Here is a 55,993-nt window from a genome sequence, read left to right on the forward strand (position 1 = left end):
TCTCGGCCACGGTCAGGCGGTAGAACAGCCCGCGGCCCTCCGGTACGACGGCCAGCCCACGGCGTGCGACGACGTGAGCGGCCGCCGGGGCCGGACTCCCGTCGACGAAGACCTCACCGCCGAGCTTCGGCAGCGCCCCGGCGATCGTCAGCAGGCTGGTGGACTTCCCGGCGCCGTTGGATCCGAGCAGGCACACGACCTCGCCGGCCGAGACGGTCAGGTCCAGGTCACGCACCACTGCCAGCTTGCCGTAGCCGCAGGTGAGGCCCCGGGTCTCGATGAGGGTGCTCACGAGACCACCTCCTTCTCGCTGCCGCGGTCGAATCCGCGATCGTCGTCGAGGTCGATGCCGACCTCCTCGGTCTCGAAGGACTGACTGCCGAGGTAGGACTCCAGCACCCGCGGGTCGGCCCGCACCTCGTCCGGTCTGCCCTCGGCGATCTGCTTGCCGAACTCGATGACGTACACGCGATCGCAGACGCTCATCACCAGGTGCATGTCGTGGTCGATGAGCAGGCAGGCCACGCCAGTGGCCGCGATCGACCGCAGCTGCTCGCCGAAGGCGATGCTCTCGTCGCTGTCGAGGCCCGCCGCGGGCTCGTCCAGCAGCAGGACCTTGGGGTCCATCGCGAGCGCCCGGGCCATGCCGACCGTCTTCTGGCGCCCCAGGGGGAGCTCTGACGGCTTGCGGCCGGCGACATCGGTGAGTGACATCAGGCTCAGCGCACGCTGTACCTGGTCCGCAGGCGGGGCGATGGGTCGCACGGTGTCGCGCGCCATCGCCCATGCCTCGTTGCCGGTCTCGTGGGCGACTCGGACGTTGTCCCCCACGCTCAGGTCCTCGAACAGCTCACCGGCCTGCCAGGTGCGCACCAACCCGCGCCGAGCGCGGTCGTACGGCGCGCGCCCGTCCAGTCGCTCACCGCCGAGGGTCACCTCGCCGGTGCTGCGGGTGAAGCCGGTCAGGGCATCGACGAAGCTGGTCTTGCCTGCACCGTTCGGCCCGATCAGGCCGACGATCTCGCCCGCACGGACGTCGATGCTGACATCCGAGACCGCCACGACCCCGCCGTAACGCACCGTGGTTCCGGTGGTGCGCAGCACCACCTCGCCCACCACGCGCGGGCCCGTGTCCGGCAGTTCCACATCGACGTACGGATGTGCCGGTCCGGCGAGCGGGGTCTTGCGCGGCGCGATGCGGGCACGCACCCACTCGATGTCCCGACGCGTGTTGCCGGCGACACCGGCCGGGGCGAACAGCACCGTGAGGATCAAGGACAGACCCATGATCAACAGGTAGTAGCTGCCGAGATTGAGGTTCTGGTCGGTGAACACGTAGAAGATGCCGAGACTGGTCCCGAGTCCGGCCACGACCGCACCACCCAGGCTGGTGATCCCGGCAAGGTAGGCGACGGCCAGGAACGACAGGCCGATGAACACGCCGAACGAGTCCGCCGAGAGCTGGCCCCGGCTGTAGCCGATCAACGATCCGGCCAGTCCCGCCAGGAAGGACGAGGCTGCGAAGACGGTGAGCTTGACCCGCTGGACGTTGACGCCGATCGCGGCCGCGGCCCTCTCGTTGGAGCGGATCGCCAGCATCGTGCGTCCCGTGCCACCGCGCATCAGGTTGGCGACGCAGACGAAGGCCACCACGACGATCGCCAGCACCATGATCCCGAAGGGCAGTCGGGCGATGCTGTCGGCACCGCGGACCGAGAGATCCCAGCCGAAGAGGACGGGATCAGGAATGAAGTTCCCGGTCGCCTCCACGAGCTGAGCGTTGTTGATGACGAAGTCCTGGAGCGTCAATGCGGCGGCAAGGGTGACGACTGCCAGCTGCGCACCACGGATGCGCAACGCGGGGATGCCGACCAGGACACCCGCCACGGCCGCGATGGCGGCGGCGAGAAGGAGCGACAACGGGAAAGGGACCGCGTCACCCATCTTGGACAGCGCGATGCCGGCGACACCGGCGAACGCAGCCTGGGCCAGCGAGATCTGGCCGAGCATGCCGGTCAGCAGCACCAGCGACAGAGCGATCAGCGAGACCGAGAGGCTGGTGATCACGCCGAACCGGTAGGTCCCGGAGGTGACCATCAGCCCGATCAGACCGGCCACGGACCAGATGATGATGGTGCTCGGCCTGTTCTCCGGCAGACGCACCACCGGAAGGGGCGTGCGCACGTCGTCCCCACGCGTCGGGATCGACCGTCCGAGCACGAAGAGCGTGACCACGATGACGACGAACGGCACCACGTTGGTGAGTCCCTGCTTGGCCCACGCGGGCCACCAGTCCATGTTGTTGGAGACGTAGAGCAGCTCGGACTGGACCACACCGAGGACCATCGCGGCGAGCAGACCGATCGACAGCGAGCTCATCCGGGCCAGGAGGGCCCCCGCGAGGGCGGGGACGACCAGCAGCGGCATCGTCTGCGGAGACAGGGTCCCCGTCGCCGGACCGGCCAGCACGAGGATGAGACCGGTGAACATCGATGCCAAGGTCCACGTGATCAGGCCGGTGACCGACGGCGACAGACGGGCGAACCCGGCGGCCCGCTCGTCCTCGGCGGAAGCCTGGATGGCCAGTCCCATCCGGGACTTCTTGAACCACACCGCCAGCGCGATCGACAGCACCAGGGTGATGCCGATGAGCCAGAGGCGGTCCACCGCGAGGGTGACCCCGGCGAACTCGACTGTTCCCTGAGGGAGCGTCACGGTGCGCAGGCGGGGGTCCGTGTCGTACTTCAGACCGACAGCGGCCTGGAGCGTGAGCAGGATGCCGACGGCCGCCACCACCCGGGCCAGCGGCGGCGCCTTGCGCATCGGCCGCGAGACAGCGAGCTCGGTGATGGCGCCGAGCAGGCCTGCGACGGCCACGGCGATCGCCACTGCCAACCAGATGGGCACCGCACCGACGTCGTACGACGGCACCCAGGGGACCGGGAGTGTCAGTCTCTCCTGTCTCAGCTCTTCGTAGACGTACATGGGCACGGCGGCCATGGCGGCCGCGGCGAAGTTGATCATGCCCGTGCCCTGGTAGGTCAGGATGACCCCGAGGGTCAGGGCGGCATAGACCGCCCCGACCCCCAGGCCGAGCACGAGGAACAAGAGGATCTGGTCCACTGTGGGCCTCTCAGAAGTGGTTGAGCTCGGGATGTCCCGTCACGGAAGGACAGCGGAGATGTCGACCGGCTGGTCGGGCAGCGGTGCGAGGACCTTGTCGTCGCCGGGCTCGGCGTAGACGTTGCCCGTGCCACACGCGGTCGTGTTGGGCCACGACGGGTTGGCGCAGTCCCAGCCGTTGGTACGGAACGGCTGGCGCTCGCCGGTGGAGGTGGCCAGACCCTTGAGGACGGACTCCGCCGTCAGCTCGGTGCCGTCGGCACCGATGCCCGAGAGCACCTGGGCCGTGATCAGCGCGGTGTAGAAGCCGGTCTGGCGCTGCGTGATGCTGCTGGTCTCGTCCATGTCACCGGTCGCGTACGCGTTGAACGCGTCGATGTCGGGCTGCACCTCATCCGGGATGTCCGCGAACTCGGGCAGGTAGTACGACGCGCTGAACAGCGTCTTCTCGAGGACCGAGCTGTCCAGCTGCGGAACGATCTCGATGTTCGAGCCGGCGGTGATGTAGCCGCTGAAGCCGGAGGAGCGGAAGGCGGGAACGGCCGCCAGGGCGTCAGCCGCGACGTACGTGGCGATGCCGTCAGGATCCCAGGCCAGCACGGTCGCGGCCTGGACCTGCCAGTCCGACTGCGCCGGGACGTAGAAGACCTTGGTCTCCATCCCGAGGGTCTCGGCGGCGGGTTCGATGATGTCGTCGTAGGTCTGGTGGCTGGTCGGGGCGTCGACCATGACGAAGGCGACCTTGTCGGCGTCCAGGTTCTGCAGCTGGACCAGCGTCGCCGCGTAGCCCTCCTCCGCCGACCCCTGGAAGAAGAACGCGTCACCGACGGCGGAGTTCATGCCCGGGGTGAGGGGGAAGCTGCCGAGCTCGGCAAGGCCCGCGGACTGGAGCACCGGCAGCATCGCGTCGGCACCGAAGTCGGCACCCTGGACGCTGAGGACCGCGCCCTCCTCGACGAACTGGTTGGCGCAGTTCACCGACGCCTCGGGCGTCCCGTCGGTCTTGCAGTCGATGCTCTCGAGCGGGCGGCCGTTGACGCCGCCGAGCTTCTCGTTCACGTAGGCGAGACCCGCCTCGAAGCCGATCCGGACGTCCGGCAGCGAGATCGCTCCCTTCTCGAGGTTGTGGAAGCCCACCGTGACGGGATCCGTGTCACCTGCAGGGGTCCCCGACGGAAGAGCCGCGATGGCTTCGGCGTCGGACCCGTTGTCGGTCTTGGCGTTGTCGCTCCCACAGGCGGAGCCAACAGCGAGCAGGGCGGCGAGGGAGACCCCCACCGCGAACTTCGATGTCCTCACTGCGTCACCTTTCGGTCCGGCAGGCGCCCAGCGCCGTGCCCAGGACTGTGCGTGCGATTCACGTCACAGTTTCACTGAGCACCGTACGGTACATGAGATATCGTACTCCGCAATAGCATCCTCCGACAGATTTGACGGAGCCGTAACGCGCGCAGCCCGACGACCGACGCACGACAGGACCCGACGCATGAGCGAGCAGACCGAACTCAGCGCCCCTTCGAACCTCGACGTGTTCGAGGCGATGGAGACCTGCCGGTCCATCCGGCGCCTGAGGCCGGACCCGGTCCCCGATGAGCTCGTGGAGAAGCTGGTGCACTTCGCGACCCGGGCCCCCAGCGCCGGCAACCGGCAGTTGTGGCGCTTCCTGGTGATCACCGACAGCGACGACCGCCGGTGGTTCCGCGACATGTTGGTCGAGGCCGTCGGCGACCGCTACCCCGAGCTGCCGGCAGAGGACTCCTCACCAGGGGCACGGGCACAGCGGCACTACCGCGACTTCATCTTCGGCTTCGACCAGCTCCCGGTCCTCATCCTTCCGCTGATCGAGAACGCGTTCCCCAGCCCCGAGGCGCCCGACGTCCGCTTCGCGTGGTCCTCCATCTACGCCGCCACGCAGAACCTCCTGCTGGCCGCCCGGGGCCTGGGACTCGGCGCGGCGATGACCACCAACCACCTGGAGAACGAGGCCGCCGTTCGCGCGCGGTTCGAGATCCCGGAGAACTTCGAGATCGGCGCCACGATCCCTGTCGGCTACCCGCTCGGGAGGTACGGCCCCCTCACCCGGAACCCGGTGGCGCCGACGATGCACCGAGGACGTTTCGGCACGCCGTGGGCCGACCGGAGCTAGTCACGGCCTCTGGCGGCTCCTCATCTCGCTCGGGTGACATATGAGATCTGATATAGACGAACGCCTCAAGGTGGCCTACGGTGCGTCCATGGAGTTGGTGAGCGACCCGCGGCTTCGCGAGATCATCGAGCAGATCAGGCCCTTCGTCGAGGCGAACCCCGCCCCCGCGGAGCGACAGCCGCCCGCGGACCCGGTCGAGCGGGACGCGTGGTTCGCCTCGTTCACCGCCGAACGCGAACGCCAGCAGGCGATGACGGTCGAGATGAGCGGCGGCCCGGCGCCGGCGCCCGACGGTGTCGAGGTCAGCCTGGTCCGCATTCCCGTCACCGGCAGCTGCGGGTGGTCCGGCTGCGTCCCCTGCTCCGACGGCGCCATCGACGCGATCGTGTATCGACCGGAGGGCATCACGGACGCGCCCGCCTACCTGCACTTCCACGGCGGTGGCTTCTGGACCGGCGGCAGCCTGGACCTGCTGCGACTCAGCGCCCCCCTGCACGGCGCCCGCGCACTCGCGCTCGGCGTGGTCGTCGTGGACGTCGACTACCGGATGGCCGGGACCCACCGGTTCCCGATCCCTCCGAACGACTGCCACGCCGCGCTCGAGTGGGTGAGCGCGCACGCCGTCGAGCTCGGCGTCGACGTGAGCCGCCTCGCGGTCGGTGGCGGCAGCGCCGGTGGCGCACTCGCCTCGGCGGTGGCCCTGATGAGCCGTGACCGGGGAGGGCCTGCCCTGTCGGCCCTGGTCCTCAACATCCCGGTCACCGACAGCGGGTGCTCGACGGCCTCGCTCCGCACGTTCGCGGAGGGCTACACCATGACGCGCGAACACGCGCTCCAGATGTGGGAGATGTATCTCGACTCGCCGCTGGACGCCTATGACCCCTACGCCTCGCCCATGCACGCCACCACCCTTCGTGAGCTGCCGCCGACGTTGGTCGTGCTGGGGGACTACGACGTGCTGCGCGACGAAGGACTCGCCTTCGCCGAGCGTCTCGTGGAGGACGGCGTGACGGTGACCATGCGGCGCCTCCCCCAGACCCATGGCGCGCTCCTTCCCGAGAACGGACCGGAGACCGAGCGGCTCATCGACGCCCACCTGCGGGCAAACCTGCTCGCCCCCTAGGCCGAGCCCATGGTCGCCACCGAGATCAAGCCCTCGTTCTGCCGGGTGTGCCACAACTTCTGCCCGGTCGACGTCCACCTCGTCGACGGCGTCCCGCAGAAGATCACCGGTGCGGTCGGCAATGACATCTACCGCGGCTACACCTGCATCAAGGGCCGCTCCCACCCGGCGCTCTACTCCCACCCCGAACGCATCACCCGCTCCCTGAAGCGAACGCCGGACGGACGGCTGGTCGAGATCGCGACGCTCGACGCCGTCGATGAGATCGCCGAGCGGCTGCGGGTCGTCCTCGACCGGCACGGCCCGCGCGCATTCGCCCTCTTCGCGGGCACCTACGTCCCGTTCGAGAACCCGATCAACCTGAGCATGGTCACTGCGTTCGTCCGGGCCGTCCAGACGCCCATGCTGTTCACGACGAGCACGATCGACCAGCCCGGCAAGCCCATCGCACGCGGGCATCACGGTGTGTGGATGGCACCCAGCCAGGCGTTCAGCGACCCGGAGGTCGCGCTCGTCGTCGGCAGCAACCCCCTCGTCAGCCTCACCGGGCCTGCCGGCTACCCCATGTCCCAGCTGCGCAAGCTCGAGGAGCGCGGCGGCCACCTCATCGTCATCGACCCGCGCCGGACCGAGACCGCCCGTCGCGCCACCGTCCACCTGCCGGTGCGGCCCGGCGAGGACGCCACCGTCCTGGCCGGGATGATCCGGATCCTCCTGGACGAGGGGCTCGTCGACCACACGTTCGTCGACGAGCACGTGGAGGGACTCGAGCGACTGCGGGCCGCCGTCGCGCCGTTCACCACCGACGTCGTGGCCAGTCGCGCAGGGATCGATGCCGACGAGCTCCTCCGTGCGGCGCGACTGATCGGCCACGCGCCGCGCGGGTACGGCGCCACCGGCACCGGCGCCAACATGTCGGGCAACGGCGTCCTCGTCGAGTACCTCGTCCTGTGCCTCACCTCGCTGCGCGGTCACTGGACCCGCGCCGGCGAGGTGCTGCCGAGCCCGAGTGTGCTGACCAGCGCCGTCGCGGCGCCCCGGGCCCAGGCCCGTCCGCCGGCTCCGGTGGTGGAGGGCGCCGAGCAGCTCCGCGTGCGTGGTCTGGCGCAGTCCCACGCCGGCATGCCCACCGGCGCGCTCGCCGACGAGATCCTCACGCCCGGCGAGGGTCAGGTGCGGGCCATGATCAGCACCGGCGCCAACCCGGCCAAGTGCATCCCCGACCAGTTGAAGGTGGTGGACGCGTTGCGCTCCCTCGACCTCCTGGTCCAGGTGGACGTCCAGCTGTCCGCGACCGCCCGGCTCGCCGACTACGTGATTGCCGCGCAGCTCCCCTACGAGATGCCCGGCACCAACGCGTTCATGCAGCGGATGGCCGAGTACACCGTCGGGGCAGGGCTGCCGGCCCCGTTCGGGCAGTACACAGAGGCCGTGGTCGAGCCACCGCCCGGGTCCGACGTCATCGAGCAGTGGCGCTTCCTCTACCTCCTGGCCCAGCGACTCGGCCTCTCGCTCGCCTTCGACGGGCTCGTGCCCGATGACTCGGAGCCGACCGGCCTGGACATGGAGGGCCCGGGTGACCTCGACGCGTTGATGGAGCTGGTCCACGCCGGGTCGCGCATCACGCTGGACGAGGTGCGCCGACACCCTCAGGGGGCCGTCTTCTCGGAGCCCGCGGTCGTGGTCGCTCCTCGGGAGGAGGGGTGGACCGGCCGCCTCGACATCAGCAGCGCCACGATGCTGGCGAACCTCGCCACGGTGCTGGCGGAGCCCGAGGAGCCGGCGGACGACGGGTTCCCCTTTCGGCTGCTGGCCCGGCGGCTCCCGTACGTCATGAACTCTCCCACGCTGGTCTCCCCACCCGGCAGACCCGCCTACAACCCGGCCAGCCTGCACCCGGACGACCTCGCGGCCCTGGGCATCGAGGACGGCGCCCTGGTGGAGATCCACTCCCCCCGCGGCGGCGTCGTCGCGGTCGCCGCGGCGGACCCCACCCTGCGACCGGGCACGGTCTCGTGCACCCACTCCTTCGGGGACCTGCCGGGCGAGGACGACGACGTCCGGCGCTGGGGAACCAGCGTGGGGCGACTGATCGCAGACGACGTGGCGTTCGACCGGTATTCCGGTCAGCCCCGGATGAGCAACGTCCCGGTGCGGGTCGCCGCGTACGGCGGGGCGTCATGAGCACGTCCGGTGATGCCCCGGTGCTGATCGAGGGCCGCGACGGAGTCCTGGTCATCACCATGAACCGGCCCGAGGTCCGCAACGCCGTCGATGGTCGTACCGCGGCCATGCTGGCCGAGGCGTTCACGACGCTCGACGCGGACGGCGCCTGGCGCGTCGGCGTCCTGCAGGGCGGGAGCACTTCGTTCTCGGCCGGGGCCGACCTGCGCGCCGTCGCGGCCGGCGAGTCGCCGTTGGTGCCGGGCCGGGGCTTCGGAGGTCTCACCGCACGTGCGCCGCGCAAGCCGCTGATCGCCGCCGTGGAGGGCTACGCCCTCGGCGGTGGGTTCGAGATGGCGCTGGCCTGCGACCTGCTGGTCGCCTCGCGCTCGGCCCAGTTCGGGCTGCCGGAGGTCACCCGCGGACTCATCGCCTCGGCGGGCGGACTCCTGCGCCTCCCCACCCGGGTCCCACACTCGGTCGCGATGCGGCTCGCGCTCACCGGTGAGCGCCTGAGCGCCGTGGATGCCCACGCTCTCCACCTCGTCACCGACCTGGTCGAGCCGGGTGCAGCCCTCGATGCGGCGCTCGCCCTGGCCGCCAGGATCGCCGCCAACGCCCCTCTCGCCGTCCAGGCCAGCAAGCGCCTCGTCGCAGGTGCGGTCGATCCCACCGCCGACCCTGCCTCCTCGGAGCTGCTCGCCCTGCAGGCCGATCTCCAGGCCGAGATGCTCGCCTCGCGCGACGCGGCCGAGGGGATCGCCGCCTTCCGGGAGAAGCGGCCCCCTCGATGGCAGGGCCGCTGACCTCCGACGGATCCTGCCGCCCTACCTCGCCAGGTGGGAGCGCGCCGAGGCCGCTGCGGCAGCGCCGTCGCCGGCTGCGGCCACGGCGTACCCGGGGAAGTCGCTGCGCAGCTCGCCGACGGCGAACACCCCGGGCCTCGAGGTGCGCATGCCGGCGTCCACCCGGACCCTGCCGTCGGCGACCAGGTCGACCAGGCCGTGCAGCACCGAGGACGCCGGGGCCATACCCGTGTTGACGAACAGTCCCGCCAGGTCGAGGTCGGCGACGTCACCGGAATCGAGACCCCGGACCTGCACGGACCCCAGGACTCCGTCGTCGGATGCCAGCGAGATCACCTCGGCGCGCGGCAGCACCCGGATCCGGTCGCTGAGCGCGACAGCGCTCCGGGTGGCCGCGGACAGGCCCGGCTCCGCGAGCCCGGTGACCAGGGTGACGTCGGAGGCGTAGCGGGCGAGGACGAGCGACTCTCGTCCGGCCCAGTCGCCGTCGCCGACGACCGCCACCGAGCGCCCCTTGAAGAAGGGCCCGTCGCAGGTTCCGCAGTAGGAGACTCCACGTGCCTCGAGCTCGGCCTCGCCGTCGAGCCCCAGCCGCTGGCGACGGGCGCCCATGGCCGCGATGACCGTCCGGGCCCGGACCTCGTTCTCGAAGCCGCGCACGACGAAGCCGTCGGGCTCGACGCGGATCTCGCTGACGTCGTCGTACAGGAAGTGGGCGCCCGCCTGAAGGGCCTGGCCCTCGACCCGGCTCGCCAGCTCGCTGCCGGAGACGGGGTCGGTGATCCCGGGGAAGTGCACGACCTCCTCGAGGTTGATCAGCTCGCCACCCAGGACGATCTCGGTGACCACGACCGTGCGCAGCCCCAGGGTCGAGGAGAACAGTGCCGAGGACAGCGCCGCCAGTCCGCCACCGACGACCGCCACGTCGTAGGTACCGTCGTCCTCCTGCTCCACGGCAGGGGCCAGTCCCCTCTGCTCCGGGACGTCGGGGACCGCGCGCGTCTCGTCCACCTCGACCCGGACCGGAGAGGCAGCCTGCGACGTCTCGGCGACCGGTGCAGCGGCGGGGTCCTCGCCGAGGAGGCCGAGGATCCGCATCACCTGCGGGAACGCCTCGCGGGCGCGCTCCTCGATCTCCGCCTGGTCGAGGCTCGAGACCGGATGCGCGACGCGGGCGAAGGCGTAGCCCGGGAACCCGCGTCGAGCAGCCATTGCAGATGCCGAGGCGAGGAACGGCTCGGTGCAGATCGCGGCCGTGGGCACTCCCCGCGACTCGAGATCCGTCGCCACGTGCATCGTGGTGGCCGAGCACGATCCGCAGTCTCCGAGCCCGGTGAGCACCAGGTCACAACGCTCCACCAGGTCGTCGAGCTGGGCCGCGGAGGGAAGCATCACGCCCTCGGTGATCACGGGGCCCACCAACTCGACGTGGGGGAGTTCGGTCCTCAGCAACGCCGCCACCGCCTCGAGCAGCTCCGGTGCGTTGCGCTTGGTGTTCGCGAGCAGACCGACGACCAGCGTGCTGGTGGAGACCGGGCGGGCGGCCGTGCCGACCTCCTCGACCGTGTCGTCCGGGACGGGGACCAAGGCCTCGATGGTCATGACACCAGCCTCCTGTTCTTGCTGGGGTGGGTGCAGGTAGCCAGGCTCATGCCGTCTGCACCGGACGAAGGATGAACTGACCCGGTGGCGTGTTGTAGCACCAGCTGGTGATGACCGACGAGATGCCCGCATTGCGACCGCCGCCCACGATCAGCGCGATGTCACCCGGCTCACGGGCGCCGTACCGGTAGGCGACCCCGTCCACGGTCCGGTCCCGCGAGGGATCCGGCTTGGCCCTGAGCCCGACCCGGTCGAGGTCGGACATCGGACGCCGGAAGTTCTCGTACAGGAACTGCGTCGCGTCGGCCTTGGTCCACCCGTGCTTGGAGCCGATGAGATCGGCGTGCTCGGGCCCCATCATCACCACCACCGGGCCCCCCGGGATCAGGGCGCCCAGGCGCGAGAGGGTGTCGGCGATGGTCAGCAGGACCCCCTCCGCGCTCGCACAGCTGCGGTTCTCGATCGGCTCGGGGCTGCGCCCGCTCATCACCATGACCGTGCTGGCGTCGGCGTCGAACCCGCGCCCGACGTGGAACGGCTCCCACGGGGACTGCTCCTCGTTCTCCGCGACGCAGAATCCGAGCTTTCCGGGGTGACCCTGCGTCGCCTGGTCGAGCGAGGACGGCGTGAAGCCGAGGACGTTGCGCAGGACCAGCCGCAGCGCGCGGCCGATGGCCACATTCGCGTGCGAAGCCGGTGCGTAGAGGTTGGTGCCACTGTTCATGTCCAGCTCGCCGCGGATGGGTCCGTTGACGATCGTCAGCTGCGCGCCGCCGCCCGTGCTGGCGTTGGACATGTAGAAGAACGTGCGGTCCCCGGCGCCCCAACGACGGTCGGCCCAGCCTTCGATGGCCGCGACGACGACCGGGAAGTGGGCAGGCGCGCAGCCTGCCAGCACCGCGTTGACCGCCGCGAGCCGGACGTCGACGTCACGGCGGTTCTCCTCGACGCTGAGCAGCACCTCGTCCGGCCGACGTCCGGCCGCGGCGAGAAACGCCTCGACTCGCTCGGACGTCGGCACCGTCACGGGCAGACCGTCGGTCCAACCGCGCTCGGCGAAGAGAGTGCCGAGCGCGGCTTCGGACGGGCCGGAGACCGTCGCGACGCTCACAGCGAGGCGCCGCCGTCGGTCCCGATGACCTCCCCGACGATGGCGCTGGCCGCGTCGGAGGCGAGGAACGCGACGACGTTGGCGGTCTCCTCGTGCAGCAGGTAGCGACCGAGCTGGTTGCGGATCATCGAGTAGAACCACATGTCGTTGAAGGTGGGGATCTTGGCCTTGGTCCGCACCATCGACCCCGGGTTGACGCCGTTGGCGCGCACCCCGTGCTGGATCGCCTCAGCGGCCAGGAACTTGGTGAACGACGCGAGCCAGCTCTTTCCCGTGCCGTACAACAGGTTCCTCGGCGCGGTCGGCATGTTCGCCGAACCGCTGCCGATGTTGATGATGTGGCCCCGGCCCTGCGGGATCATGTAGTCCAGCGCCGCGCGGCTGGCGTACATCGGTCCGGCGATGGTGCCGTGCAGCGAGCGATCCATGTCCTCGCGGGTGGCGGCGCTGAAGTCGACCACTGCGACGTCGACCGCGCTGTTGACGAGCACGTCGATGCCCCCGAGGAGGTCGTTGCACTCCGCCATCCACCGCTGGATGTCGTCGTAGTTGATGGCGTTCCCGTACACACCGAACGCGCGCGTACCCCACTTCTGCGACACCCGCTCGGCCACACCGTGCGGATCGGGGCCGGTGTACTGCGCCATGCTGCCGGTGTCACCCGACTCCTTGACCTTGATGTCGACCAGGGCGACATCGGCACCGAGCCCGGCGAAGCGGTGGGCGCAGGCCTGGCCCAGCCCGGCGCCCCCACCTCCCGTGATGACGACCTTGCGCCCTGTCATGTCGAGCAGGTCGGTGACCCGGCTCTCGATCGAGTCGAACGGCATCCGCTGCTCGTCCCAGAGCAGGTCCAGGCTGTCTCCTGCCTCCACCGCGCGGGCATAGAGCTTGTTGAAGTAGTCGTTGCTCACCGAAGTCGTCCGTTCTCTCGCGCCGAGGTCAGTGCCCGAGGCGAGTGGGGCCGGCGTCGCTGAAGGTCACATGGCCTTCACCGCTGGCCGCTCCTCGCATGTCGTCGGCGAGCGGGGTGTCCAGCTCGTGCAGGCGCGGCAGCACCTCCTTGGCGAACAGGCGCATCGACCTCTCGGCCAGCTCGACCGGCATCGCGCCGAAGCGGACATTCAGGACGAACTCGTCGGCGCTGGTCTTGGCCTGGATCTCCTTGAGCTTCTCGAAGACCTGGTCCGGCGTTCCGTACGCCTGCGGGCGGGCGGACTTCTCGGCCAGCGTCTCCTGATCGACGATCTCGGTGCTCATCTTGGCGTACTGCTCGTAGCCCTTGGTGTTCTTGAACCGCTCGGGATCGTCGAACTGGTAGTGCAGCTTGCTGCTCTCGCCGGCCTCGAGGGAGTGCACCTTCATCGCCTCCCACGCTTCCTCTTCGGTGTCCGTGCACACCATGCGGACCACGACGGTCGGCTGGGTCGGCTCGAGGCCGTTGCCGGCGCGAATGCTGTTGAAGGCGGCGACGTCGACCGAATAGTCGTCCCAGCTCTTCTGGTTGGTCATGAGCATGCCGAGGCCCGCGTTGGCAGCGATGGGCAACGTCTCGGGGCTGGTCCACGCGATGCGCATGCGGTCCATCAGGCGCTGCGGGTTGCGGTACATCGGCCGGATCGAGGTCTCGGGGATCGAGAAGTGCTCGCCCTCGTGGGAGAAGAACTCCGACGACATCGCCTTGCGCAGGATCTCCAGCGTCTCGTTGAACCGGCTGCGGGCCTCGGCCATCGGCACCCGGAACGCGTCGAACTCACGGATCGCCGCACCCCGGCCCATGCCGAGCGTGAGTTGACGGCCCTGGAGCAGGTTGTCGAGCGCGGAGATCTGGTCGGCGACCACCATCGGGTCGTACCAGGGCAGGACCACGATCATGGTGCCGAAGTCGATCCGGCTGGTCCGACCGGCCATGAAGGTGAGGTGCTGCAACGCCCCACCCGTCATGACATAGGGCGTGAAGTGGTGGTCGATCGCCCAGTACGAGTCGAAGCCCAGCGGCTCGACGAGCTCCGCGAGTGCGATCTCCTCGTCATAGATCTGCTGGTCGGTGACCTTCGGCGGGCCCGGCGTCTTCGCCAGGAATCGCTCCCAGTCGTGGTAGTTCTGAAAGTTGAAGTGAACGCCGACCTTCACGGTCTGACCTCCGGCATCGTCATCGTCGGGAACGGCGCACGGTGCTGTCATGTGAGCACGACAGGCGCCTGGTCCTGGCAGTGAACACCAGCCGACGGCGCCGGCCCCACGACTCCGTTCCGGCTCGCAGAACCGCTCGGAAAGCCCGGCGTCGACCGTTCTGCCCTGCAGGACGGCGTCCTTGTCGAGCAGTGGTCCGGCCACCAGCATCGCGGCATGAAGATCGGCGCACACCTCGCGGTGACCACCCACACGATCGACGCAACCACGCTCGGTCGCGAGCTCGAGGCCCACGGCTTCGAGTCGTACTGGGCGCCCGAGCACACCGTGGTGCCCGAGCACCCGAGCATCCCGTTCCCCATGACCGGCGGCGAGATCCCGGACGTCTACCACCAGATGTCGGACCCCTTCGTCGTGCTCAGCATGGTCGCCGCGGTGACCACGGACCTGCGGGTCGCCACCGGTGTCTGCCTGGTCCCTGAGCATCCGCCGCTGACGCTCGCAAAGGCGGTCTCGACGCTCGACGCGTTCAGCGGAGGCCGCTTCATGTTCGGGTTCGGGACGGGCTGGCTGCGAGAGGTCACCGAGCTGCACAACCCTGCGGCCGCGGCCAAGCCGTGGGGCTACTCGTTGCAGGCCGTCGAGGCGATGAAGCGGCTGTGGGCCCACGAGTCCGCGGCGTACGACGGCGACCTGGTCTCCTTCCCCGAGATGGTCTGCGACCCGCGGCCGGTCCAGCGCCCGGGTCCGCCCGTGATCGTCGGCGCGCAGCCCACACCGGTGGCGGCCCGGCGCATCGCCAGGTACGGCGACGGCTGGCTGGCCACCGGGGTGTCCCCGGACGGCGTTGCCGAGTTCCGCGCCTCCATCGACGCCGAGTGCGAGAAGATCGGGCGCGATCCCGCCGAGGTGGTGATCACGGTGGGCGTGCGCGACCCCAGCGAGGAGATCCGCGACGCCTACGAGGCCGCGGGCGCCGAGCGACTGATGGTCCTGCTCTACAACCACCCGGGCACGCCGATCCCCCTCGACCAGTGGTACGACGTCGGGGTCGCCACCTTGTCCGCTCCTCCCCCCACTCGGGATGAGACCCTGCGCGCGATCGAGGCGGTCTCGAAGATGGCCGGCCTGTGAGGGCCGGCGTCCCCCAGGTCCTGCTGGAGGGTCTGCACTTCGCCGAGAGCCCGCGCTGGCACGACGGACGCCTGTGGTTCTCCGACATCTTCGCCGGCAAGGTCATGACCGTCGACGAGTCCGGTCACGCCGAGGTCGTCGTCGAACTGACCGACGGTCGGCGCCCCAGCGGCCTCGGCTTCCTCCCTGACGGCCGGCTCCTGATCGTCGACCTCAGCGAGCCCACGATCCTGCGTCGCGAGGCGTCCGGTGAGCTCGTGGTCCACGCGGACCTGTCCGCGGTGACCAACGGTGGTCTCAACGACATGCTCGTCGACGAGAACGGCCGCGCCTACGTCGGCTCGATGGGGTCCCATCCGAAGGGCGCACCGCGCCCCGAGGACGCCGACGGCCTGATCATCCTGGTCGAGACCGACGGCAGCGCGCGGGTGGTGGCCGAGCACCTCAACGCACCGAACGGGCCCGCGCTCCTCGATGGCGGCCGGACCTACGTCGTGGCCGAGTTCCCCGCCCAGCGGCTGACGGCCTACGACCGTGCGGAGGACGGCTCGCTGTCCGGTCGTCGTACGTGGGCCGACCTGGCCCCGGGCAGCGCCGACGGAATCGGCGTGGCTCCGGACGCCGGCCTGTGGTGCGCGTCGCCGTGGACCTCGGACTGTCGCCGCGTCCTGGAGGGCGGCGAGGTCGCCGAGCTCGTGGACCTCGGGGACCGGATGCCCCTCGCCTGCGCCGTCGGCGGTCGGGACGGCCGCACCCTCTTCGTCCTCAGCTGCCTGGGCGGGGCCGACGCGATCACCGCCCGCACCTGCACCTCGGTGATCGACGTCGTCCGACTCGACCAGATCGCCTGACCACCCGCCCCCTCACGGAGCCGACCTACGGTCCGGTCGGGGCGGTCCGACCATGTGCGCGCGCCAGGACCGCCTCGGCCCGCAGCACCACCGGGCGGTCCACCATGCGGCCGTCGACGACGGCGACGGCCCGACCGGCGACTGCGGCGAGTAGCCGTTCGGCGGCGACGACCTCCTCGGGGCCGGGCGCCAGCGCGGCGTGCACGTGCGTGACCTGGCCCGGATGGATGCACAACTTGGCGGTGAAGCCTCCCGCCAGCGAGGTTGCCGTCTCCCGGCGCACGACGTCGGCGTCGCGCACCTCGGTGGTCACCCCGTCCACCGGCGCGGGCAGCCCCGCCGCGGCTGAGGCAGCGACCAGCGCGAACCGCGCCGGCCACAGCCGCAGCGTGTCGTCCGGGTCCAGGCCCAGCTCGGCGGCCAGGTCGAGGTGGCCGAGCACCAGCCTGGCCACCCCGGCTGCCTGCGCCACCTCGCACGCATCCAGGACGCCTCGCGCCGTCTCCACCAGCGGCAGCAGCACGCTGCCCGCGGGCAGGCTCGCGTACGCCGCGGCCAGGGCGTCGGCGTCCTCCGCCTTGGCCACCATCACGGCGACGGGGATGCCGAGCGAGGCCAGCCCGGCCAGGTCGGCCCGGCCCCGCTGCGTGCGAACGTCGTTCACGCGGACGACGGCCTCGGTGCCGGAGCGCAGGAGGGCCTGGACGTTGTCCAGCGCGACCTCCTTGGCGGCTGGCGCCACCGCGTCCTCGAGGTCGACGACCACGACATCGGCCTCGCTCGCGAGCGCCCGGGCGAACCGCTCGGGCCGGTCGCCCGGAACGAACAGGAACGAGCGCGCGGTGGCCCACCGCGAGGTCGGGTGCGGCATCAGGGTCCTCCTGGGCGGGATCGGGCCGTTGTCTGCTCAGCGGGAGGATGCCACGGCACCGGCTGCCTCCAGGGCCGCGATCCGCTCCGCGTCGAGCCCGAGCTCGTCGGCGAGGACGGCCGCCGTGTCCTGGCCGAGGTAGGGAGCCGGCTCGGCGCCGCCAGGGACCGAGGCGAAGGTCAGGGGCGAGCCCGGGACCAGATAGGGCCCGACACCGGGCTGGTCGATCTCGGTGACGATCGGGTTCGCGCCTGCGGAGGTCTGCAGGTGCGCGACGGCAGCCGAGAAGGTGCGGTACGGCGCCCAGACCAGTGACGTCCCGGCCAGGCCGGTGCTGACCTCGGCGGTCGAACGGTGGGCGAACCAGCGCTGGAAGAGTCCGGCGAGCACCTCGCGGTACTCGAAGCGGTCCTCCTCGCGCGAGAAGTCGACCCGGAGCGACTGCTCGAGCGCCGCCACCGGCTGGGCCATGTTGGTGAGCCGGATCAGGTCCGCCCAGTGCCGCCCGCTCAACGCGACCACCATCACCCGGCCCCCGTCCGCGCAGAGGAAGTCGCGCGCGAATCCGCCGTAGAGATAGTTGCCGATCCGCTGCCGCTCGCCCCCCAACTGCGCCTCGGCGAGGAAGCCGAGGTTGCCGGCCATGGCCAGGGCGACATCGGCCAGCGCGACCCTGATCCGATCGCCCTCCCCGGTGCGATCGCGGTGGCGCGCAGCCGCAGCGACGCCGAGCGCGGCGTAGAGGCCGCACGCGATGTCCCAGGCAGGGAGCACGTGATTGACCGGGTCGGCGTGGCCAGCCGGGCCGGTCACGAACGGGAAGCCCACCTCGGCGTTCACGGTGTAGTCCACGGCAGGAGTGCCGTCGCTACGGCCCTCGACCTGGACGTGGATGAGATCGGGAGCCGCCTCCCGCAGGGCGTCGTAGGACAGCCAGTCGCGTCCGACCGCGTTGGTGAGGATGACAGCGGTCCTCGGTGGACAGGCTGCCACGAGGTCACGGATCAGCCCTCGCCCCTCGGTCCCACGGAAGTCCGCCATCAACGAGCGTTTGCCCTTGTTCAGACCGGCCCAGTAGAGGCTGGCTCCGGAGGCGGCCAGCGGCCAGCGCGCCCGGTCGGCGGCGCCGCCGATCGGGTCGATCCGGATCACGTCCGCGCCGAGCTGGGACAGCGTCATCCCGCCGAGCGGCGCGGCCACGAACGAGGAGATCTCGAGGACCCTCAGGTCCGAGAGCGGGCCCTTGGACTGCGTCATGCGACTCCTCATCCGTCGGAGACATGAAGGAGGACGCCCGGCGGGCGTGTTCATATCTGATGTATGACATAGCGTACGCCTGACCACCGCCACTCACCAGGAGACCCACCATGACCGACACCCTCGGCGCCTCCGATCGCCTGGACCTGGACCGGGTCCGAGCGATCGCCGGTCTGCTGGACCGCGCGACCGACGACCTCGTCCCGGGCGCGCCCCTGCCGTTGATGTGGCACTCCTGTTTCCTGTTGCCCCGGCCGGCGAGTGCGGAGATCGGACCCGACGGGCACCCGCTGCTCGGGTTCCCCACCCCACCCGCTCCGGGCCTACGCCGCATGTTCGCGGGCGGCCGCATACGCGTCGGCACCCTGCCCATCGGCGCGGAGGTCACTGCCACGACCCGGGTCTCAGGCACGAAGGAGCGCGAGGGCCGCACGGGTCCCCTGCACTTTCGTACGACACGCACCACGCTGAGCGTCGACGGGACCGAGCTGCTCGCCGAGGATCGCGACATCGTCTACCTGACGGCAGCGCGCACGACGCCCGTACCGGCCGAGGACCTACGTGATCGCGTCCCCGACGAGGTCCGCTCTGCGGCGTACACACGCAGCGTCGACGTCGACTCGGTGCTGCTGTTCCGCTTCTCGGCACTCACCTACAACGCTCACCGCATCCACTACGACCGCACCTACGCGCGCGACGTCGAGGGCCACGCCGGTCTGGTCGTGCACGGCCCCCTCCAGGCCATGCTCATGGCCGAGGCAGGATCCGCGCTGCTGGGTCGATCCACCGAGATCACGATGGAGTACCGCCTGATCGCGCCGCTCTATGAACACCAGGGCCTGCACGTGGTCGGGGAGAGCGACGGCCAGGGCGCCCGGGTCCGGGTACTCGACGGGAGCGGCCGCGAGACCGCCCGCGCGAGCTTCACCGGGACGGTCGAGCCGTGAGTCCTTCGCTCCGATCCTTGCCGGACCGGTCAGGCCGTCCGGTCCGGCCCGCGGAACACGCCCCGGAGGATTCTCGCCGACAGTGGGGCACGATCGCGTACGCCCGACCAAGGAGGAGCCCGTGGTGAATCGCGTGCTGGACGTCGTGGAGAGCCTCGGCCGCTGGGTCCTGTCCTCCTACCCTGACCTGACCGGCGCGATGCCGGGTTCGGACACCGACGGTGCCCACGACCCGGCGAACGACCCGGGAACGGTGACGGGGAACGAACTCCTGTACTGGCCGTTCGGGATCTGACCGCCCCCGCCTACTGGAGCCGGTCGGCCCACCCGCCTGGCAACCCCGTCGGGAGCAGGTAGCGACGCCTGCCCCCCGTCCGCAGCGGTCGGACGGTCTCCAGCCACCGCTCCATCATGTCGGCCTCCCGGCTGACCGCGACGAAGCTGCGGAAGGCCGCGCCCCACCCGTCGAGGGACCAGACGAAGGTGAGCTCCTCCTCGCCGGTCGCCGGCGGCGACTGCCACGACGCGAGCAGGCGCATGCCGTGGCGCTCCGCGGCAGGCAGGTAGAGCTCGCGCATCGCGTCGAGGTACGCGCGGGTCCCCCCGGGGACCACCACGATGTGCTCGTGCAGGTGCAGCACGGGGGCTCGGATGCCAGCAGCCTCGAGCGCGGCGTCCGCGCGATGGAGGTCGACCGGACCCGCGGGAGCGTCCCGGGACTCCCCGTCGCTCCACGTGGTGCCCGTCGAGCTCGACGCCTTCACCGAGCTCGGAGCATCCGGCGCGAGGTGATCGTTGATGACGTTGGCGTGGTACGGGTGGCCCGCGTACAGCCAGAAGGCGTCCTCGTCGGCGAAGAGGTTGCGCCACACCAGGTCGTGGCCACTGCCCGCCGGGGCCACGACCAGCTCGGACTCGAGGAACCCCGGGATGTACTCGGACGCTCCCTCGAGCACACCTCGCAGCGCCTCGACCTGCCCCGGGGTGACGCCGGGGCGCAGCCGGATCGGGTAGGAACGGTGGAACACGATCCCCTCACCACTCCCGTGAGCGCGGACGACGCCCACCCCGGGCCGCACTCACAGGGCGCCGTCCGCGCGAAGGGCGGCGATCCGGTCGGGAGCGAGACCCGCCAGCTGCGCGAGCACGCGGTCGGTGTCCTCGCCGTAGCTGGGCCCCGAGCGGTCGTACCGGCCGCCGATGTAGGTCGGGGTCGCGGAGAACCACGTGGGGTGCTCCTTGACCGGCCAACGGCCCAGCTCGCTCTGATCGAGCTCGACCAACCACCCGAGGGCCTTCAGCTGGGGGTCGGACTCGTAGCGGTCCTCGGCGGTCTGGCAGACACCGGCGGCGACCCCGCGCGCCTGGAGGGCCGCCATGAGCTCGAATCCGTCGTGGTCCCGCGTCGCTGCCGCCAGCAGCTGCTCGAGCTCCTCGACGTGCTGCAACCGGTCGGCCAGCCGCACGAACCGCTGGTCGTCGCGCAGCTCGTGCAGGCCGAGCACCTCGGTGAGGGCGTACCACTCGGCGTCGGTGAACGCGGCGATGGCGATCCAGCGGTCGTCGCCGCGGGTGGGAAAGGCGCCGTGTGGTGCGGCTTGCTTGTACGGCGAGCGGTTCCCGTAGCGCTCCCATTCGCGGCCGTTCGCGCTCTTGTCGAGGGTCGCGGTACCGGTGAGGTAGAGCCCGGTCTCGCCCTGCGAGGCGTCGATGTGGCAGCCCTTCCCCGTGACGTCACGTCGATAGAGCGCGGCGAGCATCGCAGTGGCCATGTTGTAGGCCCCGAACCAGTCGAGGTAGGAGTAGCCGATGCCGGCGGGCGGGAACGGCGCCGGAAGTCCGGACATGTCGCTGATCCCGGAGATCGCCTGCGCGCTGGGGCCGAAGGTCCGCACGTTGCCGTATGTGCCGTGCTCTCCCAGGCCACTTTGCTGCACGTAGATGATGCGTGGGTTGAGCTCTCGCAGCCGCTCGTAGCCCAGGCCCATCCGCTTCATCGTGCCGGGCGAGAAGCCTTCCACGATCATGTCGGCGTCACGAATCAGGTCCTCGAGGATCCTGCGCGAATCGGCGTGCTTGATGTTCAGCGAGAGCGAGCGCTTGCCCGAGTTGATCTCCATGAAGGAGCCGCTGCGGTTGGGGCTCGCGTCGTCACCGGCGTACGCAGGTGTGGGCAGCGCATCGACGGCGGCCTCGCGCTCGGCACGGCCACCCGGGGGGCACGCGCCGAGCGGGCTGAAACGCATCCGGTCGGGCCGGCTGATGTGCTCGACCTTGATCACGTCGGCACCCATGGCAGCCAGGAATCGTCCGGCGCCGGCACTGGCCAGCATCCAGCTCATGTCGACCACCCGGACTCCGGACAGTGCGAACGGCTTGCCGTGCGGGCTCAGCACCGTCTCCTCCTGACGCGGCGAGCTGTACGCCGGGCGGTGGTCCACCATGCCCGAGCCCCACTCGGCCTCGACCTCGTCGGTGTGCTCACCGACCAGCGGCGGCCGGGGTCCGCGGGGCCACTCGATGCCCTCGGCGAGCCACTTGCCGCCGGTGTACTGGAACGTCCGGCCCAGCTCGGGGTGCTCGACGTCGAAGAACGCGCCGCGCTGGAGCCAGTGCTCGTCGGTCGCGTTCTCCTCGGGGCGTCGCACCGGCGTCCACGGCAGTCCCAGCTGTTGCGCGTCGCGCCACACGTCGCGATCGAACAGTGTCTGACCGAGCAGGAGGTTGACCTGGTGCGCCAGTCGGTCGCGGGCCTGCTCGGTGTTGCGGTGGTCGGTCGCGTACTGAGGATCCTGCAGGTCGGATTCGTAGTTGTACTTGCTCAGCAGGGCCACAGTGGCGTCCCACTCATCACCCTGGGACCGGACATACGTCCGGTAGGGCAGGACGTAGCGACCGTCCTTGGTCGGGGCGATCGAGGGACTCCGGGCGGAGGTCGTGGAGTGCCGGCAGGTGACCCGGCGGTGGACCTGCTTGAGATAGACCCAGTCCGGCAGGTCGGTCTCGGTGTTCTGGCTGACCGCTTGGTGGACGCTGGTCGAGAGCTCCTGGCCCCGGCCGGTGTGCAGCCGGTAGGTCAGGGCGGCCAGGATCGACATGGCGGCCATCTCGCCCGCGATGTAGTAGGCCTGCCACATCTGCGGGGCGATCGGGGGAGTGTCGTACCCCGTCACCGGGTCGGGGTCGTACCCGCAGTTCATCATCACCCCGCCGAGGGCCAGGTGGACCAGGTCGCTGCCGGCGTAGTCCCGCCACGGACCGGTGTCGCCGAACGGCGAGATGCGCGAGTAGATGATCCCGGGCCGCCCCGCCTGCAGCACGTCGTACCCCAGGCCTCGCTCGGCGAGGTACTCACGCGGCCTGCTGTCGAGCACCACGTCGGCCTTCGCGGCCAGGCGACGGAACCGCTCCTGGTCGGCGGCCGAGTCCAGGTCGAGGACCATCGAGCGCTTGCCGAGGTTATGGTGCCAGAAGTAGAGGCTGCGGTCGGGATGCGGCTCGTCATCCAGGAACGGCCCGTAGGTTCGCGTCTGCGACCCACCCGGCGGCTCGACCCTCACCACGTCCGCCCCGAGCCCGGCCAGCACCTTTCCGCAGTACTCACCGAGCTCGTCGCCGACCTCGAGGACGCGGATCCCGCCCAGGAACGCCCGGTGGTGCGCATCCTCGTCGGCGTCGCGACGGGGTGGCTCCCCCGGCCAGGTGATGCCCTCGTGAAGTGCGTAGCTCATGACAGCCTCCTCGTTTTAAGATATGATATGCCATACGGCAGACGGCCTCGAAAGCCGCATCTCACATCGGGTGGATCGCGCGCACGCCGTACTCGACAGAAGGGCCACGTTTCGTGATCGAGAGACCTGAGAACCTCACGGACCTCGTCTTCGTGGCCATCCGCAACCAGATCGTCGATTCGTCGTTGCCCCCGGGCAGCTCGGTGAGCGAGGCGACGCTGGCCAAGGAGCTGTCGGTCAGCAAGACGCCCGTCCGCGAGGCCCTTCTCCGCCTGCGGCGCATCGGACTGGTGGAGCCCACGTCGCGCGGCCTGCGGGTGACACTGCCCTCCGAGCGATCCGTGCAGCACGCGTTCGAGTACCGCGCGGCCCTCGAAGCGGGCGCTGCGACGTATGCCGCCCGAGAGGCCTCCACCGAGCAGCTCGACGTCGTCACCCGCTGCGCCGCGGAATCCCTGACCTGCGCACGCGAGAACGACCGGCCGGCCTTCGGCCGCACCGATCACCGGTTCCACCTCGCCGTCGCAGCAGCCTCCGGCAACGAGTTCCTGAGGTCGTCGATCGAGGACGCCTTCGTCCTCACGGTGGCGCTGCGCCAACGCGACGTCGTCCTCGACCGCGACTTCGTCCCGGACGCGCTCGAGCACCTCGAGATCTCCGAAGCACTGCGCGACCGTGACGGGGCTGCCGCGAGCTCGCTGCTATCCAGGCACGCGTTGCGGATCATGGACCAACTGCTGGCCGCCATGACGACCTCCGACACCCCCGTGACCGCACGGTGAGCGCGATCGCGCGGCCCCTACCCCGGCCGACGGCACTGTCGAGACCCTTCTGGGAGGGCTGCCGCGAGGAGCGCCTGCTCGTCCAGCAGTGCTCACGTTGCGGGCGCTCCTTCTTCACCCCCAGCGCGTTCTGCCCCCACTGCATGTCCGACGAGCACGAGTGGGTGGCCTCGACGGGCGTGGGCGAGGTGGTCACCTGCACCACGGTCTGGCGCCCGCCGACCCCGGCCTTCGAACCGCCGTACGTCGTCGCCGTCGTTCGTCTCGAGGAGGGGCACGAGATGCTCACCAACATCATCGGCGCGGAGCCGAACGCCGACCTGGTCGGTGCCGTGGTCCGCGTGCGCTTCCAACGCGAGTCCGAGGAGATCACCCTCCCGCTGTTCGAGCTCGCGACCACCGATGGAGCCGGCGCGTGAAGCACCGCAGGGCCGTCATCGTGGGCGCCTTCAACACACCGCAGGCACGCAAGCTGGCCGGCGAGAGCTCCGACACCATCACCGCCGCGGCCATCCGTGGCGCCCTCGACGACGCCGGCCTCGCGGTCCGTGACGTCACCGGTGTCAACATCCTCCCGGGCCTCGACTACCAGAACGGCTCACGCAAGTTCGGCTACGCCATGGGCGTTCCGTACTTCTGGGCAGGGCGGGCCATGCCGGGCGCCGCCTCGGTCCTCGAGGCAGCGACTGCGATCGAGACCGGCGTCACCGACGTGGTCGTCCTTGCCGCCGGCGAGGCCGGGATCCACCAGGACACCACGAGCACCGCGCCCTGGACCCGCCCCTCGAACGAGTTCATCGAGTGCTGGGGCCTGATGACACCGGCCGAGTTCGCCTTGTCGGCGAAGGAGTACTACCACCGGTTCTCCGTCGACCCGGCCAAGATCGCCCACGTCGCCGCCGTCATCCGCAACAACGGCTCGCGCAACCCTGAGGCGGTGTACCACGGTCGCGGCCCGTTCACGGCCGAGGACATCCTCGCCTCACGGATGGTCGCCGACCCGTACCACCTCCTCGAGTGCGCCACGACTGCCGAGGGAGGCAGCGCACTGGTCCTCACCACGCAGGAGCGCGCCCGGGACCTGCCCGGGGTCGCGATCGAGATCCTCGGCGGTGGATCCGAGAGCTGGGGCCCGAGCTACACCCACCCTCCGACCTATGACCGGGTGGGGATGCTCGGACGCGACGCGGCCGACCGGGCGTTCGCGCGGGCCGAGCTGGACCGTGGGGACGTCGACGTCTTCGAGCTGTACGACAACTTCAGCTGGGAGATCGTCCGCTACTTCGAGGCCTTCCGGTACTGCGAGGTCGGGGAGGGTCCCGACCTGGTCGCGGGCGACGCGATCGAGTCCGGCGGGCGCTTCCCGATCGTGACCGACGGGGGGACGATGTCGCACTCGCACACGGGCGAGTCCCAGCGGATCCAACGCGTCGTCCAGGCCGTGCGGCAGCTGCGCGGCACCTCCGCAGCCAACCAGGTCACCGACGCGCGGGTCGCCCTGGTCGCCGCACTGGGCGACGTCTTGCTCCTCGCACGATGACGACCCCTCCGATACGTGATATCTGAGATATCATCTAGTTTCCTGCCGCGACGAGAGAGAGAACCGCGATGACGACCACCGACCTGCCGATGATCATCAGCGTCGACGACCACATCATCGAGCCGCCGACGCTGTTCCAGCGATGGCTGCCCGAGAAGTACCAGGACCGGGCTCCGCGTGTGGAGACGCGGATGATCAGCAAGGAGTCGAAGCTGTTCAACGGCCTCGTCGAGGACCCCGACGGGGACCCGGGCGACGTCTGGTTCTTCGGCGACTCCGCCTACGTCCTGCGCCGTCCGATCCTCATCCTCGACGGCGTCGAGACCACCGCCGAGATGCGCGGCAACGAGCCGGCCACCTACGACGAGATGCACCCCGCCTGCTACGACCCCAAGGCGCGTCTCGAGGTCATGACCTCCCAGCACGTCGAGGCCTCGCTGGCGTTCCCGACCTTTCCGCGCTTCTGCGGGCAGGCGCTCAGCGAGCAGACCACGAAGGACCGTGCGTTCGGGCTCGCGTGCGTCGAGGCCTACAACAACTTCATCGTCGAGGAGTGGTGCGGCGACTCGGGCGGGCGTCACATCCCGATGCCTGTCGTGCCGCTGTGGGACCCCTCCCTGGCTGCCGCGGAGGTCCGCCGCAACGCCGCCCGCGGGGTGCGGGCCGTGACCTTCAGCGAGATCGTCGGCCACCTCGGGTTCCCGAGCATCCACCACGGCAACTGGGACCCGTTCTTCGCCGCGTGCGAAGAGACGGGCACCGTCATCTGCATGCACATCGGCTCCTCGTCGAAGATGATGCCGATGCCGCCGGACGCCCCCGACGTGGTCGCCACGACCCTGCAGTTCTCGAACTCCTACGCCTCGATGGCCGACTTCATCTTCTCAGGCGTCCTGGACCGGTTCCCGAACCTCAAGCTCGCCTACTCCGAGGGTCAGGCCGGCTGGTTCCCCTACGCCATGGAGCGGATGGACCACGCGTACCGCGAGCACACCTGGGGCCACGGCGAGGTGAAAATGCAGGAGCTCCCCTCGACCTACGTACGGCGCAACATGTACGGCTGCATCTTCGCCGACCGGCACGCGATCGAGCAGGCCCACGCGATCGGTGTCGACAACCTGATGTTCGAGGTCGACTTCCCGCACGCGGACGGCCCGTACCCGCACACCCTCGAGCACCTGGCGAGCCAGTTCGCCGGGATCGACGAGGAGACGACCTACAAGATCGTCCGCGGGAACGCCATCCGACTCTTCCAGCTCGACCTGGACCGCCAGCACTCCTGATCCCCGCTGGCTGCGCGTGCCGCCGCGGTTCCGTCTCCTGTGGGGAAGGCCGGAACCGCGGCGGTTTCGTCGTTCGGGGCCGATCCCTCAGCGCAGGACGCGCTGATGGGTCGCGACGACGTCACGCACGGCGTCCACGAGCGTGTCGACGTCGTCATCGGTCACGGGCAACGACAGCGCGAGGTACCCACGGCGCGCGATGTAGCAGCCACGCAGCATGAGCTCGAGGTGCAGCAGGGCCCGCTTCTCGTTGGCCGGATCGATGTCGCCGCCGCTGGTGATCGGCGATCGCTGGAAGTGGATGCCCAGGATCGAGCCCACGCCGGTGGACTGCGCGGCCACCCCGGTCTCGGCGAACAGCGCATTCAGCCGGTCGCGGAGTCGGTCGCCGCGCGCGTTGAGCTCGACGGCACGCTGAGGGGTGTAGACCTCGCGCAGTCCGGCCAGGCCGGCGGCCATTGTGACCGTGTTGTTGTTGAACGTGCCGGGGTGCGAGAGGCCACCGGGCACGCTGGGGTCGAAGCGCTCCATGAGCCGCCGCGCGCCGCCGAATGCCCCGAAGCTGAAGCCGGCGCCGAGGTACTTGCCGAAGGTCGTCAGGTCCGGCACCACCCCGAGCCGCTCCTGCAGCCCACCGGGCGCCAGTCGCGACGTCATGACCTCGTCGAGAATGAAGACGATGCCGAGGCGCTCCGTCGCCTCACGGATGGCGCGGACGAACTCCGGCGTCGCAGGGACCGCCCCGCCGCCCCCCAGCATCGGCTCGAGGATCACGGCGGCCAGGTCGTGGCGGTGCTCCTCGATGGCAGCCATGGTGCCCGCCACGTCGTTGTAGTCGCACACGACGTAGGGGTAGGGAGCATTGAGCGGCGCCTCGCCGCGGAAGCTCAGCACCCCGCCGTGGTAGCCGCTCTCGAATGCCAGCACCGCAGTGCGACCGGTGAACGCACGCGCCGCTCCGATCGCGAACAGGTTGGCCTCGGTCCCCGAATTGGTGAACCGCAGCAGCTCGACCGACGGGAACCGTCGGGTGAGCTCGCCGGCGAGCTCGACCTCGTAGCGGTTCGGACCGCCGTACGAGAGCCCCTCCTCGACTGCGCGGCGCACCGCTGCCAGCACCACGGGCTCGGAGTGGCCGTACAGGCCGGCGGAGTACTCCCCCAGGAAGTCGACGTAGCGGTGCCCGTCGAGGTCGGTGAGGTACTGACCCTCGCCCGAGGCGAAGGTCACCGGGAAGGGCGAGTAGTACAACGACGTCCGCGTGTTGCCTCCGGGCATCACGCTGAGCGCATCGAGGTAGCGACGGTGGCTGATCGGATGGCCGGCAACGAACCGCTGCTCGGTCTCGACCAGCACCTCGCGCAGCTCGGTCTCGGTGTCGACGGTGGTCATGGGCTCCTCCTGATGGCGCTGGGTCGGACAGTCCGGTCAGGAGAGCTCGATGTCGAGCCAACCGTGCTCGTTGACGGCACCGACGTCGCCGGCGCGCAGCAGCACCGTGGTGGTCGCGGACTCGACCAGGGCCGGGCCCTCGACCCGCTGGCCCTTCGCGACTGCCTCCATGCGGTGGACGGGGACGTCGATCCAGCCGTCGACGTAGATCCGCCGCGTCCGGTTCTCCGAATCCTCGCCACTGCCCGTCGAGAGTGGCTCGGCCCGGAGCTCGGGCAGCTTCCCGACGATGGTGGTCCGTGCGTTGACGATGACCACCTCCTGCCCCGGGGCGTTGTAGGCGTAGAGCTCGTGGTGACGCTTGTGGAACCGGTCGACGACGTCGGCGATGAAGTCGCCGGCCTCGATGTCGACGTCGGTGATCGGCACGGTGATCTCGTAGATCTGCTCGCCGTAGCGCATGTCGAGGGCGCGCTGCACCTCGACCTGCCCGTCGAAGCCGTCCAGGCGGGCGCGACCGTCGCGCTCCATGTCGCTCAGCACCCGCCGCATGCCCTCCGTGGAGGTCGAGGCCGCGTCGCCGATGTGCGAGCGAACCATCTCGTAGCGCAGGTCGGTGGCGAGCATGCCCCACGCGGACAGGACCGAGGCCACGTTCGGGACGATGACGCGCTTGATGTCGAGCAGGCGGGCCACCTCGGTCACGTGGACCCCGGCGGCACCGCCGAAGGAGACCAGCGCGAACCCGCGCGGGTCGACGCCGCGGCGCACCGAGACGATGCGGATGCCCTCGGCCATGGTGGTGTTGACGACCTTGGAGATCCCGGCGGCCGCCTCGACCGTGGTGACGCCCAGGTCGTGGGCGACCGTCGCGACCGCGGTCTCGGCCGCGGTCCCGTCGAGTGGCATGTCACCGCCGGCGAAGCTGGCCGGGTCGAGGAGCCCGAGGACGACGTTGGCGTCCGTGACCGTCGCCTGGGTCCCGCCTCGGCCGTAGCAGGCCGGGCCGGGCAGCGCGCCCGCACTCTCCGGGCCGACGTGCAGGATGCCGCTCTCGACGCGGGCGATGGAGCCGCCGCCGGCGCCCAGGGTGTGGATGTCGAGGGTGGGCAGCGACACCTTGGCGATGCCGACCTGCTTCTCGCCGGTCAGCGGCGCCTCGCCGTCCTGCAGCAGCGCGATGTCGGTGCTGGTGCCACCCATGTCGAAGGTGATCAGCTCACCCGTGCCGACGAGCTTGGCGGCCTGCTTCGCAGCAGCGATGCCGCCGGCGGGCCCCGACAGGACGGCGCCCGCGGCGAGCCGGCTCGACTCCGCGATCGTGGCAACCCCGCCGTGCGAGTGCATGATCATCACCTCGCCGCGGTAGCCGGCCTCGGACAGCCGGCCGCTGAGCCTCGACAGGTAGTCGGCGAGCACGGGGCCGACATAGGCGTTGACGACGGTGGTCCAGACCCGCTCGTACTCCTTGATCTGCGGGAGGACCTCGCTGGAGAGCGACACGTAGGTGTCCGGCAGCGCCTCGGCCAGGGCGGCGGCGGTCTGCTGCTCGTGCTCGCCGTTGCGATAGGAGTGCAGGTAGCAGACGGCGATGGCCTCGGCTCCGGAGGCAGCCGCCGCCTCGACAGCCGTCGCGAGCGAGTCGGCCTGCAGCGGCGTGGCGGCGGTGCCGTCGGCGCGCATGCGCTCGGTGACCCCGAAGCGACGTGCCCGCGGGACCAGCGGCGTGGGCGGGGCCATGCGGACGTTGTAGCGGTCCTCCTTCATGCCCTCACGCATCTCGATGACGTCGCGGTGACCCTCGGTGGTGAGCAGGGCGACCTCCGCGCCCTTGCCCTCGAGCAGTGCGTTGGTGGCGACGGTCGTGCCGTGCACGATCCGCTCGGTGTCGCCGAGCATCTGCTCCCGGCTGACACCGAGCGCGGCGGCCAGCTTGTTCAGTCCCTCGAGCAACCCGTCGGAGGGGTCGCGCGGAGTCGAGGAGGACTTGGCGATGACCACGCGGCCGTCCCCGTCGACCGCGGCCAGGTCGGTGAAGGTGCCGCCGATGTCGATGCCGATGCGATACATGGTCATGCTCCCGTCGAGGTGAGGGTGTGGTCAGTGGTCACGAAGCCGTTCTCGACATCGCGGCGCCGGGCCTCGAGCGAGCGTTCGGCGGGCGGGCCGTAACCACCGCCGCCCGCGGACTCGATGAGGAAGACCGAGCTCGGCGGGACCTCGATGTCCACCTCCTTGGATTTCAGGGTCCGCTCGTCGTCACCGGACAGCAGCCGGTAGCGGTGTGGGACACCGTCCTCGCCACCGCAGGTGCCGAACGAGGGGTGCCGGACGCCGTCACCAGCGGTGTTGGCCACCGCGACCTCCTCGGTCTCCATCCGAAGGCGGAGCACGGAGCCGGCGCCGCCGCGGAACTCACCGTCACCGAAGGAGTCGGGACGGAACTCGTGGTGCTCGAAGAAGAGCGGGAAGCGGACCTCGGCCACCTCCACCGAGCCGAACTTCGAGGAGCCCATGGCCTGGCCTTCGCCGGCGGTCTCCCAACCGTCGCCGGCCGGCGACGCCCCGCCGCCCGGGCGGGCATGGAAGAGGTGCCAGATGAACTGGCGCCCGTTGCGCGGGTCGGTTCCCTTGATGGCGATGCGGAAGCGACGGCCCCAGCCGGCGATGACCCGGTCGGGACAGGCGTCGACGAGCGCCTTGATGACCGACTCGGCGATCTCCTGTGCGCAGTGGTTGGTGGCCAGGGTGACGGGAGCCGGCGCCTTCGCCCAGACGACGGTGCCCTCCTTGGCGGTGACGGTCAGGGGCCGGAAGGTGCCGGAGTTCTTGGGCGTTCGCGGTTCGATCAGGAAGGACAGGGCCATGTGGACCGCGGACATCATGTTCGGGTACGACGAGTTGATGAAGCCCGTGACCTGGGGGTCGGAGTCGCTCAGGTCGACGTGCAGCGAGTCGCCTTCCACGGTGACCGTGGCGCGGATGTGAACGTCTTCGGTGCCGTGGCCGTCGTCGTCCAGCACGGCCTCACCGTGGTAGACGCCGTCGGTCCAGGTCGAGATGCACTCGCGTGCCTGGCGCTCGGCGCTGTCGAGGATCGCATCGACGGACTCGACGACGGTGTCAGCGCCGTACTCCTCGAGCAGGCCGAGGACACGGCGCTCGCCGACCCACGAGGAGCCGATCATCGCGCGGAGGTCGCCGAGGAAGTCGTCGGCATGGCGCACGTTGGTCGCGATCATCTGCATGACGTCCTCGCGGACGGCGCCGGCGTCATAGAGCTTGAGGGGTGTGATCCGCAGGCCCTCCTGCCAGATCTCCGTCGCCTTCGGGTTGTACGCGCCGTGCGTGGAGCCGCCGATGTCGCTCTGGTGGGAGCGGTTGATGGACCAGAAGAGAAGGACACCGTCGAAGAACACCGGCACGAAGGTGGTGAGGTCGGGCAGGTGATTGCCGCCGTGGTACGGGTCGTTGAGCAGGTAGACGTCACCCGGCCTGATCGACGCGCCGAAGAAGTCGTTGATGGCCCGCACCGCCCAGGGCATCGAGCCCACGTGGATCGGCACGTGCTCTGCCTGAGCGACCAGCCGCGCCTCTGCGTCGGTGATCGCGGTCGAGAAGTCGCGGCTCGAGTTGAGGATCTGGGAGTAGGCGGTACGAAGCATGGCCTCGCCCATCTCCTGCACGATCGCCTCGAACCGGTGGGTGATGACGGAGACGGTCACGGGGTCGACCACAGGTGCCTGCTCTCTTCGAAGATTGACGTGTTGCTGAGATACCATACTCCATATATCGTATGACGCGTGAGCACAATCATCACCGTGGCCCCGACCGGTCCCCTTGCGACCAAGCAGGACAACCCCTGGCTGCCGACCCAGCCGGAGGAGATCGCCGACCAGGTCGCCGAGGCGTACGCCGGGGGTGCCGCGGTGGCACACCTGCACCTGCGCGACCGCGACGACCGGCCCACGGCGGACCTCGACATCGCGGCCCGCACCATCGAGCTCATTCGCGAGCGCTGCCCGATCCTGGTGCAACTCTCGACGGGGGTCGGGTTGACCGTCTCCTTCGAGGACCGTGAGCGTCTGGTCGAGCTGCGTCCCGAGATGGCGACGCTGAACCCGTGCAGCATGAGCTTCGGCGCCGGCGAGTTCCTCAACCCGCCGACCGGGGTGCGCCGGCTCGCGGCCCGGATGCAGGCGCTCCGGGTGAAGCCGGAGCTCGAGGTCTACGACACCGGTCACCTCGACGCATGCCTGCGCCTGCGCGACGAGGGGTTGCTGGCCGACCCCCTGCAGTTCAGCATCGTGCTGGGCGTGCGCGGCGGCATGGCCGCCACCGCGGAGAACCTCATGATGATGGTCAGCCGCCTCCCCGAGGGCGCCGTCTGGCAGGTGATCGCCATCGGCCGTGCCAACCTGGAGCTGACGGCCATCGGGCTCGCGCTCGGCGGCAACTGCCGGGCCGGGCTGGAGGACACCCTCTATCTCCGCAAGGGCGAGCTCGCCCCGGGGAGCGCGCCGCTCGTGGCCCGCGCTGCCGCTCTGGCACGCGACCTCGACCTCGACATCGCTGACGTCGACAGCGCGCGTCGCCAGCTCCAGCTGCCCCACCAGGAAGGGTGACCGTGATGACCGCGTCCGCCGACCACCTCACCATGACCATCGACGGCCGCGCCGTCAGCACCACCGGCGCGTTCGAGGTCGTCGACCCTGCCACCGGATCGCCGTTCGCCACTGCGCCGGAGTGCACTGCCCAGCAGCTCGACGAGGCAATGCGCTCGGCCGAGAAGGCCTACCGCACCTGGCGCCGGGACGAGGCGGCGCGCCGCGAGATGATGCTCGCCAGCGCCGACGCCGTCCTCGCCGCGACCGACAGCATCGCCCCGATCCTCACCCAGGAGCAGGGCAAGCCCCTCGCTGAGGCACAGATGGAGGTCCGCGCCGTCGCGCTATGGCTGCGCCACTTCGCCGGGCTCGAGATCGAGGACGAGATCCTCCAGGACGACGAGCGCGTTCACATCCGCGTCACCCACCGCCCTCTCGGCGTGGTCGCGGCCATCACCCCCTGGAACTTCCCGCTCAGCCTGGCGGCCTGGAAGATCGCCCCCGCCCTGCGAGCCGGCAACACCATGGTGCTCAAGCCGTCGCCGTACACCCCGCTGGCGACCCTGCGGCTGGGCCAGGTGCTGGCCGACGTGCTGCCGGCCGGTGTGCTGAACGTCATCGCCGGATCCGACCCTCTCGGCGCGCTGATGACCAGCCACCCGGTCCCGCGCAAGATCTCGTTCACCGGCTCGGTCGGCACCGGCAAGCACGTCGCAGCCTCAGCCGCACCGGACCTCAAGCGCATCACGCTCGAGCTCGGCGGGAACGACCCCGCGATCCTGCTCGACGACGTCGACGTCGAGGCGGTTGCCGAACGGCTGTTCTGGTCGGCGTTCCGCAACAACGGCCAGGTCTGTTCGGCCGTCAAGCGTGTCTACGCCCCCGAGGCGATCTATGACGAGGTGGTCGACGCGCTCGCAGCGGTCGCCGGCTCGGTGCGCGTCGGTCCCGGCAACGATCCCGGCAGCCAGCTCGGCCCGCTCAACAACGCGCCCCAGCAGCGGCGCGTCGCCGAGCTCGTCGAGGACGCGGTCAGCCGTGGCGGTCAGGCCGTCACGGGCGGGGGCGTGGTGGACGGACCCGGCTTCTTCTACCAGCCGACCATCCTGCGCGGCGTCGACGACGGCATGGCCGTGGTGGACGAGGAGCAGTTCGGTCCGGTGCTCCCGGTCGTGCCCTACCGCTCGGTCGACGAGGCCGTGGAGCGTGCCAACGGCACGCACTTCGGCCTGTCAGGCTCGGTCTGGGGGACGGACGCTGACCGCGCGGCCGACGTGGCCGAGGAGCTGGACTGCGGCACAGCCTGGATCAACACCCACCTCGCCCTTCGTCCCGACCAGCCGTTCGGCGGCGCGAAGTGGAGCGGCGTGGGCGTGGAGAACGGACACTGGGGTCTGCACTCCTTCACCGAGGTGAAGGTGCTGCACCGGAGTCGCGCGTGATCGCAGAGCTGGCCGCCGAGCCACTCTCCGCCGAGCAGCAGACGCGCCTGCACCGCGCCATCTGGGCCGAGCGCTCCCAGCACCTGGAGGTCTCGGTACTGGTCACGCCCTGCCCGTACGACGACGCGGAGCTGGCACGCCTGCACGACGAGGGACGAGCGGTCGGCTATCTGCCGCACGAGCTGAGCTCGCACCTGACCCGCGACCGATTCAGGTCGATCTTCCCCGACCTGGACTGCTACGCCGTGCCGCCGGCCAACGGGTTCGTCAACGAGGTCGACGTCTGGGGGTGGTTCGACTACGAGACCTCCCGCGAGTCGCCCTGGCTCGACCTGGACGAGACGGAGACGCTCCGTGCCGTGGCCGCGGCCGGCCAGACCATGCTCACGCTCGACCAGTACATCGTGGCCGGCCAGGACCAGTACCTCCTCACCGGCCATCACCTCGATGACAGGCGCAGCTGGTCGCGGTTGGCCACCTCGTACGACGGGCGCACGATCGCTGCGCGGTTCGACGGACAGGAGCCGGAGCTGGGGCGCGAGGACGAGCCGCCGTCCCCCGGCGCACTGCTCGTCGCCTACGACCTCACCCCCTCCGACAACGGCGTGATGCTCGGCGTTCGCACCCGCTCGGCGACCCCGCCACTGCGGGCGTTGTGGGACGACCTGTGGGCGCGGACAACCGAGGCCTACGTCAGCGCCGGCTTCCCGGCGCACCTCGGCCTCGATCCCGAGGCCTACCTGTCCTCACTTCCCCGGATTCCCGCCCAGCCAGCGGCCTACGCCGACCGGTTCGCGGTGCCATTGGTCGTCGACCCACGGATCCCCTGGCAGGACCAGGCCCGTCTGCTGGGCGTACGCCTCTCGAACCACTCCCAGCGCTTCCAGTTCGCCGAGGTCGATCCGGCGGCGACGGCTCCCGCGCCGTACGTGGGCTGGTTCAACGCGTGGCACGCCCGCTTCCCGGGACCGATCAGCTCGATCGATGCGCGGGCCCAGCTCGCCGAGGACGAGCGTGGCGCCACCCCCACCGAGCTCCTCGCGATGAACGCGGCGTTGCCGGACCTGGTGCGCACCACCCGCTACTTCGAGGCCATCGGCTTCGTCATGACCTCCCCGACCAGCGAGCACATCACGAATCGCAGTGCCGGTCGCTGCCTGTGCCTCTACCGCTGGCGCGGCGCCCCGGAGCTGGGCTCGAACCAGCACCCCATCCCGTACTCGATGTTCCGGCCGCTCGTACGCGGCCGGGAGGTCACCACCGCCCCTGACCCTGCGACGAGCGAGGAACGCCCGTGACCGAACACTTCATGCACCAGCTGCTCCAACACCACATCGACTCGGGCCGCGGTTCGCAGACGCTGTGGTGGGACGAGAGCCGGATCCCGCTCGACAGCATCGAGAAGCGGGTCACCGACCTGATGGACCTGCGCGGGCGGCGGGCCGTCGTCACCGGCGGCGCAGGGATCAACCTCGGCCAGGCCTGCGTCAACCGCCTCGCCGGGCTCGGCGCCGACGTCGCTGTCGTCGACCTCAGCGCTGACCAGGTCCGCGAGCGCGGCTTCAGCCGCCACCCCGACGCCCCGGACGCCGAGGGCATCGCGGCCGCCGCGGCCGCGAGGTGGGGCACCAAGGTCGTGCCCATCCACGGCGATGTCATGGACTGGGACGGCGTCCAAGGCGTCATGGCCGAGGCCGCGGCCCAACTCGGGGGGATCGACATCCTGGTCAACAACGCCGCCGACGTCGTCGTGGGCGACTTCATGACCTTCGACGGGGCGGACATCGACCGCTCGTTGCGCGGCACGCTGGCGGGACCGATGTACTGCTCGCGCGCTGCCCTCGACCACATGGTCCCCCAGGGCAGCGGTCGCATCATCAACATCGGCTCGGAGGCGGGCAACTCGGCGATGCCGTGGTTGACGGTGTACGGCTCGCTCAAGGCGGGCCTGAGCCAGTTCACGCGCTTCCTCGGCAAGGAGCTCGGTCCCCAGGGGATCCAGGTCACCGGCGTCAACGCCGGATCGATGTGGGGACCGGGTCGGGAGCTGACCCAGGACAGTCCGGCGACGCTGTACCCGCGGGCGCGGACCGCGATCCAGCGCTACGAGCTGCCCGAGGAGGTCGCGAACATGGTCGCCTTCCTGGCCAGCGACGCGGCGAGTGCGATGAATGGCGTGATGATCGACATGGGCGGAGGCATGGCGGTCTGAGGTTCCTCGGCGACCCTGGTCCCGGAGCCGGCAGGTCCGGCGAAGGCGACCGGGCGGCCCGGCGCCCCCAGGCCCCCGGCTCAGCTGCTTGCCTGACCCACCACCGGGTTGCGCAGAACGCCGATCCCGCCGACCTCCACCTCGACGACGTCACCGGGAGTGATCGGCTCGATCTCGGCCGGAGTGCCGAAGCACACCAGGTCGCCGGGGCGCAGGGTCATGAACCTGCTGACCCAGCTGACGACCTCGTCGGTGGACCAGTTCATCCGCGACGTGACGGTGTCGGTCGTGACCCGGCCGTTGACCCGGGCCAGGAGCGGAGTCGCGTCCGGGTCCAGATCCGTCTCGATGACCGGCCCGAAGACACCGAAGGTGTCGTAGGACTTGCCCGGCAGGAACGGGAAGTTCGTGGTGACACCGAGGTCCGTCGCGGTGACGTCGTTGACGGCCGTCCATCCCAGCACGTGCGAACGAGCCTCCTCCGGCGTCACGTCGCGGCAGGTGCGCCCCATCACGGCGGCGATCTCCGGCTCGTACACCACCGTGCCACAGCTGGCGGGGAGCACGATCTCGTCACCGTCGTTGATCACCGAGCTGTTCGGCTTGACGAAGAAGCTCGGTCCGTCGCGACCGTCGCGTCCCTTCCAGTTCCCGAGCAGGCAGACGATGGTGGTGGTCGGTGCGATCGGCGCGACCAGGCGGAGCGCATCGGCGGGCCCGAGGTCACGACCCTCGAGGCCGGGCTCGGCCAGATCGAGCAGCTCCGTCGAGGCCCTCGGGTCGAGGCGGGCCCACACCTCTTCCCCTGCCGCGAGACGTACACGTCCGATTCTCATGCCTTCGGCCCTCCGGCGACGTAGAGCACCTGTCCCGAGACGAACGACGCCTCGTCGCTGACGAAGAACGCAATCGCGGCAGCGATGTCCTGCGGCTGGCCGACCCGGCCGACCGCGATCTCCCGGGCGCGCATCTCGGTGTACTCGTCGTACGGCATCCCGATGCGCGCCGCGGTGTCACGGGTCATCTCGGTGACGACGAATCCAGGCGCCACGCAGTTGGCGGTGATGCCGAACTTCCCGAGCTCGAAGGCCAGCGTCTTGGTGAAGCCCTGCAGGCCGGACTTCGCCGCGGCGTAGTTGGCCTGCGCCTTCTTGCCGAGAGCAGACGTGCTGGACAGGTTGACGATGCGCCCCCAGCCGGCTTCGACCATGTGCTTCTGGGCCGCGCGCGACATCAGGTACGCGCCTCTCAGGTGCACGTTGATGACCGCGTCCCATGCGTCGGGCTCCAGCTTGAAGAGGGAGGCGTCCCGGGTGATGCCGGCGTTGTTGACCAGCACCGTCGGTGGCCCCAGCTCAGCGACGACCCGGTCGACGGCGGCGGTGACGTCGCCCTCGAGCGAGACGTCCGCCCCCACCGCGATCGCGCGTCCGCCGGCCGCCCGGATCTCGTCGACGACGGCCGCGCTCGCCTCCTCGACGAGGTCGAGGACGGCGACGGCACAGCCGTCGGCGGCCAGCCGCAGGGCGACCCCCCGGCCGATCCCCCGTGCCCCTCCGGTCACGATCGCGACCGGACTCCTGTCAACGAACACTGTGCTGCCTTTCTTGGTTGGTGTGCGGATCAGGCGATGCGCTCGAAGACGGCGGACAGTCCCTGCCCACCACCGATGCACATCGTCTCCAGCGCGTAGCGCCCCTCACGGCGCCGCAGCTCTCGCAGCATGGTGGCCAGGATGCGAACCCCGGTCGCGCCCACGGGGTGCCCGAGCGAGATGCCCGACCCGTGCACGTTGATGCGATCCCAGTCAGCGGCCCCGAGGCCCCACTCCTGGGTGACCGCGAGGACCTGTGCTGCGAACGCCTCGTTGACCTCGATCAGGTCCATGTCGGCCAGCGTCAGGTCGGCGCGGTCCAGCGCGCGGGCGGTCGCCGGCACCGGCCCGATGCCCATCCGGGCCGGATCGACCCCTGCGGCCGCCCACGTCACCAGGCGTGCGTAGGGCCGGAGACCGAGGCGTTCGGCGGTCTCCGGGGTGGTGACCAGACAGGCCGCCGCCCCGTCGTTCTGTCCGCTTGAGTTCCCGGCCGTGACGGTGGCCTCGGGGTCCTGCCGCCCGAACACCGGTCGGAGCCCGGCCAACGACTCGACGGTCGTCTCGGGACGGATGTGCTCGTCGTCGCTCACGGTGAGTTCCGCGCCGCGGGCGCCCGGGGTCACGACCGGCACGATCTCCTCGGCGAACACGCCTGAGGCCTGGGCCGCCGCGGCGCGCCGATGGGACCGGGCCGCGAGCTCGTCCTGCGCCTCGCGGCTGATGCCGTACTCGCGGCGCAGGTTCTCCGCCGTCTCGATCATTCCGCCGAGCACCGGGTGGTGCCGGCCGCCCGCGGTGGTCCGGGCGCGGGCCAGCCGGTCGTGCAGCACCACGGACTCGGCGCGCCCCGGAAACCGGATGCCGGTCGTGTAGTGCTCGACGGCGCTCATGCTCTCGGCCCCACCCGCGATCACCACGTCGGCGACGCCGGTCTGCACCTGCATGGCGGCCTGACAGACCGCCTGGAGCCCCGAGCCGCAGCGACGGTCCACCTGCAGTCCGGCGACGGTCACCGGAAGGCCAGCGTCGAGCGCGGCCACGCGGCCGATCGCCGGCGCTTCGCCGTTGGGGTTGCACTGGCCGAGGACCACGTCGTCGACGACGTCACCCGACACACCCGCGCGGCGCAGCAGCTCGGCGATCACGGTCGCCGCGAGCTCGCTGGCCGACACGCCGGCGAGGGCGCCGCCGTAGCGGCCGACCGGGGTCCGCAGGGGCTCACAGATCACTGCCTCACGCATCGACTCGCTCCTCGCTCGGGGCACCCTCGGCGGCCAACCACGCGCGTACCTCCTGGGCCGAGCCGTCCAGCGTCGGCGGACGGCGCCGGTACTGCGGCGGCGTGAGCGAGTAGGTGACCGGGTTGCGGACCATCGGCACCCCCTCGACCTCGACGACGGGCTCCAGGCCGAGTCGGCTGGCCAGCTCCACGCCACCGCGGACGTCCTTGATCGGGGCACACGGCAGGCCCGCGCGGGTCATCAGATCAGTCCAGTCGTCCGCGGGGCGAGCGGCCAGCGCCGCCACCAGCTCGGGGCGCAGCTCTTCCCTGTGGTCGTTGCGCCCGCCGACCGTCGCGAACCGGGCGTCCGTCGCGAGCTCCGGCCGTCCGAGCACTCCGCAGAGGGTCCGGAACTGGCGATCGTTCCCCGCCACGACGATGAGCTCGCGATCGGCCGCCGGAAATGGGCCGTACGGAAAGAGGCTCGGGTGCTCGTTGCCCATGCGCTGCGGGACCACGCCGCCGGCGACGTACGCCGACGTCTGGTTGATCATCGACGACAGTGCGCTGGACAACAGGTCGAGCTCCACCAACTGACCCTCACCCGTGCGTGCGCGGTGGTGGAGTGCCGCGAGCACCGCGACCGCCGCATGCAGGCCGGTCATCACGTCGATGGCCGAGATTCCCGCCCGGAGTGGACGACCGTCCGTCTCCCCGGTGAGCTCCATGAGTCCCGATGTCGCCTGGATGAGCAGGTCGTAGCCGGGCAACGTCGCTCCGCCCTTGGTCCCGAAGCCGCTGATCGCTGCGTACACGATGCCCGGGTTGGAGGCGGAGACGCGGTCGTAGCCGAGGCCGTACTGCTCGATGCCCCCCGGCCGGAAGTTGTGGACGAAGACGTCGGCGCGCCGCGCCAGCGCATGCGCCACCTCACGATCCGCCTCTGCCCCCAGGTCGAGCGCGATCGACCGCTTGTTGCGGTTGACCGCCATGTAGTACGTCGACTCGCCGTCGCGCACCGGGGGGACGAACGTGCGCGTGTCGTCCCCCGCGGGGCTCTCGACCTTGATCACGTCCGCTCCGAGATCGCCGAGGAGCATCGTGCAGTAGGGCCCTGCGACGATGCGCGAGAAGTCAGCGACGACGAGCCCCGCCAGCGGACCCGCGGCCGACACCTCAGGCACTCCGCTCCGACTCCAGCGCCGGCTCGAAGATCACGCCCCGCCAGGTGCCCTCGGCCCGCCACTCGCTGACGAGTCGGTCGAAGGCGACGATGCCCGGTCCGTAGGCTCCGTTGCGTCGTGCGGCCTCGGCATTCGGGTGTCCTTCGCTGTTGTAGTACCCCGGGGTGCAGGAGGCGAGGAACTCCAGGTTTGCGCGCGAGGATTCGTAGACCGTGTCCACCCAGGCCTGTTCCGCCGCGACCTCCGCGTCGACCGTGCGGCTGTTGCGCTGGTCCGCGGCGTGGATGACGTCGCTGATGTGGCGGCTCTGGACGTCGAGGATGTGCGCGAAGTTCGAGCTCACGCCGACCTGGTTGACCGAGACGATGAAGAAGTTCGGGAAGCCGTTGGTCTGCATGCCGTACAGCGTCGACATGCCGCCGGAGAACTTCTCGCTCAGCTTGACCCCCTCACGGCCGGTCACGTCGTAGCCGAGCCGCTTCGCGAAGGGAGCGCCGACCTCGAATCCGCTGGCGAAGACGAGGCAGTCGACGTCGTACTCCGTGCCGTTGACGACGATCCCGGTCTCGGTGACGCGCTCGATGCCCTGGCCGTCGGTGTCGAGCAGGGTGACGTTGGGCCGGTTGAAGGTCTCGAGATAGTCGTCGTTGAAGCACGGCCGCTTGCAGAGCGCGCGGAACCACGGCTTGAGGCCCTCGGCGGTCGTCGGGTCGCGAACGATGTCGTTGACCCGACGCCGGATCTCCTCCATCTTGGCGAAGTCGTCAATCTCGTCGAGGACGCCGCCGCTGAGGGTTCGCAGCCGGTAGATGGCGGTCCAGCCGTCGTTGACCAGGTCGGTCTCCGCATCGCCGCCAGCGACGAAGGTCGAGAAGTTGTCCATCCGCTCGCGCTGCCAGCCGGGCTGCAGCGAGGCAGCCCAGGCCGGGTCGGTCGGTGAGTTCTGTCGGGCGTTGACGGCCGACGGGGTGCGCTGGACGACGTAGAGCTGGCCGGAGCTGGCGCCCAGGGCGGGCACGGCCTGGATGGCCGTTGCGCCGGTCCCGACGATCGCAACCCGCTTGTCGGCCAGCCCGACGAGGCCGCCGGTGCTGTCGCCGCCGGTGTACGCGTAGTCCCACCGGGTGGTGTGGAAGGTGTGACCTCGGAAGGTCTCGATGCCGGGCACGCCGGGAAGCTTCGGCTTCTGCATGGCACCTGCGGTCATGCAGACGTACCGCGCGGTGAAGACGTCACCCCGGTCGGTCGTCACGGTCCACCTCGCGACGTCCTCGTCCCACACCACGTCCGCAACCCGTGTCTGCAGCAGCGCGTTCTCGTAGAGCCCGTAGTGGCGGGCGATGCGCCGGCAGTGCTCGAGGATCTCAGGACCCTTCACGTACTTCTCGCTCGGCATGTAGCCGGTCTCCTCGAGCAACGGGAGGTAGATGTAGGCCTCCGTGTCGCATGCCGCGCCCGGGTAACGGTTCCAGTACCACGTGCCGCCGAAGTCCCCGCCCTGCTCGACGAGGCGGATGTCGTCGTACCCCAACGCGCGCAGGCGTGCCCCGAGGAGAAGGCCGCCGAACCCACCGCCGATCACCGCGACGTCGACGTGGTCGTCGACCGGCTCACGCTCGATTCGCGGTGTGTAGGGGTCGTCGATGAAGTGCGCAAGCTCGCCCTCGAGCGCCTGGTACTGGCGCGAGCCGTCCGGGCGCAGCCGCTTGTCCCGCTCGATCCGGTACTTCTCTCGAAGCGCGTCGGGGTCGAAGCCGAGGGCCTGCCGGTCTGCCTGAGTTGTCACGAATGATCTCCTGGGAGGGATGGTGCGCGGTCCGCATTGCGACGGATCGCGGCAATGATCTGGGGCCAGGCGCCGGGAACGATGCCGTGGCCCATGCCGTCGACCACCTCGAGCCAGGCGCCTGGAACGGCGGCTGCGATGGCGCGCCCACCGCTGATGTCGACCAGGCGGTCATCGGTGCCATGGATGGCGACCGTCGGCACCCGCAGCTCGCGGAGCGCGGACGTCCGGTCGGGCGCGGCGATGGCGGCCGCCTGCTGGCGCAGACGCCCGGCCGGGTCGTGGGCTCGGTCATGTGCCATGACGGCTCGCCTGCGTGCCGCCTGCTCGTCGAAGGGGAATCCGCTCCCTGCAAGAGCACGCGAACGCTCGACGGCGGCCTCGATGACGCCCTCACGGCTCGCCGGCGCGGGGCGCCGCATCAGCTCGAGCACCGTCGGGTCGGCGCGTCCCACCGAACGCTCCCCCGTGCTCGACATGAGCGTGGCGAGCGAGAGCACCCGCTCCGGTCGGTGGATCGCCACCAGCTGCGCGACCATGCCTCCCATCGACGCGCCCAGCACGTGGACGCGCTCGAGGCCCAGCGCGTCCAGCAGCCCGACGGCGTCGGCGGCCATGTCGTCGAGCGTGTAGGGCAGTGTGCTCAGGTCACCGCGGCGGATCGCCGCGACGTCGGGGGTTCCCTCGATGCGTTGCGACAGGCCGACGTCCCGGTTGTCGAAGCGGATGAGGTGGAAGCCCGCATCGACCAGGCCGTCACAGAAGCCCCGGTCCCAGCCGTCCAGCTGCGTGCCGATCCCCATGACCAGCAGGAGGGGGTCGCCTGCCGGGTCGCCGTAGGTGGCGCAGCGCAGGGTGATTCCGTTCGCAGTGACGGACCGGGTGATCTCGGCGCGCGTGTCGTCGTTGGTCAGCCCCATCAGAAGAAGTTGCTGAGGTTCTGCGAGAGCAGGATGGTCTGGTCCAGGTAGATGTGGCGCCGGGCGACCCGGAAACCGGACTCAGTCCGTCGCAGCACGTCCTCGCGACGCCCGATCCACTCGTCGATCTCCGACTTCAACCGGGTCCGGTAGAGGTGGAAGCAGGTCTCGACCGTGAGCTCGGTGCCGGAGTCCTCCACGATCCGGACGTTCGTGACCAGGTGCCGGGTCCGCGACGGGGGGTCCTCCGCCCAGGCGGTGCCGGTCGCCAGCTTCTGCACCCGTCCGACCAGCGTCGCCTTGTCATCGTCGAAGAAGGCCATCTCACCCGGCTGGGTGAACTCCTTGGCCAGGTTCCGGCGCGGGACGGTCCGGCGGATGGGCATGAAGTACGACGTGTCGTCGGTGAACAGGTCGACCCACTCCTCGAACCGCTGGTGGTCCAGCAGTGCGGCCTCGTGGGTGTAGAACTGCTCGACCTCGTACTGCAGGTACATCGCGGCGATCTTCTCGGGCGCGATCGTGGTCTCCAGTCGCATGGTTCCCATGGCTGCTCCGTCCTCAGATGTAGTCGCCGGGAGTGGTGGAGGCGCGCAGCTCGTCCCAGCTCGTGCCCTTGACCCACTCGAGCCAGGACAGGTAGGTCCAGAGCTGCGCGTGCTCGTTGACCGGGGCCTCGATGCGGGCGACGCCGTCCTCGTGAATGATCTTGCCGCGGCCGAGCCCCATCTTGAGCAGTTGCGGAATCTCACGGCTGGCGCCGCCGTGCGTCTGCAGCGTGCTCTGCGACCAGTTCTCGCCGTCCTCCTGCTCGAGGAAGCCGGCCGGTCCGAAGGAGTGGATCTGCCGTCCGAGTTGAGCCCTCTGCTCCTCAGGAGTGTCATTGCGGTCCTTGAAGCTGAACCACCACACCTCGGTCACACCGGCACTGCGCGGCACACGGAGGCTGATCTGGGCGTCCATCGTGAACCAGGCGGTCGGGAACAGGTGCGGGTGACCGGCGAACCGGGATCCCACCGGTCCCAGCTCGGCGAGCGGCCCGGGCTGCTGGCGCCACGTCACGAGCTCGTGCATCTCCGGCGGCAGGGTCGCGACCATCGAGTCGAGGCTCGGTCCCGAGATCGCGTGACCGTACTCGCCGAGCGCGACGAGCGTGTCCAGGTCCGTGGGGAGCCGCTGCACGCCCAGGGCCTTGCCCTCGTCGGTCCTGGCCCCCCCACTGTCGGTCTGATCCGTGCTGGGGATCATTCCGACGGCCTGCGCCGAGATGTGGGTGATCTGCGGGTGGTAGTAGTCGAACGAGTTGTCGGCCGCGAACTTCCAGTTGCAGTTGAGCGTGAACTTCTGCACGCCCGGTCGGGCCTCCATGTCACCTCGTTCGGCCAGCAGGTCGATGGCGATCCGGCCGGTCCGGCCGAGGAAGTCGACCAGCGGCGGGGCGTCGGGGTCCATCGTCGCGAAGACGAAGCCCTTGTAGCTGTCGAGCTGGGCCACCTTGCGCAGCGGGTACTTCGACTTGTCCAGGTCCTCGCGGTAGAAGTCCGTCATCCCGGGCACGCCGACCAGTTCGCCATCCAGGCCGAAGGTCCAGCCGTGGTAGGTGCACATGAAGTTGCGGACGTTGCCCTCTTCCGCCCGGCAGACCGCGTTTCCGCGATGCGAACAGGTGTTGAGGAAGGCCTTGATGCCACCGTCGCGTTGACGGACCACGAGCACGTTGTCCCGCCCCATCGGCGCCTCGAAGAAGTCGCCGCGCTTAGGGATCTGCGTGTCATGGCAGAGCAGGAGCCAGGCCCGCCCGAAGATGTGCTTCATCTCCAGCTCGAAGATCTCCTCGTCGCTGAAGATGCGGCGGTCCAGCTCGCCGGTGGTCACGTTGACGAGCGAATCGAGGTACGCCGAGTTCTCGGTGTTGCTGGCGATGGTCATGTCAGGTTCTCCATCCGGGTTGCAGCAGGTCAGTCACGGTCGAAGACGTGGCCCCAGTACTCCGAGGAGTCGTAGGTCACGACGGACCAGGTGTCGTCGTCGATGAGGAGCCCGTCGGTGCCGTACTCGACACCGAAGCCGGACGGGGACTGGACGTAGAAGGACAGCATCTTGTCGTTCGTGTGCCGCCCCAGCGTGGCGAGCTGTCGGATGCCGCGTCGCTGCACCTTGTCGAGCGCGCGACCGACCACGTCGAGGTCGTCGACCTCGAGCATGAAGTGGTTGATCTCGCCCTTTCCCTCGCCGTAGATCGGCGCCACCGCGAGCGAGTGGTGACGCGGGTTGGTGTGCAGGAAGGTGAGGAGCAGCCCTGGGACGGGGATGATGTGGTCGCTCACCTTGAAACCGAGCACCCGTCGGTAGAACTCGAGCGTCTCATCGACGTTGTCGCAGACCACGACCACGTGGCCGAGGCCGAGGTCCGCGCCGTCGGGCGTCGTCGTGACGAACCGTGCGCCCGTGGGTGAGAGGAACGGTTCGCGCACGTTGGTCGCGCCGTAGTGGAACTCCAGGGCGTACCCGGCGGGGTCGGTGCAGCTCAGCAACCGACGCACGCCCCGCAACTCGGCCAGCGCCGCATCATCCTTGTAGGCGACGCCGGCCTCGTCGAGCGCGGCCGCCACCTCGTCCAGGGCGTCGGGACCGGAGACCTGCCAGCCGACGTAGTCGAGCTCGTCGTCGCCGGCCCGGAGCGTGACGCGATGGGCTCGCTCGTCGATGCGCAGGACCAGCGCGTCCTCGCCGTCGATCTCCTCACGGGCGGCGCTCATGCCCAGGATCTCGGTGGCAAAGACCTCCCAGTCGTCCAGGCTGTTCACTCGTAGCCCCAGGTAGCCGAGTGCTTCGACTCTCGTCATGCGTCGTTCCGTCCCATCCGGTTCACGTGGACCTCGTCCGCTGATCGTGCGACTCTCACAAGGGCTCGACAACCAACGCGTTCCGTCTGGCCGAACCGCGGCCCGTTGCGCATCAGGCGACCATCGTGCTGACGTGGCCGGAGAGTTGTTCGGCCGCCCGGAGCATCACGGCTTTGTAGCGCAGGACGGAACGACCCACCGCTCCCGTGCTCAAGGACAGCGCCGCAACCGGCTGCTGCGTGCGCCGGTCGAGCACCGGCACGGCGATGCACGAGACCCCGAGGAAGATCTCCTCGAAGTCGGTGGCATAGCCCTCCTGACGCACGCGTTCGAGCGCGCGCCCGAGAAGGTCGGGGTTGGCGATCGTGAACGCGGTGAAACGGTAGTAGCGCGCCTGCATCGAGGCCGCGAACTGCGGCTCCGAGAAGGCCAGCATCGACTTGCCGAGCGCGGTGGCGTGCTGCGGCCGGCGCATGCCGACCGCCGTGCCGATCCGCACGGAGTCCGGTCCGAAGAGCTTTTCGACGTACAGGACGCTGGCGCCGGCCGGCACTGCGAGGTGGATCGCCTCCCGGGTCTGGGCGTAGAGCTCGGTCAGCACCGGCATCGCCCGGTCCCGCAGGCCGTTCGCCCGCGCCACCGCGACCTGGTTCCCGAGCTCGAACGCCCGGGTCGAGAGGGCGTACTTGTCGCCGGCGCGCCGGACATAGCCGCTCTCGATGAGGACGGCGAGCAGCCGGTGCGCCGTGGCCTTCGGCAGGTTGACGAGCTGCGCGAGCTCCGAGACCCCCATCACGGAGCGCGGTCCGCCGAGGGCGTCGAGAAGGGAGAGCGCCTTGCCGGCCGACGTGTCGCGGTTGCTGGCGATCCCTGTGTTCCTGGCCTGCTGAAGCGTCATCAGTAGACCTCCTTTCCCGTGGTCGTGCCCTCGGTGTTCCACCATGGGGAACCCTGTATGAGATACGGTATATCAGACTCCAGTATCGTCAAGGGAGTTCGAGAATTGGGGACAGCCATGCCGCACCATGTGATCGTCGGAGCCAGCGCCGCAGGCGTCTCGGCGGCGCTCGCCATGCGCTCACACGGGCACGACGGGGCGATCACCCTCATCGATCGCGACCCGAACCCGCCGTACGAACGCCCCCCGCTGTCGAAGCTCGCTGACAGCGCGCTCCGGCCGATCGTTCCTCTCGACCGCTTCGCCGAACTCGAGATCGAGCTCCTCCTGGGCGTCGAGGTTCGCGGTGTCGACCCCACGACCCGCGCCATCCGGCTCAGCACTCACGAGACCCTGGTCCCCGACACGCTGCTCCTGAGCACCGGCGTGGCAGCCCGGCGCCTGACCGTGCCGGGCGCCCACCTCGACCACGTCCTGGTGCTGCGCGACGCCTGTGACGCCGGCCTGCTCGCCGAGCGTTTCACGCTCGGCGGTCCACTCGTGGTCGTCGGCGCAGGCTTCATCGGCCTCGAGGTCGCGGCACTCGCCCGTGAGCACGGGATCGAGGTGAGCGTGGTCGAGGTCGCACCCCGCCCCCTCCCCGTCCTCCACGAGCAGCTCGGTGCGCGGGCGCTGGAGCTGCACCGGGAGCGTGGCGTCCGATTCTTCCTCGACCAGAACGTGCTGCGGTTCGAGGGCACGGACGCGGTCGAGGCTGTCGTGCTGGAGGACGGCACCCGGATCCCGGCCGCCACCGTGGTCGTCGGTGTCGGGGTCGAGCCCCGCATCGAGCTGGCCACGGCACTCGGCGTCCGCACCGACGACCAGGGCATCGTGGTCGATCCCCACGGGCGCACGGACGTTGCGTGGGTGTACGCCGCAGGTGACGTCGCCAGCCAGCCGCACCCGCACCTCGTGGGTGGGCCCGCCCGGATCGAGCACTGGGACGTCGCACTCAAGCACGGAGCCGCGGTCGGGGCGAGCATCGCCGGGACGCCGACTGCGTTCACCGAGACGCCGTACGTCTGGTCGGACCAGTTCGGGCTCACGTTCCAGATGTTCGGGCGCCCCGCTCCCTCCGACGAGATCGTGATGCGACGCGACTCCACCGCGTCGTCCTACCTCGGCTTCTGGCTCCGCGACGACGTGGTCGTGGCGGTGTGCGGCCTCGACCGTGCGCGGGACGTGGGCGCCGCGCGCCGACTGATCCAGCGACCCATCGGCGGCCACCGCGAGGCGCTCGCCGATGACGGACTCGAGATCAAGTCCCTGATCAAGACCCTGGCGCGCGGCTGATGCCGCCGATGAACCGACGGAAGGTGTGTGAGACCACGTGACCTGGACCAAGGCCTGCAGCACGTCCGACATCGAGGAGGGCGAAGGCTTCCAGCTCGAACGGAAGAAGCCCATCGCCCTCTTCAACGTCGACGACGAGTATTACGCGATCGACGACACGTGCACCCACGACGACTCCTCCCTGGCCGACGGCTACGTCGAGGGCGGCGTGGTCGAGTGCGCCTGGCACTTCGCCAAGTTCTGCATCAAGACCGGTGAGGTGCTCAGCCTCCCGGCCACCTGCCCGGTCGCGACGTATGCCGTCAAGGTCGAGGGCGACGACGTCTTCGTCGACCTTCCCGACTGACCACCAACCCCCCCCATCACCGAGGAGTCAGCACCCCATGACGACCCAGACCCAGAGCGGCGCGATCACCAACGAGAGCACGAGCCGGATCGTGCGCACCCCTGACTATGAGATCCAGGTCAACGAGGCCGGCGAGGGACACCCGGTCCTGCTGATCCACGGCACCGGCGCGGGGGCGACCGGCTGGTCCAACTTCGCGCCGAACATCGGCCCCCTCTCGGAGAGGTTCCGGGTCGTCGCCGTCACCATGCCGGGCTGGGGCGAGTCGAGCCCGCAGCCGGTGGAGTCGGGCTTCGACCAGGGCGAGGCGGTCAAGCAGCTGATGGACGCCCTCGAGATCGAGCGCGCCGCCATCGTCGGCAACTCGATGGGGGGCGGGGCCGGGATCATCGTGAATGCCCGCTGGCCCGAGAGGGTGTCGCACCTGGTCCTGATGGGCTCCGGCGTGTGGGGCGTCAACGTCCTGTCGCCCGCGGGAATGAGCGAAGGCATGAAGGCCCTCTTCGAGGCCTACCAGGACCCGTCGCCGGCCAACTTCAAGCGGCTCGTGCAGGTGATGTGCTTCGACCCGGCGTTCGCCACCGATGAGCTCGCCGAGGAGCGGTCGCGGGCCGCGCTCGCGCACCCGGAGCACCTCAAGCACTGGCTGGAGCGGATGAGCGCGGGCGTCGGCCAGGAGGCCTTCATGACCGCGGCCGCGGCCCTGCCGACCTCCAGCGTCCCCGCCTTGCTCATCCACGGGCGCGACGACCGGACCGTGCACTGGGAGGTCGGGCTCCGAGCCATGTCGATGATCCAGAACTCACGGCTGGTCCTGATGAACAGGTGCGGCCACTGGGCCCAGCTCGAGCACGCCGAGGAGTTCAACCGCCTCGTGACCTCATTCATCACCGATCACTGACGACGACAGAGAGGACCACCGAGGTGCGCGGACTGGAGGAACGAGTCGTCCTGGTCACGGGCGGGGGCTCCGGGATCGGGCGAGCCGTGGTGGACCGCCTTCTCGCCGAAGGGGCACGCGTCGCGGTCCTGGAGCGGGCGCCCGACAAGGTCGCCGAGCTCGAGGCGATCGGCGACCGCAACCTGGTCACCGTGGCCGGCGACGTCACGTCGTACGCCGACAACGAGCGAGCCGTCGAAGCCGCCGTGGACAGCTTCGGAGGGCTCGACGTCCTGATCGGCAACGTCGGCCTCTGGGACTTCAGCCGGACCTTGCTCGACCTCTCCCCCAGCGAGCTCGCGGCCGGGTTCAAGGACCTCTTCGAGGTGAACGTGCTGGGCTACCTGTTCGGGGCGCGGGCGGCGGCCGCCGAGTTGAGGAGGTCGCGCGGCGCCATCGTCCTCACACTGTCCAACGCATCCTTCTATCCGCAGGGAGGCGGCGTCCTCTACACGGCCACGAAGCACGCGGGGCTCGGCGTCGTACGTCAGCTGGCCTACGAGCTGGCCCCCGATGTCCGGGTGAACGGCGTGGCGCCCGGTGGGACGGCGACGAACCTCAGCGGACCGCGCTCGCTGGGCCTGGACGAGCGCAGCATCAGTGACATCCCGATCCAGGAGTACCTGGAGCAGTACTCGGCTCTCGAACGACGCATCGAACCGCAGGACTACGTGGGTGCCTACCTGCTGCTGGCCTCGGCGCACGATGCCCTGACCGTGACCGGGACCGTCTTCGACATCAGCTCGGCGGGAACACCGCACCGGCCGCAATGAGGTCTCCGAGCGGCGGTTCAGCCTCCCGGAACGACTTCGTTGAGTCCTCCGGGCGCCGTTCCTAGGCTGCACCACAACCAGTCGGCACAGCCCGATCGGGGACGGCGAAGGGAGCAGCGATGGCGATCCGCCAGCTCGTCCATCTGCCCGACGTCTCCGACGCGATCAGCATCGACCTGGAGCTCAGCAACCACTGCCTCGCTGCTGCAGCGTGGCTCCGCCGCGAGCGCCTCCCCCAGACCGCCCGCCTCCTCCTGACGATGTCGGACGCACATGCGGCCACCGCGCTCCGACTGGCTCAGTGCTGCGGCCGGCGCGGACGTCCGGCCCTCCTGCGAGCGCAGGTCGCGCCGCAGGCGGTGCACGCGAGCGTGCGTGAGGCCGCCGGTGACCTGCTGGGACGCGAGGAGGACGCACTGGCCGCCCTCGACGCCGCAGCGACCCGCACCTCCCCCGTCCAACGCTCGCTTGCCCGCGGCTTGACGGAGGCGCTGCCCGAGCGCCGCAAGCTCGTGAGGACCGCAGCGATCCTGCGGGACGCCGCCGATGAGCACAGCTCGGACCCGGCGCAACTGGAGCGCTGGGCCCTCCGGGAGCAACCCCGCTTCAGGGCGGTCCTGGTCCACCGCCCAGCGGACCGGCCCGCAACCGCCGCCCCTGTCCACACAGTCTCAGCAAGGAGTCGACGATGAAGGTCTACGACGGCAGCTCGGCGGTGCACGTGGTGCGGACCGCGGACAACGCGATCGAGGTCTTCTCCACTGCGGGCGAGGCCTGGCAGTACGCGCGATGCAAGCGCGGCGCCAGCGTCCTCGAACGGACAGTCCGCACGTCCATCAGCGAGGCCCACATGGTCTACGAGCGCCGAGTACACATCGTCGAGGGCGTCGTACGCCGTGACACGACCGCCGAGGAGCCCTTCTTCAGCGGCGGCACCGATTCGTGGATCTCGGAGGCCGACGTGGAGTCGTTCGAGGGCAAGGACGACCGCTGGACGATCGTCGGCCTCGGAACCGAGCGTCAGGCGATCAATGAGCTCGTCGAGAACGAGATCGCCCGGTTGACCTCCGCCGCGGCGTAGTCCCCGGGCCGGCGCGACCCGGCCTGACCCGAGCAGAACCCGACGATTGCGTGGCCGGAGATCGCAACCGCGACCCGGCCGACGTCCTACCTGGATGCCAAGCGCCACAGCGTCGATGCGGCGGACCGGCCGGGTCAGCCTGCCATGGCGACAAGGCCCCGAAGGGGAGCGATGATCGACACCGACCTGATCAAGGGAGCGCTTGAGCTCGAACGAACCGAGCGTGGCGTGCTGCCTCACCGGCTGCCGGCCTGGGCGCGAGCGCAGACCGACGATCCGCAGGTCCATCTCGCCGAGGCCCAGCCTTCCGGAGTGCGCGTGACGATGCAGACCGAAGCGACCGCGGTCGAACTGGATGTTCACGCGACAAGACGGCGTTACGTTGGCGCTCCCACTCCCCCGGCGGGGGTCTACGACGTCGTCGTCGACGGTCGACTCTTCGCTCAGTTGGCTGCGGCGAACGGCAGCACCCTGAACGTCGACATGATGACCGGCTCCAGCACGCACCTGGCAGGTGCGACGTCCACCCTGTCCGTGACCTTGCCCGACGGTCCGAAACTGGTCGAGATCTGGTTGCCCCACAACGAGCAGTGCGAGCTGGTCGACCTGCGGACGAACGCGGCGGTTCTGCCGGTCGCCCACGACCGGCCCACCTGGCTGCACCATGGCAGCTCCATCAGTCATGGCTCCGCAGCGACCCACCCGACGGGAACCTGGCCTGCCATCGCCGCGAAGCTTGCAGGTGTCGAACTGGTGAACCTCGGACTTGGCGGCAGCGCCCTGCTGGATCCATTCGTGGCGCGAACCATCCGCGACACACCTGCCGACGTCATCACCTTGAAGATCGGCATCAACGTCGTCAACCAGGACCTCTTTCGACGGCGAGCTCTCGGACCGGCGATCCACGGCTACCTGGACACCATCAGGGATGGACATCCCGAGACCCCGCTGACCGTGATCTCACCCATTCACTGCCTGATCCACGAGGAAGTACCTGGCCCGACCATCCCGGACGCAGACGCGCTGGCCAACGGTCGCATCGCCTTCATCGCGGGCGGCAACCCGGAGGATGTCTCCCGAGGGAAGTTGTCCCTCACGGCGATCCGATCGGCCCTCGAGGCGGTCTGCGCCGAGCGCGAGGACGCCAACCTCCACTACCTCGACGGGCTGCGACTCTACGGGCCGTCCGACGCTGAAGCGCTGCCGTTGCCCGACAACCTCCATCCGGACGCGCCCACGCACAGGCTCATCGGCGAACGCTTCGCGCGACTTCACGCTTGGCGCTGAGCCAGCGACACCCCGGAGGTCACCCATGGCACCAGCTCGCGGGCGCCCGGACACGCGCCGTTGGGCGAGCGGTGCCCGGGACTACGAGCCGGAGGCCCTCAGCCCGATGTCCTCGTCGGCGACGATCCGGCCGTCGTCGCCGACGAGGGCGAGGTGGACCGCCTGACCCGTGGGCCGCTCGATGAACCGCAGGGAGTTCGGCCTCGCCCTCTCGAGCGGCCTGAACTCGTCCGCCCAGTCGTTCAACGCGACGAGCACCAGGCCAAGTCGAATCCCGGACTCGGTCGGTGTGTACTTCGATCGAGAACGCTGGCCATGCTCTCGATAGTCGACCCTCGTCAGTACGCCGGCCTCGATCAGCTTCGTCAGTCGATCAGACAACACGTCCGGCGCCACTCCCAGCTCCCGCTGCAGGTCGCTGAAGCGTTGGACTCCTCTCAACACGTCGCGGAGCACGAGGCCCGTCCAGCGTTCGCCGAGAAGGTCCAGTCCGCGCGCGATGCCGCAAGGGTTGTCCGCCATCCGAGGTCGTGCCATGACCTGATCATGACGGGTGCGCCATGTGCTGTCGAATCTGACTATGTTTTTCGTAGTCAGCAAGGAATGATGAGGACCATGTCGTCATCCGCTGCGATCACATGGTTCTGGATGCTCGCGACCCTGTTCCTGGTCGCCGTCGCCTCGTCTGCGGTCCCCTCGCCGCTCTACCCGATCTACGCGGAGGAGTGGAACCTCACGCCCTTCATGCTCACTGCGGCCTTCGCGGCGTACATGGCGGGCATCCTCCTCAGCGTCCTCGTCGCCGGACGCCTCTCCGACCACGTCGGCCGACGCCCCGTGCTGATCGTCGGCACGCTCGGCATCGCCGCCTCGCACCTGGTGCTTGCGACGGCGAACGGCTTCGGAGCGCTGGTGCTCGGACGGACCGAGCAAGGAATCGCCGTCGGCCTTGCCCTCGGAGCGCTCGGCGCCGCGCTCATCGACAACGCTCCGCCCGGACATCCCGCGCTCGCGAGCACTCTGAACGCCGCCCTTCCAGCGCTCGCGCTCGCCGTGGGATCCTTGGCCAGTGGCGCGCTCGTGCAGTGGGCCCCAGCGCCCGAGACACTCGTCTACGTCGCCTTCGGCTCGCTCCTCGTCCTGCTGGCGCTGACGCTCCCCTTTCTCCCGGACGGTGTCGAGCGCCGGCCGGGGGCACTGCAATCGCTCCGTCCCACCATCTCCGTACCTGACGCATCCCGGCGCCAGTTCCGCATCGGCGCCGGCTCGATCGCGGCCAGTTGGGCCATCGCGGGCCTGTTCCTCTCACTCATGCCGTCTGCGCTCGTCGAGATCTTCGACATCTCGAGCCATTTCGCCGCAGGCGCGCTCCTCGCAGCAATGACGGGTACGGGAGCCTTCACCGCTCTGACCCTTCGGCAGGTTGATGCCCGTCGGGCGCTCGTCGTCGGCTCAGCAGCACTCATCCTCGGCTCAGTCCTCACCGTTGCGTGCGCCCTCCTCGAGGTCCTGCCCGGTGTCGCCGTCGGCGCTGTCGTTGCGGGCGCTGGCTTCGGCGCCGGCTTCCAAGCACCGGTACGGCTGGTGCTTGCGACGGCGCCCCCGACAGATCGTGCGAGCCTGATATCGGCGATCTATGTCGTCTGCTATGTCGCCTACGGGCTTCCTGCTCTCGTTGCCGGGCTCCTCGTCCCGCAGCTCGGACTGGCAACGGTCATCGCTCTCTACGGGGCATTCGTGGTGATCGCAGCCGCCACGACCTCTGTCCTCCACATCCGTCACCGACCTCGCCGCGGGATCACGACGGGACCCGAAGCTTCGATCGCCGGGAACAGACGGGTCACCAGCACCATCAGGAGCTGAACGGACCGCTCACTCACCTCCGCCAGGCACCCGCACCGATGGGCGCCTTCATGTGCACTTGGTGGCCGGTGGCACCCGGGCCTGGCGACACCGCAAACGGCGCCGCCGATGGAGGCGTCCTGGAGATGCCTCACCGGAGATTCTGCGGACTGGAAGGGTGCTTGAGGCCCCTCAACATGCCTCTGACCGGTGCAACTCTGAAGAATCAGTAGTACCAGGGAGACGATTCGAGGGGTTCTTGGGCCTTGGTGACTGACACTGGACATGACTGGAAACTCTGTCTGACCTGCGCAAACACGCCCGCCCGTTCGTTGATCGTCGATGGCCAGAAGTGGTCGTTCCGGGACCTTCTGCGGACTATCTGCGGACCGCAGGCAGCTGGTCGTCGTCGCGCCCTCGTTAGTACCAATGCCGCGGAACGAAGCAGTGAGAACACCTTTGGGCGAGGTCACCAGACTTCCGGAACGTGGGACTACGCGGGTCCTTCTGATCCGCATGGCTCTGCTGGAGCGTCCGGCGCCGACGACCATCATATGCGTTTCACCTGACCACCGAAGGTCAGGGACGTCCCCAGAACTGGTCCTCGGCTACGCCGTTCTCGGAGAACAGGTGCACCTCGACGATCTTGCCGTCACGGACAGTAAGCAGGTCCACTCCGGTCATGTCCATCGACGCCCCATCGCGGCGGCCGGTGAAGCGCACAGGCACAGCAACCAGCTCGCCGTTGACCATGGCCGGGCCCCTCACCGCGAGCTGGAAGCTCCTCTGGCTGGACGACGGGCCGCTTCGGTTCGGCGCGCTCCGCGAGAGAGTCGACGGCATCAGCGGCAAGGTCCTCACCGAGACCCTGCGCGACCTCGAGCGCGACGGGACCTCACCCGCACTATGTACAACGAGATGCCACCCCGCGTGGAGTACGAACTCACCGCCCTCGGCCAGACCCTGCGCAAGCCCCTCGCCGCGCTCGGGCAATGGGCCGAAGAGCACATCGAGACAGTCCTACGCGCCCGCGACGAATACGACAGCCGCTGAAGACTGCAATCTGTGCGCCGCGGTGAGCACGCCCTCGATCCAGCGATTCAGTGTCCTCACGAGATAGCCATAGGCGGAGACAATCAGGCCCGGCTCGAGCTAAGTCATCCTCCAGCGAGAAGCGAGACGGCCTTGTCGGGGGACAATTCGAGGGCCTTCTGGGGCTTGACGACTGCCGCTGACGGTGATTGGAAAACACGGCCGGACCTGCGCGAACGCTGCATGCCGGCCGATGATGGTTGATGGTGAAAATTCGTGGTCCCGTGACGACTATCTGCCGACTGCCGGCTCGCCCCGGTCGCGTGTCGGCGCCGCCCGCCGGGAGCGATTTCCGCTCCCGGCGACCCGCCTCTCCGACTCCGGGTGGGCCGGCCAGGCCAGTGCGACGTCAGGAAGGAGCGCTCTACCTTCTGAGGCGAGCACGAGCTCGGTTGCCACTGCCTCTGTCGTGGGCGACGCCACAGGCGTCCGCCCACGACGACCACCATGTTGCTTGGCGGCACTCGTGGACCCGCAGGGTCCGCTCTTCAGCCGGCGAAGGAGGCGCGGCCCTGCATGGCGGAAGTGCCGAGGTCACTCTTGGGCAGCGCGGCTCCAGCGGCGACGGCCTCCGCCCAGGCTTTGGTG

The 55,993-nt window shown here is 69.8% G+C and carries 52 protein-coding genes and 1 pseudogene (2 of these 53 cut by a window edge); 26 read left to right on the top strand and 27 right to left on the bottom strand.

The genetic code is table 11. The features are described from left to right. The 3 genes in view from ACUP6Y_RS21750 to ACUP6Y_RS21760 are tightly spaced (at most 39 nt apart) and all read right to left on the bottom strand, a layout consistent with a single transcriptional unit that may run on beyond the window. Positions 1 to 292 carry the 5' portion of an ABC transporter ATP-binding protein gene (locus tag ACUP6Y_RS21750; RefSeq protein ID WP_462553049.1) on the bottom strand. It extends 449 nt beyond the left edge of the window, so only the first 292 of its 741 coding nucleotides appear in the window; the start codon lies at positions 290 to 292; its stop codon lies beyond the left edge, outside the window. Beyond that, on the bottom strand, positions 289 to 3,123 hold the full coding sequence (locus tag ACUP6Y_RS21755; RefSeq protein WP_462553050.1) for an ABC transporter permease subunit: 2,835 nt from the start codon (positions 3,121 to 3,123) through the stop codon (positions 289 to 291). Before ACUP6Y_RS21755 ends, ACUP6Y_RS21750 begins: the two co-directional genes overlap by 4 nt. Positions 3,124 to 3,162: 39 nt before the next feature. Next, the gene (locus tag ACUP6Y_RS21760; protein WP_462553051.1) at positions 3,163 to 4,422 is read right to left on the bottom strand and encodes an ABC transporter substrate-binding protein; all 1,260 of its coding nucleotides are present in this window, start codon (positions 4,420 to 4,422) and stop codon (positions 3,163 to 3,165) included. 187 nt (positions 4,423 to 4,609) lie between these two features. On the opposite strand from ACUP6Y_RS21760, the gene ACUP6Y_RS21765 reads away from it, so the two are divergent. The 4 genes from ACUP6Y_RS21765 to ACUP6Y_RS21780 all read left to right on the top strand — a co-directional run bounded on the left by ACUP6Y_RS21765 (position 4,610) and on the right by ACUP6Y_RS21780 (position 9,361). Continuing rightward, the gene (locus ACUP6Y_RS21765; RefSeq protein WP_462553053.1) at positions 4,610 to 5,269 is read left to right on the top strand and encodes a nitroreductase family protein; all 660 of its coding nucleotides are present in this window, start codon (positions 4,610 to 4,612) and stop codon (positions 5,267 to 5,269) included. 88 nt (positions 5,270 to 5,357) lie between these two features. Further along, positions 5,358 to 6,392, top strand: a complete 1,035-nt coding sequence (locus tag ACUP6Y_RS21770) for an alpha/beta hydrolase (RefSeq protein ID WP_462553055.1) — start codon at positions 5,358 to 5,360, stop codon at positions 6,390 to 6,392. Between the two features lie 9 nt (positions 6,393 to 6,401). Continuing rightward, positions 6,402 to 8,576: a molybdopterin-containing oxidoreductase family protein gene (locus ACUP6Y_RS21775; protein WP_462553056.1), complete on the top strand. Its 2,175-nt coding sequence runs from the start codon at positions 6,402 to 6,404 to the stop codon at positions 8,574 to 8,576. Continuing rightward, positions 8,573 to 9,361: a crotonase/enoyl-CoA hydratase family protein gene (locus tag ACUP6Y_RS21780; protein ID WP_462553057.1), complete on the top strand. Its 789-nt coding sequence runs from the start codon at positions 8,573 to 8,575 to the stop codon at positions 9,359 to 9,361. Before ACUP6Y_RS21775 ends, ACUP6Y_RS21780 begins: the two co-directional genes overlap by 4 nt. A 21-nt stretch (positions 9,362 to 9,382) precedes the next feature. Here the strand turns inward: ACUP6Y_RS21780 and ACUP6Y_RS21785 are convergent, their stop codons facing one another. The 4 genes from ACUP6Y_RS21785 to ACUP6Y_RS21800 are packed head-to-tail and all read right to left on the bottom strand — an operon-like array spanning position 9,383 to position 14,417. Continuing rightward, positions 9,383 to 10,963, bottom strand: a complete 1,581-nt coding sequence (locus ACUP6Y_RS21785; RefSeq protein WP_462553058.1) for a UGSC family (seleno)protein — start codon at positions 10,961 to 10,963, stop codon at positions 9,383 to 9,385. 46 nt (positions 10,964 to 11,009) lie between these two features. Further along, the gene (locus tag ACUP6Y_RS21790) at positions 11,010 to 12,074 is read right to left on the bottom strand and encodes a hypothetical protein (protein ID WP_462553059.1); all 1,065 of its coding nucleotides are present in this window, start codon (positions 12,072 to 12,074) and stop codon (positions 11,010 to 11,012) included. Next, complete coding sequence (locus ACUP6Y_RS21795; protein WP_462553060.1) at positions 12,071 to 12,988, bottom strand: SDR family NAD(P)-dependent oxidoreductase; 918 nt, start codon at positions 12,986 to 12,988, stop codon at positions 12,071 to 12,073. The genes ACUP6Y_RS21790 and ACUP6Y_RS21795 overlap by 4 nt, the downstream gene beginning before the upstream one ends. Before the next feature lie 28 nt (positions 12,989 to 13,016). After that, positions 13,017 to 14,417, bottom strand: coding sequence for an LLM class flavin-dependent oxidoreductase (locus ACUP6Y_RS21800; protein ID WP_462553061.1), 1,401 nt, complete (start codon positions 14,415 to 14,417; stop codon positions 13,017 to 13,019). Between the two features lie 6 nt (positions 14,418 to 14,423). Here ACUP6Y_RS21800 and ACUP6Y_RS21805 point away from each other — a divergent pair, with 6 nt between their 5' ends. Together ACUP6Y_RS21805 and ACUP6Y_RS21810 are read left to right on the top strand one after the other, a co-directional pair. After that, positions 14,424 to 15,341 (top strand): TIGR03619 family F420-dependent LLM class oxidoreductase, encoded by a 918-nt coding sequence (locus ACUP6Y_RS21805; protein WP_462553062.1) that lies wholly within the window; start codon positions 14,424 to 14,426, stop codon positions 15,339 to 15,341. Further along, positions 15,338 to 16,192, top strand: a complete 855-nt coding sequence (locus ACUP6Y_RS21810; RefSeq protein WP_462553063.1) for an SMP-30/gluconolactonase/LRE family protein — start codon at positions 15,338 to 15,340, stop codon at positions 16,190 to 16,192. The genes ACUP6Y_RS21805 and ACUP6Y_RS21810 overlap by 4 nt, the downstream gene beginning before the upstream one ends. A gap of 25 nt (positions 16,193 to 16,217) precedes the next feature. On the opposite strand, the gene ACUP6Y_RS21815 is transcribed toward ACUP6Y_RS21810, so the two are convergent. Together ACUP6Y_RS21815 and ACUP6Y_RS21820 are read right to left on the bottom strand one after the other, a co-directional pair. Beyond that, positions 16,218 to 17,063, bottom strand: coding sequence for an HpcH/HpaI aldolase/citrate lyase family protein (locus tag ACUP6Y_RS21815; protein ID WP_462553064.1), 846 nt, complete (start codon positions 17,061 to 17,063; stop codon positions 16,218 to 16,220). A gap of 36 nt (positions 17,064 to 17,099) precedes the next feature. Then, positions 17,100 to 18,320: a CoA transferase gene (locus ACUP6Y_RS21820; protein ID WP_462553065.1), complete on the bottom strand. Its 1,221-nt coding sequence runs from the start codon at positions 18,318 to 18,320 to the stop codon at positions 17,100 to 17,102. Positions 18,321 to 18,430: 110 nt separating this feature from the next. Between ACUP6Y_RS21820 and ACUP6Y_RS21825 the strand changes: the two genes are divergently transcribed. Together ACUP6Y_RS21825 and ACUP6Y_RS21830 are read left to right on the top strand one after the other, a co-directional pair. Then, a complete protein-coding gene (locus tag ACUP6Y_RS21825) occupies positions 18,431 to 19,267 on the top strand; it encodes an HTD2 family dehydratase (protein ID WP_462553067.1) in 837 nt (278 codons plus the stop codon). Between the two features lie 124 nt (positions 19,268 to 19,391). Next, a complete protein-coding gene (locus ACUP6Y_RS21830; protein WP_462553068.1) occupies positions 19,392 to 19,562 on the top strand; it encodes a hypothetical protein in 171 nt (56 codons plus the stop codon). Between the two features lie 10 nt (positions 19,563 to 19,572). On the opposite strand, the gene ACUP6Y_RS21835 is transcribed toward ACUP6Y_RS21830, so the two are convergent. Together ACUP6Y_RS21835 and ACUP6Y_RS21840 are read right to left on the bottom strand one after the other, a co-directional pair. Further along, on the bottom strand, positions 19,573 to 20,295 hold the full coding sequence (locus tag ACUP6Y_RS21835) for an antibiotic biosynthesis monooxygenase family protein (protein WP_462553069.1): 723 nt from the start codon (positions 20,293 to 20,295) through the stop codon (positions 19,573 to 19,575). Positions 20,296 to 20,346: 51 nt separating this feature from the next. Beyond that, on the bottom strand, positions 20,347 to 22,998 hold the full coding sequence (locus ACUP6Y_RS21840) for a CaiB/BaiF CoA transferase family protein (protein WP_462553071.1): 2,652 nt from the start codon (positions 22,996 to 22,998) through the stop codon (positions 20,347 to 20,349). A 113-nt stretch (positions 22,999 to 23,111) separates the two neighbouring features. On the opposite strand from ACUP6Y_RS21840, the gene ACUP6Y_RS21845 reads away from it, so the two are divergent. From ACUP6Y_RS21845 to ACUP6Y_RS21860, 4 genes are all read left to right on the top strand, one after another. Then, positions 23,112 to 23,780 (top strand): GntR family transcriptional regulator, encoded by a 669-nt coding sequence (locus ACUP6Y_RS21845; protein ID WP_462553072.1) that lies wholly within the window; start codon positions 23,112 to 23,114, stop codon positions 23,778 to 23,780. Further along, on the top strand, positions 23,777 to 24,199 hold the full coding sequence (locus ACUP6Y_RS21850; protein WP_462553074.1) for a Zn-ribbon domain-containing OB-fold protein: 423 nt from the start codon (positions 23,777 to 23,779) through the stop codon (positions 24,197 to 24,199). Before ACUP6Y_RS21845 ends, ACUP6Y_RS21850 begins: the two co-directional genes overlap by 4 nt. Then, the gene (locus tag ACUP6Y_RS21855) at positions 24,196 to 25,320 is read left to right on the top strand and encodes a thiolase family protein (protein WP_462553076.1); all 1,125 of its coding nucleotides are present in this window, start codon (positions 24,196 to 24,198) and stop codon (positions 25,318 to 25,320) included. Before ACUP6Y_RS21850 ends, ACUP6Y_RS21855 begins: the two co-directional genes overlap by 4 nt. A 68-nt stretch (positions 25,321 to 25,388) precedes the next feature. After that, positions 25,389 to 26,603, top strand: a complete 1,215-nt coding sequence (locus ACUP6Y_RS21860) for an amidohydrolase family protein (protein ID WP_462553077.1) — start codon at positions 25,389 to 25,391, stop codon at positions 26,601 to 26,603. 87 nt (positions 26,604 to 26,690) lie between these two features. Here ACUP6Y_RS21860 and ACUP6Y_RS21865 read toward each other — a convergent pair whose 3' ends face one another. The 3 genes from ACUP6Y_RS21865 to ACUP6Y_RS21875 are packed head-to-tail and all read right to left on the bottom strand — an operon-like array spanning position 26,691 to position 31,732. Next, on the bottom strand, positions 26,691 to 27,995 hold the full coding sequence (locus ACUP6Y_RS21865; protein ID WP_462553079.1) for an aspartate aminotransferase family protein: 1,305 nt from the start codon (positions 27,993 to 27,995) through the stop codon (positions 26,691 to 26,693). Between the two features lie 36 nt (positions 27,996 to 28,031). Then, on the bottom strand, positions 28,032 to 30,071 hold the full coding sequence (locus ACUP6Y_RS21870; protein WP_462553081.1) for a hydantoinase/oxoprolinase family protein: 2,040 nt from the start codon (positions 30,069 to 30,071) through the stop codon (positions 28,032 to 28,034). After that, positions 30,068 to 31,732 carry a hydantoinase B/oxoprolinase family protein gene (locus ACUP6Y_RS21875; RefSeq protein ID WP_462553082.1) on the bottom strand — a complete coding sequence of 555 codons (1,665 nt, stop codon included), beginning with the start codon at positions 31,730 to 31,732 and terminating at the stop codon, positions 30,068 to 30,070. Before ACUP6Y_RS21875 ends, ACUP6Y_RS21870 begins: the two co-directional genes overlap by 4 nt. Positions 31,733 to 31,798: 66 nt before the next feature. Here ACUP6Y_RS21875 and ACUP6Y_RS21880 point away from each other — a divergent pair, with 66 nt between their 5' ends. The 4 genes from ACUP6Y_RS21880 to ACUP6Y_RS21895 are packed head-to-tail and all read left to right on the top strand — an operon-like array spanning position 31,799 to position 36,256. Then, entirely contained in the window at positions 31,799 to 32,620 is an 822-nt protein-coding gene (locus tag ACUP6Y_RS21880; RefSeq protein WP_462553083.1) for a beta-keto acid cleavage family enzyme, read from the top strand. A 5-nt stretch (positions 32,621 to 32,625) separates the two neighbouring features. Then, complete coding sequence (locus ACUP6Y_RS21885; protein ID WP_462553085.1) at positions 32,626 to 34,044, top strand: aldehyde dehydrogenase family protein; 1,419 nt, start codon at positions 32,626 to 32,628, stop codon at positions 34,042 to 34,044. Continuing rightward, entirely contained in the window at positions 34,041 to 35,342 is a 1,302-nt protein-coding gene (locus ACUP6Y_RS21890; protein WP_462553086.1) for a hypothetical protein, read from the top strand. The genes ACUP6Y_RS21885 and ACUP6Y_RS21890 overlap by 4 nt, the downstream gene beginning before the upstream one ends. Further along, a complete protein-coding gene (locus ACUP6Y_RS21895; protein ID WP_462553088.1) occupies positions 35,339 to 36,256 on the top strand; it encodes an SDR family NAD(P)-dependent oxidoreductase in 918 nt (305 codons plus the stop codon). Before ACUP6Y_RS21890 ends, ACUP6Y_RS21895 begins: the two co-directional genes overlap by 4 nt. 80 nt (positions 36,257 to 36,336) lie before the next feature. On the opposite strand, the gene ACUP6Y_RS21900 is transcribed toward ACUP6Y_RS21895, so the two are convergent. The 10 genes from ACUP6Y_RS21900 to ACUP6Y_RS21945 form a co-directional block, all read right to left on the bottom strand. Continuing rightward, complete coding sequence (locus tag ACUP6Y_RS21900; protein WP_462553090.1) at positions 36,337 to 37,092, bottom strand: fumarylacetoacetate hydrolase family protein; 756 nt, start codon at positions 37,090 to 37,092, stop codon at positions 36,337 to 36,339. Continuing rightward, the gene (gene fabG, locus ACUP6Y_RS21905; RefSeq protein WP_462553091.1) at positions 37,089 to 37,820 is read right to left on the bottom strand and encodes a 3-oxoacyl-ACP reductase FabG; all 732 of its coding nucleotides are present in this window, start codon (positions 37,818 to 37,820) and stop codon (positions 37,089 to 37,091) included. The genes ACUP6Y_RS21900 and fabG overlap by 4 nt, the downstream gene beginning before the upstream one ends. A gap of 59 nt (positions 37,821 to 37,879) precedes the next feature. Beyond that, positions 37,880 to 39,094 carry an acetyl-CoA C-acetyltransferase gene (locus ACUP6Y_RS21910; RefSeq protein WP_462553092.1) on the bottom strand — a complete coding sequence of 405 codons (1,215 nt, stop codon included), beginning with the start codon at positions 39,092 to 39,094 and terminating at the stop codon, positions 37,880 to 37,882. After that, on the bottom strand, positions 39,087 to 40,259 hold the full coding sequence (locus ACUP6Y_RS21915; RefSeq protein WP_462553093.1) for a CaiB/BaiF CoA transferase family protein: 1,173 nt from the start codon (positions 40,257 to 40,259) through the stop codon (positions 39,087 to 39,089). Before ACUP6Y_RS21915 ends, ACUP6Y_RS21910 begins: the two co-directional genes overlap by 8 nt. Further along, on the bottom strand, positions 40,252 to 42,045 hold the full coding sequence (locus tag ACUP6Y_RS21920) for a flavin-containing monooxygenase (protein ID WP_462553094.1): 1,794 nt from the start codon (positions 42,043 to 42,045) through the stop codon (positions 40,252 to 40,254). Before ACUP6Y_RS21920 ends, ACUP6Y_RS21915 begins: the two co-directional genes overlap by 8 nt. After that, positions 42,042 to 42,965, bottom strand: coding sequence for an alpha/beta fold hydrolase (locus ACUP6Y_RS21925; protein WP_462553095.1), 924 nt, complete (start codon positions 42,963 to 42,965; stop codon positions 42,042 to 42,044). Before ACUP6Y_RS21925 ends, ACUP6Y_RS21920 begins: the two co-directional genes overlap by 4 nt. Continuing rightward, a complete protein-coding gene (locus ACUP6Y_RS21930) occupies positions 42,965 to 43,513 on the bottom strand; it encodes an aromatic-ring-hydroxylating dioxygenase subunit beta (RefSeq protein ID WP_462553097.1) in 549 nt (182 codons plus the stop codon). The genes ACUP6Y_RS21925 and ACUP6Y_RS21930 overlap by 1 nt, the downstream gene beginning before the upstream one ends. A 13-nt stretch (positions 43,514 to 43,526) precedes the next feature. Next, entirely contained in the window at positions 43,527 to 44,894 is a 1,368-nt protein-coding gene (locus ACUP6Y_RS21935; RefSeq protein WP_462553098.1) for an aromatic ring-hydroxylating oxygenase subunit alpha, read from the bottom strand. A 29-nt stretch (positions 44,895 to 44,923) separates the two neighbouring features. Continuing rightward, entirely contained in the window at positions 44,924 to 45,811 is an 888-nt protein-coding gene (locus ACUP6Y_RS21940) for a VOC family protein (RefSeq protein WP_462553100.1), read from the bottom strand. Between the two features lie 112 nt (positions 45,812 to 45,923). After that, a complete protein-coding gene (locus tag ACUP6Y_RS21945; protein WP_462553102.1) occupies positions 45,924 to 46,709 on the bottom strand; it encodes an IclR family transcriptional regulator in 786 nt (261 codons plus the stop codon). 117 nt (positions 46,710 to 46,826) lie between these two features. Between ACUP6Y_RS21945 and ACUP6Y_RS21950 the strand changes: the two genes are divergently transcribed. From ACUP6Y_RS21950 to ACUP6Y_RS21980, 7 genes are all read left to right on the top strand, one after another. After that, positions 46,827 to 48,044: an NAD(P)/FAD-dependent oxidoreductase gene (locus tag ACUP6Y_RS21950; RefSeq protein WP_462553104.1), complete on the top strand. Its 1,218-nt coding sequence runs from the start codon at positions 46,827 to 46,829 to the stop codon at positions 48,042 to 48,044. A gap of 37 nt (positions 48,045 to 48,081) precedes the next feature. Continuing rightward, the gene (locus ACUP6Y_RS21955) at positions 48,082 to 48,390 is read left to right on the top strand and encodes a bifunctional 3-phenylpropionate/cinnamic acid dioxygenase ferredoxin subunit (RefSeq protein WP_462553105.1); all 309 of its coding nucleotides are present in this window, start codon (positions 48,082 to 48,084) and stop codon (positions 48,388 to 48,390) included. A gap of 37 nt (positions 48,391 to 48,427) precedes the next feature. Next, positions 48,428 to 49,291 (top strand): alpha/beta fold hydrolase, encoded by an 864-nt coding sequence (locus ACUP6Y_RS21960; protein WP_462553106.1) that lies wholly within the window; start codon positions 48,428 to 48,430, stop codon positions 49,289 to 49,291. Between the two features lie 23 nt (positions 49,292 to 49,314). Continuing rightward, positions 49,315 to 50,103, top strand: a complete 789-nt coding sequence (gene hcaB / locus ACUP6Y_RS21965) for a 3-(cis-5,6-dihydroxycyclohexa-1,3-dien-1-yl)propanoate dehydrogenase (protein WP_462553108.1) — start codon at positions 49,315 to 49,317, stop codon at positions 50,101 to 50,103. A gap of 119 nt (positions 50,104 to 50,222) precedes the next feature. Further along, complete coding sequence (locus ACUP6Y_RS21970) at positions 50,223 to 50,795, top strand: hypothetical protein (RefSeq protein ID WP_462553109.1); 573 nt, start codon at positions 50,223 to 50,225, stop codon at positions 50,793 to 50,795. Continuing rightward, positions 50,792 to 51,184: a hypothetical protein gene (locus tag ACUP6Y_RS21975; protein WP_462553110.1), complete on the top strand. Its 393-nt coding sequence runs from the start codon at positions 50,792 to 50,794 to the stop codon at positions 51,182 to 51,184. Before ACUP6Y_RS21970 ends, ACUP6Y_RS21975 begins: the two co-directional genes overlap by 4 nt. 171 nt (positions 51,185 to 51,355) lie before the next feature. After that, the gene (locus ACUP6Y_RS21980; protein ID WP_462553111.1) at positions 51,356 to 52,471 is read left to right on the top strand and encodes an SGNH/GDSL hydrolase family protein; all 1,116 of its coding nucleotides are present in this window, start codon (positions 51,356 to 51,358) and stop codon (positions 52,469 to 52,471) included. Positions 52,472 to 52,552: 81 nt separating this feature from the next. Here ACUP6Y_RS21980 and ACUP6Y_RS21985 read toward each other — a convergent pair whose 3' ends face one another. Continuing rightward, positions 52,553 to 53,008, bottom strand: coding sequence for a winged helix-turn-helix transcriptional regulator (locus ACUP6Y_RS21985; protein ID WP_462556796.1), 456 nt, complete (start codon positions 53,006 to 53,008; stop codon positions 52,553 to 52,555). 78 nt (positions 53,009 to 53,086) lie between these two features. Here ACUP6Y_RS21985 and ACUP6Y_RS21990 point away from each other — a divergent pair, with 78 nt between their 5' ends. Beyond that, positions 53,087 to 54,334, top strand: coding sequence for an MFS transporter (locus ACUP6Y_RS21990; protein ID WP_462553112.1), 1,248 nt, complete (start codon positions 53,087 to 53,089; stop codon positions 54,332 to 54,334). Positions 54,335 to 54,892: 558 nt separating this feature from the next. On the opposite strand, the gene ACUP6Y_RS21995 is transcribed toward ACUP6Y_RS21990, so the two are convergent. Then, on the bottom strand, positions 54,893 to 55,066 hold the full coding sequence (locus ACUP6Y_RS21995; protein WP_179728204.1) for a nuclear transport factor 2 family protein: 174 nt from the start codon (positions 55,064 to 55,066) through the stop codon (positions 54,893 to 54,895). On the opposite strand from ACUP6Y_RS21995, the pseudogene ACUP6Y_RS22000 reads away from it, so the two are divergent. After that, positions 55,065 to 55,193, top strand: a pseudogene (locus tag ACUP6Y_RS22000) (winged helix-turn-helix transcriptional regulator); the annotation flags it as partial. The gene ACUP6Y_RS21995 and the pseudogene ACUP6Y_RS22000 overlap by 2 nt on opposite strands. Before the next feature lie 26 nt (positions 55,194 to 55,219). Beyond that, entirely contained in the window at positions 55,220 to 55,366 is a 147-nt protein-coding gene (locus ACUP6Y_RS22005) for a winged helix-turn-helix transcriptional regulator (protein WP_379145950.1), read from the top strand. Between the two features lie 527 nt (positions 55,367 to 55,893). Here ACUP6Y_RS22005 and ACUP6Y_RS22010 read toward each other — a convergent pair. Beyond that, a protein-coding gene (locus ACUP6Y_RS22010) for an isochorismatase family protein (RefSeq protein ID WP_139622343.1) crosses the window boundary here: on the bottom strand, positions 55,894 to 55,993 show its final stretch. Its footprint extends 536 nt past the window's final position; 100 of the gene's 636 nt are visible here — the last part of the coding sequence; its start codon lies off the right edge, out of view; it ends in the stop codon at positions 55,894 to 55,896.

It is taken from the genome of Nocardioides sp. S5-5 (assembly GCF_054954065.1).

Excerpts from the sequence above, each read along its gene's own strand:
- ACUP6Y_RS21765 (WP_462553053.1), top strand. The coding sequence starts at position 4,610 with ATGAGCGAGCAGACCGAACTCAGCGCCCCTTCGAACCTCGACGTGTTC.
- ACUP6Y_RS21770 (WP_462553055.1), top strand. The coding sequence starts at position 5,358 with ATGGAGTTGGTGAGCGACCCGCGGCTTCGCGAGATCATCGAGCAGATC.
- ACUP6Y_RS21775 (WP_462553056.1), top strand. The coding sequence starts at position 6,402 with ATGGTCGCCACCGAGATCAAGCCCTCGTTCTGCCGGGTGTGCCACAAC.
- ACUP6Y_RS21780 (WP_462553057.1), top strand. The coding sequence starts at position 8,573 with ATGAGCACGTCCGGTGATGCCCCGGTGCTGATCGAGGGCCGCGACGGA.
- ACUP6Y_RS21785 (WP_462553058.1), bottom strand. The coding sequence starts at position 10,963 with ATGACCATCGAGGCCTTGGTCCCCGTCCCGGACGACACGGTCGAGGAG.
- ACUP6Y_RS21800 (WP_462553061.1), bottom strand. The coding sequence starts at position 14,417 with ATGCTGGTGGCCGGACCACTGCTCGACAAGGACGCCGTCCTGCAGGGC.
- ACUP6Y_RS21805 (WP_462553062.1), top strand. The coding sequence starts at position 14,424 with ATGAAGATCGGCGCACACCTCGCGGTGACCACCCACACGATCGACGCA.
- ACUP6Y_RS21815 (WP_462553064.1), bottom strand. The coding sequence starts at position 17,063 with ATGCCGCACCCGACCTCGCGGTGGGCCACCGCGCGCTCGTTCCTGTTC.
- ACUP6Y_RS21820 (WP_462553065.1), bottom strand. The coding sequence starts at position 18,320 with ATGACGCAGTCCAAGGGCCCGCTCTCGGACCTGAGGGTCCTCGAGATC.
- ACUP6Y_RS21825 (WP_462553067.1), top strand. The coding sequence starts at position 18,431 with ATGACCGACACCCTCGGCGCCTCCGATCGCCTGGACCTGGACCGGGTC.
- ACUP6Y_RS21840 (WP_462553071.1), bottom strand. The coding sequence starts at position 22,998 with ATGAGCTACGCACTTCACGAGGGCATCACCTGGCCGGGGGAGCCACCC.
- ACUP6Y_RS21860 (WP_462553077.1), top strand. The coding sequence starts at position 25,389 with ATGACGACCACCGACCTGCCGATGATCATCAGCGTCGACGACCACATC.
- ACUP6Y_RS21865 (WP_462553079.1), bottom strand. The coding sequence starts at position 27,995 with ATGACCACCGTCGACACCGAGACCGAGCTGCGCGAGGTGCTGGTCGAG.
- ACUP6Y_RS21870 (WP_462553081.1), bottom strand. The coding sequence starts at position 30,071 with ATGACCATGTATCGCATCGGCATCGACATCGGCGGCACCTTCACCGAC.
- ACUP6Y_RS21885 (WP_462553085.1), top strand. The coding sequence starts at position 32,626 with ATGACCGCGTCCGCCGACCACCTCACCATGACCATCGACGGCCGCGCC.
- ACUP6Y_RS21900 (WP_462553090.1), bottom strand. The coding sequence starts at position 37,092 with ATGAGAATCGGACGTGTACGTCTCGCGGCAGGGGAAGAGGTGTGGGCC.
- ACUP6Y_RS21910 (WP_462553092.1), bottom strand. The coding sequence starts at position 39,094 with ATGCGTGAGGCAGTGATCTGTGAGCCCCTGCGGACCCCGGTCGGCCGC.
- ACUP6Y_RS21925 (WP_462553095.1), bottom strand. The coding sequence starts at position 42,965 with ATGGGGCTGACCAACGACGACACGCGCGCCGAGATCACCCGGTCCGTC.
- ACUP6Y_RS21930 (WP_462553097.1), bottom strand. The coding sequence starts at position 43,513 with ATGGGAACCATGCGACTGGAGACCACGATCGCGCCCGAGAAGATCGCC.
- ACUP6Y_RS21935 (WP_462553098.1), bottom strand. The coding sequence starts at position 44,894 with ATGACCATCGCCAGCAACACCGAGAACTCGGCGTACCTCGATTCGCTC.
- ACUP6Y_RS21940 (WP_462553100.1), bottom strand. The coding sequence starts at position 45,811 with ATGACGAGAGTCGAAGCACTCGGCTACCTGGGGCTACGAGTGAACAGC.
- ACUP6Y_RS21945 (WP_462553102.1), bottom strand. The coding sequence starts at position 46,709 with ATGACGCTTCAGCAGGCCAGGAACACAGGGATCGCCAGCAACCGCGAC.
- ACUP6Y_RS21950 (WP_462553104.1), top strand. The coding sequence starts at position 46,827 with ATGCCGCACCATGTGATCGTCGGAGCCAGCGCCGCAGGCGTCTCGGCG.
- ACUP6Y_RS21960 (WP_462553106.1), top strand. The coding sequence starts at position 48,428 with ATGACGACCCAGACCCAGAGCGGCGCGATCACCAACGAGAGCACGAGC.
- ACUP6Y_RS21970 (WP_462553109.1), top strand. The coding sequence starts at position 50,223 with ATGGCGATCCGCCAGCTCGTCCATCTGCCCGACGTCTCCGACGCGATC.
- ACUP6Y_RS21975 (WP_462553110.1), top strand. The coding sequence starts at position 50,792 with ATGAAGGTCTACGACGGCAGCTCGGCGGTGCACGTGGTGCGGACCGCG.
- ACUP6Y_RS21980 (WP_462553111.1), top strand. The coding sequence starts at position 51,356 with ATGATCGACACCGACCTGATCAAGGGAGCGCTTGAGCTCGAACGAACC.
- ACUP6Y_RS21985 (WP_462556796.1), bottom strand. The coding sequence starts at position 53,008 with ATGGCACGACCTCGGATGGCGGACAACCCTTGCGGCATCGCGCGCGGA.
- ACUP6Y_RS21990 (WP_462553112.1), top strand. The coding sequence starts at position 53,087 with ATGTCGTCATCCGCTGCGATCACATGGTTCTGGATGCTCGCGACCCTG.
- ACUP6Y_RS21995 (WP_179728204.1), bottom strand. The coding sequence starts at position 55,066 with ATGGTCAACGGCGAGCTGGTTGCTGTGCCTGTGCGCTTCACCGGCCGC.
- ACUP6Y_RS22005 (WP_379145950.1), top strand. The coding sequence starts at position 55,220 with ATGTACAACGAGATGCCACCCCGCGTGGAGTACGAACTCACCGCCCTC.